This is a genomic window from Psychrobacter sp. JCM 18901, assembly GCF_000586435.1.
Lineage (GTDB): Bacteria > Pseudomonadota > Gammaproteobacteria > Pseudomonadales > Moraxellaceae > Psychrobacter.
The window spans coordinates 115,344-156,328 of record NZ_BAWH01000004.1 but is presented as its reverse complement, the minus strand read 5'-3'; the positions used below and the strand labels follow the sequence as shown (position 1 = coordinate 156,328).

Here is a 40,985-nt window from a genome sequence, read left to right as displayed (position 1 = left end):
GTCTAAAAAGTGGTCGATGCCAATCCGTAACTGGACGTCTGCTCTGAATCGTTTTATGATTATGTTTGATGACCGTATCAGTAAGCATTTAATCTAAATGGCAGTTACACAGAATCTGGGATGGTCTCCAACGCTATCTTAGCGTTGCTTTTTTTTAATGCCTATCACTTACTAAGTATTGCAGACCAACTATGAGGCTTCATTACACTCAAATGTATTAACATTTGACTCATCGGTACCAGCAGTACGCATAACGCCAGTTTTACGAGCTTCGTGCCCTACGCGCCATTGCGTGAAGCCTTGACCACCATCAATTGCGGTCGCCACTTCAAACACTTCAGGATTACTACCTTCATTGGTCTGGTTCAACGTTACTGTACCCATGTCGGTTGCGACAACAACTTGATTGGCATCTTCTTTATAAGTCGCCTCAACTTTTAGTTCAGGTGTACATAGATACGACATCTGCATCACGCCGCTGTTTACTGAAGCGGTGGTATCACCTTCTACTTCGTTAAGTGAAGCATCTTCAGTATCGACAATGACATCACTAGGTTCAGCAGGCTCCGCTGACATTGGAACGGACTCTTCTGTATTAGCACTATCTTCCATGCCCGACTCTGGCTCTGCCTGTTGCTGACAAGCACTAACTGTCAAGGCACCAGCCAACAAACTTGTTAAAACTACTGAGCTGCGTACTTTTTTTAAGAACTCTACACTCATGACACTCTCCCAAATAAATATGTTAAACACTATAGCGTGTCCATAAATTCACGCCTATGCTGAATTTGTAAGTAATCAATACAAAGTGTTTGTTGGACTTAGTCTAGCAAGTTTTAAGTTTGCATAAGTTATCTAACAGATATAAAAAAGCCCCTATCTATTTAAGATAAGGCTTTTTCAGATAAAGCTGTCTTTAATAGCATTTCAGTACATAGCTATTAACTTGCCATGACTAACGACTAGATTTTACCATGACACTGCTTGTACTTAAGACCTGATCCACAAGGACAAGCTGCATTACGACTGATATTCATACCTGCATATGGGTTTGGTTCATTAGCATTACTACCGTTACCTGCTATAGCAGCACCAACGCCAGCTGCGGCAGCTCCACTGTTTAGAGTACGGCTTTGTGGTTGCGGCTGAGCAGCTGAACCACTCGCATTGCTATCCAAGTTATCTACATCGTCATGCTCAAACTGCATTTGCATATGGGCAGCGTTCTCACGTTGCTGAATTTCTAATGCTTCCAATTCTTCCTTGGTTGGGATATGAACACGTGACAAGTCTTGTACGGTCTCAGACTTAATCGCACCAAGCATCATTTGGAACAATTCAAACGACTCACGCTTGTATTCTTGCTCAGGGTTTTTCTGTGCATAACCACGCAAATGAATCCCTTTACGTAGCTGATCCATCTGCGTTAAGTGCTCTTTCCAATGCTTATCTAGACTCTGTAGCATGAAATGACGCTCAAGCTGAGCGGCGTCTTTTTCACCCATCTGCTCACGGCGACTGTGATAACGATCTATCGCCGTTTGAACGATTTTCTCACGCAGCCCTTCTTCATCCAGACGACGATCCTCATCCAACCAATCGTTAATCGGCATTGAGATTTTGAACTCGTCTTCTAATTCATCTTCTAAGCCGTCAATATTCCACTGATCATCAATAGAGCCAGGTGGAATAAACTGATTGATCATCGCGTTATACACTTCATGATGCATCACTTCGATGGCTTCTAATAAGTCCATCTCTGCTAATAAATCATCACGCTGACCATAGATAACTTTACGCTGCTCATTGGCAACATCATCATACTTCAATAGGTTTTTACGGGCATCAAAATCGCGACTCTCAACTTTTCCTTGCGCGTTTTCGATCGATTTAGAGACCATTTTATGTTCGATGGCTTCATCTTCTTTGAGGCCCATCGCACGCATCATATTGACCACGCGATCGCCTGCGAAGATACGCATGAGATCATCTTCAAGCGATAAGAAAAAGCGTGACATACCAGGATCACCCTGACGACCAGCACGACCACGTAGCTGGTTATCGATACGACGTGACTCATGGCGCTCAGAGCCAATGATATGTAAACCACCAGCTGCTACAACCTGGTCATGTTTAACTTGCCATTGAGATTTTAGACGCTGCATCTCTTCTGGGCTAACCGCATCAATATCTTCGATAAACGACTGCCAGTTACCACCAAGGATAATATCCGTACCACGGCCTGCCATGTTGGTGGCGATCGTGACTGACTTTGGGCTACCTGCCTGTGCAATAATTTCTGCTTCACGCTCATGCTGCTTGGCGTTTAGGACGTTATGCTTCACGCCTTCTTGGTCAAGCAAGTAAGACAACTCTTCACTGGCCTCAATCGTCGCTGTACCAACCAGTACTGGCGCGCCTTTGGCTTGAATTTCTTTAATTTCGCGAATGATGCCTTTATATTTGCCTAACTTGGTTAAGAAAATCTGGTCATCCATATCGATACGAGCAATCGGCTCATGCGTTGGAATCACGATGACATCTAGATCGTAAGTAGATTTGAACTCGGCAGCTTCAGTATCAGCGGTACCCGTCATACCAGATAACTTGTCATATAGACGGAAGTAATTCTGAAAGGTCGTTGTGGCAAGCGTTTGGTTCTCTGCTTGGATCTCAACGTTTTCTTTGGCCTCGACTGCTTGATGCAAGCCTTCTGACCAGCGACGACCAGGCATGGTACGGCCTGTATTTTCATCAACGATGACCACTTCGCCTTCATCCACGATATAGTGAACGTTTTTGACAAATACGTGATGCGCACGGATGGCAGCTTGAACGTGAGCCAAAAGTGGCAAACGACTTGGGCTATATAAGCTTTCGTTTTCACCCAGCTCGCCCACTTCGATTAAGAAGCGCTCGATTTTTTTCATAGCCTTTTTCGCTGATTTCAATCTGGCGATTTTTTTCATCAATCCAGAAGTCTTCTTCTTCGTTATTCTTGTTTGCTTCTTCGTCTTTTGAACGAATCAGCACAGGAATAATCGTATTAATCAACGCGTACATGCGTGATGAATCTTCAGCTTGACCCGAAATGATAAGCGGCGTACGAGCCTCATCAATTAAGATTGAGTCAATTTCATCGATAATACAAAAGTTTAGCGGGCGCTGTTTTTTCTCAGCAAGACTAAAGACCATGTTATCGCGCAGATAATCGAAACCGTATTCGTTATTGGTACCATAGGTAATGTCGGCTTGATAAGCTTCGATTTTTTTCTTGTGGTGGCTGCTGTGAGTAAATCACACCAACAGTCATACCCAAAAACCCAAACAACGGACGGTTTAGCTCAGCATCACGTGCGGCCAAATAATCGTTGACCGTGACCAGATGAACCCCTTTACCACTGATCGCGTTCAGATACATAGCCAAGGTTCCCATTAGGGTTTTACCTTCACCAGTTTTCATCTCAGCGATTTTACCTTCGTGCAAGGTGATACCACCAATCAGCTGCACGTCGTAGTGACGCATGCCGTTGACACGTAATGATGCTTCACGGCAGACGGCAAATGCTTCTGGCAATAATGCATCTAAGCTTTCGCCTTTTTGATGTCTGGCTTTAAATTCTTCAGTTTTTTGTTGTAGTTGCTCATCAGACAGGGCTTGTATTTCAGCCTCTCGTGCGTTGATCTTGCTGACCACTTTACGCATGCGTTTTAATTCGCGGTCATTTTTGGTGCCAACCACACTGCCTATAATCTTTGATAACATAATTTTTTGACCTATGGAATATTCGATAATTAGTGCGCATTAGCCAAAGCTTAGCTCTTTGCCTTGTCATCACCCGACTAAGTACTACCTAATTTAGTATCGCCCAATTAAGTGTGCCGTCATTATATATGGTTATGACGCTGATGGATACAAGGGCAGCGAGTAGATATTTGCCACAGTAAAAACCTAGTAGGACGTGTTAAAATAGCGAATACCTTGTCAAATTTCTTAGCTTTTTCAGCGACTTTATTTGTTTGTCACAGTTCGACTTTCATACGCTTGCTATCGCTACGTCTTGTCTCAAAATTTTTCGTTAAGCCATTTATCTACAAGTGACCGGCTTATGGATCAAGCCAAAGCTCAAAGCTATATATCAAACTCATACATAAGACAAATAACCCTTAGCACCCCTATCATAAAATACTCATTACCACTCATTAAAGCACTATAAGAGACTCTGCATGACCGTAAAGCCATCTGGACAAAATCAGTCGTCAAATCCTAATCCATCAGAAAAACCCTTATCAAAACAAGAGAACTCTGACTGCTTAAATATAGGCGATGCCGTCTATAACCTAGCAGACCATACGCCAATGATGGTGCAATATCTAACCATGAAAGCCAACTATCCACAAGCATTGCTCTTGTACCGGATGGGTGACTTCTATGAGCTGTTCTTTGACGATGCTAAGCGTGCGGCGCAAATACTAGATATCACACTGACGCGCGTGGTACGGATAAGGCAGGCAACACGATAGCCATGGCGGGTGTGCCCTTCCATGCAGCCGATAGCTATATGGCACGCTTGATCGCTGCTGGTCAGACAGTAGTCGTATGCGAACAAATTGACGAATCGACAACTGGCAACGCTGATAATAAGTCTAATGTCCCTGCAATGGGCGACAAGCAAAAGAAAGACAAAAGCAAATCTGCTACTGGTAGCATCATGCGCCGCGAAGTGGTTAAAACGCTTACAGCTGGGACCATCACCGATGACGCATTGATTGCACCTAATCATACGCCGACTGTGGTCGCCATCGATATTGCGACTATGAAAACGCAAGACAATAGCCAGACGTTACAAGCAGCCGTTAGCCAGATGGATTTGGCCGCAGGTACACTGACTACCCAGACACTGATAGCAGATAAAAATGATATAGATGGTCTGCAAACTCAAATGCTGACTGTATTGGCACGTTTTGCACCCAGTGAATGCATCATTAGTGAAACGCTTATTGATTGCGTTGGCAACAGCATTGGAAGCAATGATACAGAGTGGCTACTGTGGTTACGACAAAATCTGGACTGCCCTATTATAGAAGTCGCTGCTAATGACTTTCATCGTGAGCATGCCAGTGACACGCTTGGTCAACAGTTCGAAGTCCAGCGTCTCGACGGGTTGGGCATTCATGAGGCTCCACTTGCACAAACCAGTTGTGCTGCGCTTATCCATTATGCGCGTCAAACTCAGCAACGCCACGTGCCTCAAGTGAACCAACTCATTGTTGAGTACAGCGATGATTATTTGATTATCGATGCCAATAGCCAGCAAAATCTCGAGCTATTTACCCCTGTTAGTAGCAATGGCACTTCTTTGATATCTGTACTAAATCACTGTCAGACTCCGATGGGTAAACGCCTACTTGTGCAGCAAATGAAGCGTCCATTGCGTCAGCATTCACGTATCAATATGCGTCTAGATGCGATAACTTGTTTGCTAAGCCCAGAGAGTGACTTAATTGAGTCAAACCAAGACTTGAAAGATAGCTCACTGGTTACACGTTTACGAGAAACGCTGAATACTATTGGCGATATTGAACGAATCAGTAGTCGAATCGGGCTAGTGAGTGCCAAGCCTCGTGACTTACGTAAGCTTGCCGATGGTGTCGCTAGTAGCGCTCAGCTGACTACTCTATTGACAGCATCGGGTATCAGTCATGAAGACGCTGGCCTGCTACCAATGCTGATGCAGCAATTGCCAGATCAACTACCTGCTGTTCAATCCGTCGCCGAATTAATCGAGCGCGCTATTATCATAGAGCCGCCTGCTCATATCCGAGACGGTGGCATGCTAGCGGCGGGCTATGATGAAGAGTTTGATCGCCTTACTCACTTGCATGACAATATTCAATCGACGCTAGACGAGATGGTCAAGCGTGCCCGTCAAGACAATCAATTACCGAGTCTAAAAGTCGGCTTTAATAAAGTTAGCGGCTTCTATTTTGAATTGCCTAAGATGCAAGCAAAGAATGCCCCTCCCCACTTTATCCGTCGGCAAACGCTTAAAAGCAGCGAGCGCTTTATCACTGATGAGCTAAAGGAAGTCGAGACAGAGTACCTAAGTGCAGTCCTTGGCGTTGGCTCGTGAAAAGCAGCTGTATCAAGAGCTGCTCACTCAATTAAACCAACATTTGGCTGATCTACAACAGCTTAGCGCGGCTATCGCACAACTAGATGTGCTAAGCAATTGGGCCCAGCTTGCCATGACGTATAACTGGCAGCGCCCAATTATGGGTCTACATACAAAAGACCACAGCGAATCAGTAGCCAAAAGTCAAACCAATATCGATATTCGTCAAGGTCGTCACGTCGTGGTTGAAGCGGCATTAAATCAAACCAACGCCAACAGCAGGAACGGTAATTCATCAAGTACAAACCACTTTGTCGCCAATGACTGCGCATTAGGTAGCGCCAATGCTGATGAAGGACACCCTGAAAGATTGCTTCTGATTACCGGTCCTAATATGGGTGGCAAATCTACCTATATGCGCCAGACCGCGCTGATTGTACTGCTCGCGCATTGCGGCAGCTTTGTGCCAGCAGCTAGTGCTCATATTGGTGATATCGACCGCATCTTTACGCGTATTGGTTCAGCTGATGACTTGGCAGGTGGCAAATCGACCTTTATGGTAGAGATGATCGAGACGGCCAATATCTTAAATCAAGCAACGAATAAATCACTGGTATTAATGGACGAAGTCGGTCGAGGTACTGCCACCACTGACGGTTTGGCCATTGCCCATGCCTGTGTCAATCGCCTAGTCGAGATTGGCTGCCTGACGTTATTTGCCACTCACTATTTTGAGCTAACCCAATTAACGAATGATATTGGCAATCACCAGGTTAATATCCGTAATGTCCATGTAGCAGCTAGTGAAGTCGACGGTCAATTATTGCTATTGCATCAAATTAAAGATGGTGCAGCGAGTTCTAGCTTTGGGTTGCATGTCGCAAAAATGGCTGGTATTCCCACCCAAGTACTAGAAGATGCTAAGCGCTATTTAGCAGACAACTTACAGTTAGACCATTTAGCCGTAGATAAAGCAAAAACTGTTGATGATAAAAATGAATTAGCTAAGTCAGTAAAGGATAAACAGCGGGAGTCTAACAGCGATGTTGTTCTAGAACCACAAAGTAGTTACGCGATACAATCGCCAAATATAGAGGATAATCTAAAGCAAAATCAGTTATTTAGCATAGGAGACGAGCTCAGCGCCATTGATCCTGATAGCCTGACACCCAAACAAGCGCACGATTTACTTTATCATCTGAAGAAAATCATTAGTCATTAAAGGGAATTGTCAAAGCGTAGTAAAGGCGCTAAAATACGCTTTATTTTCCAACTATTATATGTAGCCCTTATAGTTGATTTAATTTAAAAGAATTACAATGTAGCTGAGCGCAGAGGTATAAATCATACTTCAGGCAAGGCTGACACAATAACTCTTTTAAAAGAGATTGACTATATCAGCCAATCCAATAACAGGTAGACCTCACTATGACCTTTGTCGTTACAGATAACTGCATTCTTTGCAAATACACCGACTGTGTAGAAGTCTGTCCTGTGGACTGCTTTTATGAAGGCCCAAATTTCCTAGTCATCGATCCTGATGAGTGCATCGACTGCGCGTTATGCGAGCCTGAATGTCCTGCCAACGCGATTTTCTCAGAAGACGAGGTGCCGAAGGGGCAAGAGATGTTCACTCAGCTAAATGAAGAGCTGGCGCAAAAATGGCCAAACATCACAGAGATGAAAGAGCAGATGCCAGAAGCTGAAAAGTGGGATGGCGTGGAAGGTAAGATTCAGTATTTAGAGAAGTAGATAATAAACCTTCAAGTTATGAGTGTTAAATAAAACCCCTATTGATGAATATTATTAGGGGTTTTATTTAATCTCAACATTAACGCTAATTTAGGAAACCTACTTTTAATAAGACCTCTTAGTGAATAGTGACAGAAATAATATACACTTTTCATGCTACCTAATTCTTCAACATCTTTATAAAGCTTGAATGTATTGAAAGCCGCTTTCTTTTTATTTGAAGATATTGAGTCACTTCTTACAGAATATGTTGCCAAAACTTCATTTAAACCATAAGCAACTACTGTATGATTTTTTAAAATATCTAGCCATAATCCGTAGTCCTGTCGGGTACGTATTTCTGGCATATATACTTTCCCTATGTACTTAGTATCATATATAGCTGTCAGACAGCCTATTATATTAGACTTCAACAACGCTGGGTAATCAACTGTTTCGGGTACACCAACATCTCCGATATACTCATTATACTCATTTACTTTCTCATAAGCCGTAAAGCTAAAGCTTAATCCATTACTCTGCATAAAGTGAATTTGTTTCGATAGTTTGCTTACTTTCCAACAATCATCACTATCTAAAAATGCAATATAGCGACCTTTTGCAAGTTTTATAGCTGTATTACGAGCGAACGCTGCTCCAGCATTGCTGTCTAACTGAACCAAAGAAATACGTGACTCTTTATGTTGTAACTGCTTTACGATATCAATTGTGTTATCTGCTGAAGCGTCATCTACAATAATCATTTCCCAGTCTAAATACGACTGAGCTATTGCAGACTGTATTGTATTAGCAATTGTCGCAGCACTATTATAGGTAGGTGTGATTATTGATACTAAAGGCTTCATGTCTTCCTAATCAAATGTAATCCTGCTGCAGTAATACGTGAACATATAAATAATAAATTAATATCAAATGGATGCTTTATCCAGATTTTTATATAATTAATAATCAAAATCAGTCTTTGTTTACAAAGATATCGAGTATCTTTTTTTCCTCTCGATAGAGAGTTATTCGTTACTCTCCTATTATAAACGCACTTTTCATCTGTAAATCCAATGCTTTTAATCTTATAACTAATTGAAGCCATAAACAAACTATCTTCACTCATATGGATAGATTCGTTGAATCTAGTATCTCCGATAACGAGAGTAGGAATTAATTTCGCACAACAAATCGATAGAAAGCTTCTGTGAGTTAAAATGCTATAACTTTTATGCTTCAGACGAATAAAACTTCTTCCTAGATAATCAGAATAGTAGTCACGTATATCACTATCAAAACAAAGTACATTCGCCACTGCAATCTGAGTTGCGTTTACGTTCTCATATAACCCTTCTAAATAATTTTCAGAAAGCAAATCATCATCATCTACAAAAGCAATATAATCCCCTAAAGCATGATTTAAGCCAATATTACGCGCTCTAGATACGCCTGATTGTTTTTCATAGATAGCTCTAAGGTTTTTATAACTTCTATTATTAAGCCTTTCCTCACAAATTCTTACATAGTCATCGAGTGAACATCCATTAACAACGACTAATATCTCTAGTAAGTTGTTATCTATAGTTTGATTAATTATCGAATCAAGGCATTCGAATAAATATTTCTGAGGTTTATTAGTAGGAATAATAATAGTTATAGCAACGGACATTTACATGGGCTCTTTATTATAAATTCTAATCTACTTAGATAAAATAAAAGACTTTGAAAATAAGATATAAAAAAATTACAGGATGTTTAACTCTAGTTACTTACTAGATTAAACCCTCCATCTAATCAACTGTAAAAACCTTGGGTTTGCCTCTCATAACCTTTATTAGGTCCATAAGTTGTCCGTATCTTACCTGATTTGTAGTTTTTAATATGATTTTACTAAAGAAATACCATAATATAGATTTATATTTAATCCTTAAAGGAGGGTCAATCTTTAAGACCTTTAATGAAATTAAAAGCTCTTTGTAAGATTCTAATTTCCCTTTAGGAGAGCTAGATATACCTCCTAGTACCATTCTATCTACTATAAGTGGAATATAAAGAAAACTATTATGTAAATTTTGCATCAAAAAAAATGACTGTCTGCGACTATTGAAAATTCTGTATTGAATTTCTTTTCTTTAAATAAGCTACTGTTATGAAAAAGAGCAGGATGAGGTGGTAATTTTGGCCTTATACCCTCCCACTTCCCTTGATAATTTTCCCAAGGCTCGCCTGAAACATACAGCTCTTTTCTACCTTTTTCACTAACATGTACTACTTGGCCATACACCAGCTCGTAGCTTGGATAAGCGTTTTTTTAGATGTAAAGCCACTTTTTCTAAAGTATTGGTCTCATACAATTCATCACCAGCACCGATGAACTGTACCCAATCACCTTTGACATGCTCAAGCGCTTTATTCCAAGCATCATAGATACCCGTATCAGGCTCACTAAACCAATAATCAATCAGCTCATTATTTGCCCCTAACATCGCAACGGTACCGTCAGTGGAGGCACCATCGGCTATTATCCATTGTATATTAGGATAAGTTTGCTTTTTGATAGAGTCTATCGTCCAATGCAGGTCTTGCACGACATTATAAGTAGAGGTAATAATAGTAATAATAGGCAAATCGCTATGCTGGCGTACCTCCTCCCAATCTCTTTGGTTTCCGCCTTGCTGTCTTTGAATATTCATTTTATTCTCTAATCTCATCAGCTTGACAGAACCACTCATAAGTACTTTTAATCCCTTGTTCAAGGGTTATCTGCGCTTGCCAACCAAGATTAGCTAACAGTTGACTGTCTAATAATTTACGCGGCGTACCGTCAGGCTTGGAGTCGTCAAAGCTGATTTGGCCTTGATAGTCAACAGTTTCAGCGATTAATAAAGCCAAATCTTTAATACTGATATCAGAGCCATAACCCACATTGATATGCGAGCACATAGGCGTCACGGCCTGCTGCCAAGTGGTTTTTTTCTATCGTCATAACATGCACACAAGCAGCTGCCATGTCATCAACATGCAAGAACTCACGCTTCGGTGTACCACTACCCCAAACCACTACTTCAGGAGTATCATTCTGTTTAGCTTCATGAAATCGGCGTAGTAACGCAGGAAGTACATGACTGTTCTCAGGATGGAAGTTATCGTTTTGACCGTAGAGGTTGGTCGGCATAACGCTACGAAAGTCAGTACCATATTGCCGATTGTAGCTTTCACACATTTTTATTCCGGCTATTTTTGCGATAGCATAAGGCTCATTAGTTGGCTCTAAATATCCTGATAGTAACGAGTCTTCGGTCATCGGTTGGCTAGCGTTCTTGGGATAGATACAGCTAGAACCCAAAAATAGCAGTCTTTTAACATTAGCATTATGAGCGGCATGAACGATATGGTTCTGAATAGTCAAATTGTTATAAATAAAATCCGCAGGATAGCTACTGTTGGCTTGAATACCGCCCACTTTTGCCGCTGCCAAAAACACATAGTCTGGCTGATGCGTAGTAAAAAAATCAGCTACTTGCTGTTGTGACATTAGGTCTAGCTTATTACGATCTGCAGTGAGCAAATTATCATAGCCACGCTCATTCAAGAGGCGAAAGATAGCACTGCCCACCATTCCTTGATGACCAGCTATATAAATCTTGTCTTTATATTGCATAGACATTACATACTCACCTTTATATTTATTCTTGGTATATCTTAGTCTTCGTGTGTAAGTGGCAAGGAGTAACCGTTGGCTAGCAATAATGCATGACGTTTAGCTATCGATAAATCATAAGCTACCATCTCACGACACATCTCTTGCGCGGTTATCTCCGGCTCCCAGCCTAGCTGATTCTTAGCCTTGCTCGGGTCACCCAATAAAGTTTCGACTTCTGTAGGTCTGAAATACCTAGGATCTACTTGGATAATAATATCGCCTACTTTCACTGCCAGTGCAGAATCAGAGGTTATTTGAGTAACTATACCCTTTTCTGCTACACCTCTACCCTCAAATTTAATATCAATTCCCAAAGCGGTGGCTGACCACTGTACGAACTCGCGCACGCTGTACTGCTTACCAGTGGCAATCACATAATCATCTGGCTTATCCTGCTGTAGCATCAGCCATTGCATTTTGACATAGTCTTTGGCGTGACCCCAGTCACGTAGTGCATCCATGTTACCTAGATATAGGCATTGCTCCAAACCTTGGGAAATATTGGCTAGCCCACGAGTGATCTTGCGAGTGACGAAGGTCTCACCACGGCGCGGTGACTCATGATTGAATAAGATACCATTACAGGCATACATGCCATAAGCTTCACGGTAGTTGACAGTCATCCAGTAGGCATAAAGCTTAGCGACCGCATAGGGCGACCGCGGATAAAACGGCGTGGTCTCTGACTGCGGCGACTCTTGTACCAGTCCGTATAACTCTGAGGTGGAAGCTTGATAAAATCGAGTCTTCTTTTCTAGACCTAATAGTCTAATGGCTTCCAATAATCGTAGTGTACCCATCGCATCGACATCAGCTGTGTACTCTGGTGATTCAAAACTCACAGCAACATGAGACTGTGCGCCTAAGTTATAGACTTCATCGGGCTGTATTTCTTGGATAATACGGGTCAAGTTAGAGGAGTCAGTCAAATCACCATAATGCAAGATTAGGTTTTGGTGCTCAACATGTGGGTCTTGATAGATATGGTCTATACGTTGGGTATTAAAGAGAGAGGCACGGCGCTTGATACCATGAACTTGATAGCCTTTCTCTAATAATAGTTCAGCAAGATAAGAGCCGTCTTGTCCGGTAATACCAGTGATAAGTGCTTTTTTTCATATTAGTTATTCCTGTGTTCATTAATCACAAACTCACCAATACTGACTTTCAATCATCTTCTGGATGATTTGGGGAAGCATAGTGTTAGTATGCCAACCTAACTTATCATTAATTTTTTTAGGATTAGCCTGACTAAAAACAATATCTGAGGGACGATAAAATTCATCAGATTGAACCACATGATTTTGCCATTTTAATCCAAAACTTTGAAAAGCTATATCGATAAACTCTGCTAAAGAATAACTCTGTCCTGTCGCTACTATAAAATCTTCTGGCTCATCTTGTTGAAGCATTAACCACATAGCTTCTACATACTCTGGAGCCCACCCCCAATCTCTATTAATATCTATACGTCCTAAAGTAACTTTATCAATTTTACCTTCAGAAATCGCTTTAGCACTTTCGATTATCTTTTGAGTAACAAATCTCTTGGGTCTTAGAGGAGACTCATGATTAAATAAGATGCCCGTACAAGCGTAAAGATCGTATGATTTGCGATAGTTATCTACTAACCAATATGCCGATGCTTTTGCGACTGCATAAGGAGAACTGGGTTTGAAAGCAAAGCTTTCATCAGCGATTTCCTTGCCTACATCTCCATAGCATTCACTTGATCCTGCTTGATATAGACGTACTGGCTTTGGACTCATACGACATGCTTCTAAGATATTTAAAGTACCTAATACTATGCTTTGTATAGTTTCGGAAGGTAGCTCAAAGGATAAACCAACGGAGGACTGACCTGCTAGATAATAAATTTCGTCAGGTTCGACCTGATTTATACTGGTCAACACACTTCTAAAGTCTAAAGGCTCCATCGTAATCAACTTTACTTTATCGACTATATTTAATCTAATTAGATTGATATTGTTGGAGTTTGTGGCATCTCTTGACGTACCCCAAACGCTATAACCTTTATTAAGCAAAAAAATGCGCTAAATAACTTCCGTCTTGTCCTGTCATTCCGCAAATAAGTGCTATTTTTTTGACTCATAATATAGACCTATATACTTCTAAAGTATCAGCAGCACATTTTTTCCCAAGAAAAACTTTTAGTTCGTTCCAATCCTGCTAACATTAAGTCATCTCTAATTGAAGAATTATAAAGTACTTTTTCCATAGTATGACTTATGTCCTCAACATCGAATGGTGAAAACTTCAATGCTGCCTTGCCTACTACTTCTGGAATAGAGCTGGTATTACTACATACTACTGGACAGCTATGATCCATCGCTTCAAGCGGTGGTAAACCAAAACCTTCATACAGTGACGGATAGACGAAGAGGGTGGCTTTACTATACAAAACTGATAGCATATTGTCTCCGCCTTGAATGTTTTTGACTTGGTTTTCTTCTAATCCTAATTCAGAAATATATCTTTTTTCATCCACAGAAAATTTGCCACCACCAAAAGCAACAATATCGAAGTCTTTCACTAATTTTTCTGATATAGAGACAGCTTTTAAGAATCTTAAAAAAATTCTTATACCCTCCTCTATGCCCTACAAAAAGCAAAAAAGGTCTTTCAGAGTTATTAAAATTTTGATTTTCAATATGGGTTGATTTCACATCTGGTAGAGAATGATAGCCTAGATAAGTGACTGAAATATTTGATTCTGGAATATCATAAATTCTTAGCAAATCATTTTTAGTAGATTCAGATATGCAGATGACATGATCTGCCTGCTTGATAATAATACTCTTTAAGTCAGCAGTATTATCTTTAACTGAAAAATCATCAGGAAATAATTCATGAATCATGTCATAGACAGTGATTACATTGATAGATTTTTTTAATCTTGTTCTTATTGTTGTAGTAAGTACGATGTACGATATCTGGTCTTTTGATATTGAAGTAACTATCTGCTAAAACATTATTGGTTTTCAAAAATATGTTTGCTGTTTTGGGTAAATAAGTTGTCTGCTTGCCTATTATGAAGCTAGCTTCATACTTTTGGATGTACTCGTTTTTATGGAGTCCAGCAAATACCTTCGTGTCTATGCTCTCGTCATACAATTGGAACGCTAGCTCAGTATAATATCTCGATATTCCACCATATTTCTGCATGTTAAAAATTTGATTGTCATAAGTTATTTTCATCTAAGTAGTCCGTTAATTATCTGACGATCTGCTGATGATCTGCAAATGTTCTAGAAGTCATCAAAAATCTACTAATTACCTTAGATACACCATAATTTGAAAGTCTAGATAATTTTATTTTGGTAGAAGATATATGATTACGAGTCAGAATATGAATAAATCCATCTGAATAGAATCTCAAGTCATACTTTTTAGCTATATAATATAAGGTTTCTTGAGAATAGAAAGAGATATGTTGACCATGATCTAAACCAAAATACCACCACTCTTCAGGTGAAGCATTATGTTTAGGATAAAGCTCTGTCGTAAATATAATAGTATCTGATATACCTAATAGATTTTCAATTTCTTTAATAGGATTGACGAAGTGTTCAAATACTTCGAAAGCAGTCACTGCTTGTAAAAAGGTATCCTTATTCCATTCAAAACCTTTAGAAAATAGATTATCTGTATATTTATCTTCCCAATAGAAATTAAAACCAATATCTCTCATCATTCTTACTAGAACACCATAACCTGCAGCATAATCAAGATATTTTCCATTCTTATCGAACACAAAGTAAAGTAGAAATGTTAACTTTTTGGAAATTAACAAATTCCTAGATATATAGCCTGTATCACTTGTATTAATAGGTTGTTTGTAAGCTTCATCTAACCAATATGGTTCTTCTGTTTGGATGAACTTACATTTAGAGCAAAGATAATATTGAATTACGTATTTTTTTAAGAATTAATGCTTTGAATTTTTTTGTTGAAGCTGAATTGCAAACTTTGCATTTAGTCATTCAGAATGGACTCCAATGATTCTTTTAAATTCACAAAATAATTGTCATGCGTATTCTCAACACAAAAGTGTTCTAGATTTTTTTTCTGCAAATTTATTATCTCTTCATCATTTAGATCCAAAGATTTCCTAATAGCTTTATCGATTTCTCTATAGCTAAAATCTTTGATGACTATTCCATATTCCAAATTAACACTTGTTTCTTTTGTTGCAATAGGAATTAACGCACCATTCATTATGGTCGTCACTAAACTTGCACAACCTCCTTCCGAACATGAAGGGAGTATAGAAAAACTACATTTTTTTCAAAATATCTTCAAATTCAATCGTTGTTATATCAACAAAGCCGTACACATAGATATTGGCTGATTCAAAAATTTCTTCGCTGTATACACGTATGAACTCTTTTTCATAAAAAATATCACCGCATATATGCAAATTTATGTGACTATTTATAGAAAAATAGTCTAATAGCAAGTCCAAGCCTTTATGAACTAATCCAGAGCTTCCAAACCATAGGAAATGCCTATTAGAGTCTGACTCTCTTTTCTCAATAATTTCTTTAGCATCTTTAGTTACATAGCATGGTACAGGAATAGAATGAACAGCCCCAGAATAATGCTTCTTGTAAGTTGAAGCGCATTCTTCGTTACCTAAAGCTATGATCCCATCAACTAACGTAGTCTGATATGACCAAGTTTTGTCTACATACCTAACAGACCCTGTTATCCAAATTCCTTTTTTTATGATAAACATCTTTCAATCGTTGAAGAGTAGCTGTGTTCTGATGACAAACATGCATACCTGTACCATAGTATATGGTTTTCATCTCTTTAGTAGAGTTCTCAAAATAAAATTTGAATATATCGCCAAAACCTAAGATTACATCATAGTTATTCATATTGCTAATACTAGTCGTTGTGTATTCGATAATGTCTACTAAGTAGCCCAAATCATCCATTGCTTTAGCTAAGGCTTTAGCTTCGAAATAATTAGTATGAGAGAAACTCTGTTTCCTAAAAGGTTGTGTTATATAAGATATTAAAACCTTTTTATCATAATTTTTATTATAGTAATTTTTTATTGGTCTTTTCCGCCATAGATTCACTAAATATACTAATTTTTCTCTAAAAAAAATTTTATCATTCTTAATAATTCCCAAGGTAAATACTGTTTTTATAATTTTCCTCATATCCAAATCGAAGATGGAAAATAACAGCATAGTTATCAATAGAGCCATTATTATTGAAACTGAAGCTCCATAAGCTCCATATTTAGGAATCAGAAGTACATTAGAAATTATATTTAATATCGCTGCTAAACTATGAAAATATAAAATTGAATATTCTTTGCCTTGTATAATTTTAGAGTAGTTCCAAGATGAATTTAAATAGATGAATACATTGACCCATATTAGAATGACTACTATGTTTGCAGCTTCTTTGTACTGATTACCATATGTTACTAATACAATATATTTAGAAAAAAATTGTAGTGAATAGTGCGATAGTGAAGGCTATCCAGAATAGAAAAGATGTCAATAAGCCCAACCTGCTATCATAATTTACAGGATCGTTTTTAGCGTTAATAAGAGCTGGCGCTAGAGAGCTAAGCAATAAACCAGGTAGGAAATACCAAAGATTAGTTAGTTTATAAGCGGCAGAATACAATCCAACCTGTCTTTCACTGGTGAATTGCTTCAACATTACTATATCTATATTTGAAAAAGTTACAAAACATAGTCCACCTATTAGCAAAGGCCAAGAATCCTTCAGCAACCTTTTCGCCACTACCTTATCAAACTGCCATTCTTTTAATGAATAATGCGTCTTTTGCCAGTAGAAGTAAATTAACCCTAACGATAAAATAACAGTATCAAATACACCTACTATAGCGAAAGCTAGTAATGGCGCTTGATTTAATATCAGTATGATTTTGACGATACTCGATATCGCTAACGTTAATGTATTAGCAAAGGCAACATACTTCGATAATACAGATGATTGATAATAAAAATCTATCACATTGAAGCTCTGGAATATCGTGCCACTGGCAATGATAAAGATAAGCAGATTGGTATAGCTATCATTACTAGTGAACTGCACACCGAACCATAGGATCGGCAAGATACACAGTGAGCCAATAAGCTTTAAGGTAAAGGCCGTACCTAATAAGACGTTTTTCTGGGAGCTATCTTTTACCAACTCTCTTACAACAATACTGTCTAGACCCAGCGTCGCAATAGCGGTAAATAAGAAAACAAAGCTCTGTGCGTAACTCAGGAGTCCAAACTGCTCAGGCCCTAGATAGCGCGCTACCCAAATGCCTACGAACAGACCCATAAACATACGCAGGACTTTTTCACCCATTAGCCATGCGGTATTAGCACCGTAGCGCCTGATACCTTCGTGACCTAATAGCTGCGTCTTGAGTGGTAGTAGCCTATCCCACATTAGGCGAATTTATCCTCGACCATAATTATCTTCTAGCCTGATGATATCGTCTTCCTCTAAATAACTACCCGACTGTACCTCTATCATCTCTAATGGAATGCTGCCTGGATTTGATAAGCGATGAACAGCACCTAGTGGAATATAAGTCGATTGGTTTTCGCTGAGTAGCATAGTCTGATCATCACATAGCACTTCTGCCGTACCCTTCACCACTACCCAATGCTCCGCACGGTGATGATGCTTTTGTAGGCTTAAGCTGGCTTTTGGCTGCACGCAGATCCGCTTAACCTTGAAGCGTTCGCTTTCATCTATACTCTGATACCAACCCCACGGTCTATAAACCTTTTGATGAGTAGTGGCCTCTACTCGCTTGTCTTTCTTGAGCTGGCTAACTATTTTTTTGACATCTTGCTACGTGACTTGTTTGCGATTAATATTGCATCATCGGTATCCACGATGATTAAATCATCTACACCTAATAGACTGATCAAACGCTGTTCGGCATGGACATAACAGTTAGCGGTATCGATACCTATGACGTCACCTAGCCAGACATTGCCATCAGTATCAGCGTTATCCGTCTTCTGATAATCACTAACAGCTTCCCAAGTTCCTAAATCACTCCACCCAGATGCTAACTCAAACATGCCTAACTGGTAGTTACTATCTGTACTAGTGCAGGGCTCTATTACCGTATAGTCAATAGAATTACTGGGTATAGCTTGGAATAAATCAGCATTAGGTCTGATAAAAGGTGTGTCTAATTTTTTTGTTATACCAAGCGCTAGCGGTTCCCTCAAAAATATCGCTGTCAAACTTCTCAATTGCCGTTAACCAAAATTGGCTCTTGATAATAAATACACCACTATTCCAATAAAAGTTGGACTGCTCAATATATTGTTGCGCAAGCTTTAAATTAGGCTTTTCAACGAACCTTGCGATTTTATGATAACTAGACTCAGTGCTCTCAATTTGACATTCGATATAACCATATCCTGTTTCAGCATAAGTAGGTTTTATCCCTAAAGTACCTATCTTAATCTTATTGGCAGTTACTGCACTAACCGCATTATTCAGAGTTGAGCAAAAGTCATCATTATCATTAATAGCATGATCGGCAGGGAGCACTATTAATACTCCATTCTCGTATAGATCAGTAGCCTTTAAAGCCGCAAGTGTCAAAGATGGTGCAGTGTTTTTACCTATTGGTTCTAAGATAATCTCTGCTGATTGATCAATCTGATGCAACTGATCCAATACTAAAAACCGATGCGCTTCATTGGTGACGATAATAGGCTCTTGTATGGTCAAATCAGCCTGAGTCAAAGACTTTATTCGTAGTAGGGTTTGTTGAAATAATGAATGAGCGCCTGCTAGCTTTAAAAACTGCTTAGGATAGCTCTCGCGTGATAACGGCCATAAACGGGTACCCGAGCCTCCGCAAAGAATTACTGGAACAACGAGCGTTTTCCCTTCTTCATTCATTATCATCTTGCCCCAAAGCCCGTAACCATAGTCTGTATTGTCTTAATTACTATCAGTAAGTCTAACGTCAATGAAAAGTTTTTAATATAAAATAAATCATGCTCAAGCTTAACTTTAGTTTCATCCTCATCACTCGCATAACCATGCATTACTTGTGCCCATCCTGATATTCCTGGCTTAACAATATGTCGATAACGATAAAAAGGTATGGTTTCGTTGAAGCGTTTGACGAAGTCTAGCTGCTCAGGTCTGGGACCTATCAAGCTCATCTCACCTCTTAAAACATTAATGAACTGCGGTAATTCATCAAGCGTGTCTGCCTAATAAAGCTACCAAATTTTGTCACCCTCATATCATTGCTCGTCGCCATTTGAGCGCCATTAGATTCAGCATCAGCTATCATACTGCGAAACTTATACATGGTAAATAGTTTACCTCCTTGTCCTATACGATGCTGAGTAAATAATACTGATTCATGATTATGACGGTTTTGCCATCTGATACCTATGGCAACTAGTAATACTACAGGTATTACTACAGGCGCAGTCATTATAATAACTAGCGTATCCATTAGGCGTTTTATTAATAAATAACTCTGCGATGCAGTAGTGAGCCAAGGTTATTTTCATATAAGTGTTTGATAGGCAGTCGCCCTGTCAGCGACTCGCGCACTTGCAGCACATTATAGACGGGCGTACCTTGCAGCGCAGTCTCTGCTAATAGCTGCTCCCACTCTGCGGACAGCGATTGATCTGCTAAATCAGCGACGACCGCATGAAAAGACAAGCTAAGATGAGTAGGCTTGAAGCATGGCGTCAACTCTACCCAACGCACATGGGTGATATCTAATAAGCTCTGAGATCGACCGATAGGCACATAGCCTATAACCACTTGCGTGACGGCCCGTAAATATACTTGGGAAGTAAAGCAAAAGAGCATCCCTAAAACCGCACTAGCGATTAGATAATAGACAGAATAAGGTAGACGAAAGATAAAAAGCACCAGCCCTACTATTATTCCGATGCCTAGCAGCGTAGGCAATACCGTGACCATCGACTTCTGACCAGGGAATTGGGTCAGACGTTCTAAAGTTATCAAGCTAAATACTATAACACTACTACTAGCAATCACACTATTGATCTGAGTGATTTGAATATTATCACTAAGGATATAGTTCCAGAATAGAATAATAGCTGGCAGTATCGCAACTATCAGCCATCCTGTAATAAGGCGTAAACTTAAGTATTGCCATAAATATCGCTGCATTACACCACCGTCACTTCTATTATCGCTTACCCTCGAACACATTAAGAGAAATTATTTTCTATTTCCCATTTAATATAAGCATCATTTATATTTCTGAATTTTACATTGGCATCAGCCAATTTCTGTAAAATCTTACTGACTTCGTTACATTTTTGATTATGATTTAGCGTACAGGCACCTTTAAACAGGTACAAAGCTTCCTCTGGTTGATCGTTTAATGCTAAGTATATGCCTTGTTTGATTAAAATATTGACATCCAAATACTTTGTCAATACACGATTACCGACTGCAATCTTATCATTTAGCTGCTCAGAATTTGTCGGTAGCAGATAATAAATAAATAACTCTTTATAATCAGAAAATCCAAAGATAGAAGGTAAATTATTAACTATATCTATCTGATACTTAGAGAACTCATCCCTTTCATCATCGGACATTTCATCAAGAATGCTATAGTCATACGATAATGTATATTTATGGACTTGGCTATATTGCTTATATTGAACATAATAGTAAGCACTACCTACAGTGATAATGCAGCACAATATAACGAATAGTACATTTAATTTAAGATTTACATTAAATACTTTGGTATTAATCAATGCTAATAGAAATACAGCTAGAATCAAATATCTAGTATACCAAAGAGGGTATTCACTAAAAGAATATAGACCAATAATTAGCAAACTCGTGAACAATAACCCATTATGCGGTGTACTATTTCCTTTGAGACTTCGTATTAATATAAATAGTGGAAAAAAATAAAAGTAACAGACCAATAACCCCTAACTCAGCAGCGACTTGCGAAACTATGTTATGACTATGCATAGAAAAAAACGAACCACTTCATCTCATTAATATGCTCTAGACTGTCCGCTAGTAAATTACCTAAACCCACCCCTGTAAACTGATGATACTTAAACTGCATCCATGCTTGCTGAAACTGCTCTACTCGTAAATATAGGCTACCTTCAGACATTCTAGTTACTGCATCAGCTGTTGTTGGCTGTACATAAATATCTAATAGATATAAGCCAAAAATATAACCTAAAAACATTGCAGTACAAACTACCATTATATTTTTAGTAATAGTAGCCCAACCCTTAGTACTTAGTATATAAAAGAACAAAGAAGCAATGATAAGAATCAGACCGCCACGACTACTAGACAAGGCAACCCCTGTACTCAATATAAACAGTATTGGTAATATACATAGACGGTATCTAGCGATATATTCACTGTATACAAAATGACAACCACTGATAGCCAGTGCATAGATAAAAGCAAGCTGATTAGGCTGAGCAACGTTACCATAAAAACGTATATCATCTGGATTGATAAATACAATCGGTAGGATATAACGAGTACCTAGATATTGTTGTAATTGAACTAAAAAAATTCAACACACCAATTACTACAAGTCCATATGCTAGATAAACGACAACAACTGACTTGTCTTTAATGTTATTAGTAACGAAAGACAAGGTAAGACACGACAATAAAATGGCTAATGGAAATATTATATTATCCAAATAGTCGTAATGAATAAAAAAAGGCTGGATAGCTACCCACACAAATAATAGCAGCCAAAAAAATGGTATCTAGGCCAATTTTTGATAAACGTGCTCTTATTAATATTAGCCCTAAACCTGCACTAAGAATAAAAATGACAATAGTATTAGGGATAAAATCCAACTGACTGGGTAAAAACCTTAATACGGTCAGAGTCCCTACTGCATAAGCTAATAATACAATGGACACTAATACCAAATCAGTATTCAATGAGGATTTAATGCGTGTCAACATAGACAATACTTATATAACAAAATAATAATATAAAAAAAAGGAGAGCATATAGCCCTCCCCCCTTTTTGACAAAATAATATATCAATATTTAAGTACGGCATTCTGATGGAAGGAATTTAACATTGATAGTAGTACCAGCGGCAGCCTTACAGTTCCAAGTTACACTACCTGTTGCGGCACTAGGTGATAATATCAATACCTTGCCATTTTCAATGTTATCTTTAACTGCTACAGAAATTTTACCATTATTTACTGTAACACTAGTTACTGAATTACCGTTAATATCTGCTGGAGTTGCAGGGAGACCTGCTGACGTATTGTTGGCAGGCCATGCGTTGTTAGAAGAATAAAACTCAGTTACTGCTGTTTTAGCACCACCAGCTAGACTTAAAGCTTCACCAACACGGGCACGCTTCGTATAGTCTTGATAAGCAGGTAGTGCTATCGCAGCTAGAATACCGATAATGGCGATAACGATCATTAATTCGATTAGGGTAAAACCTTTTTGAGCGTTCATATGATTTCCTTTTTAGAGAATAAGAAAATAGCTTAATGGACAGCTTATCTTCAGTTATATAATTTATTTACTTCTTATATTAGATAAAGCACTTATCATGCCAATTTATAAATACAGTGATCATTACTTCTAAATCAATACATAAAATGTACGACACATTCAATATTGTCAATTACGTACTATTTTTACCTATATATTTTGATTAGTGTTACTCTTAACTTGCTAAAAATTGTCAGTTTATATAATTTATAGGAGCCAGTGTAATTAAAGATGACGTTTTTTTGTCAGATAAACATGAAGTATGTCACTAACAGGTCATCTCCATTCATCACCTGTTCCGCATTTATTGTTCGGATTATCTCCACGACATTTTATGCCTTGAAAATTCAAACTCAATGTACCATCATTCGTTATTTGACTACCATTCTTGGGCGTAGCTATAATACTCCATTCCGAAGTGAGCGGATTAGGAGTGAAGCTTACCGTATATAGAGCATCACCTTGCTTAGGGTAGTCACCGCTTAACCCTGCAATTAGAGCGTTACTATACGCACCTTGCGCCAATTTACGACTCTGGATTTCAGACGCAATATTATGCATCTCGCTCATCATATCGGTACGCTTAGTCTTGATAACATACTGCTGATAGCTTGGATAAGCTATAGCCACTAAGATTCCAATAATAGCAATGACGATCATTAGTTCGATCAATGTAAAACCAGACTGCTTCTTAAAAACGGTGACTGTCGTGTTTGAGTCAATCCGCATCACCACTCTCCTTGACCCGTACCACAATCACTATCTCCTATTTTCACTTTACTGTTATTTTGACAGCTTAAACCTGTGCTAGATATCATAAAATAGCTAGCATATTCTGTAACCCCCGAACCTCTTGGTTCAGCTAGCATCTTCCAGCTTCTACCAGTTGTATTATCAATACCTGTCGTAGTAGCTGGTACTAATGAGCTAGCAGTATTGACACCATCCACTAATGTGATCTGATAACGATAATTGGTTGAATCACTACCTTGAGGGACATAGATAGTTGTGTTGTTAGCATCATAGGCGTACGTCGCTGTGCTACTACTGCTAACTATTTTTGGTCTAAAACCTTTATAAGTTAACGCTGTTGCTCGCCATCGCTCTAACTGTATCTCTAACTGCAACATTTTAGCTTGTACATCACGTTCAGCATTCATAATCGCATACTGACGATAGCTTGGGATTGCGATAGCTGCTAGTACCGCGATAATCACTACTACGATCATCAACTCTATTAGAGTAAAACCTGACGAGTGAGAGCTGGAGTTATTGCCAATAGTGTCAGCTGAAGCATACACTCTATTTGTCCTCTTCATAAAGCTCGTACCATCTTTTCGGTATGAATTTGTACTTTTCATATCCAAGGTTACTATCACTTGTTGCCTTACCGTTCGTAGCGACTACATTATCAGACTTACCACCACTACCAGTTGTACCATCATTCACAACAGTGTTGTTTGTTACTTGCAAACCCGCCTCATCGGTTTGGTTTAATCCCCCTGAACCAACATTATTGTTATTTCGATTAGCAATTTTAACTTGGTCAGCCAGTGACTGTGGACCGATCAGCATTTTGACATTACGCTGGTCTTTACTATAAGCACCTAATGTCAGTTCTTGTATTCCTTTACCAGCCCGAGTATATCCAGCTGTTCCGTCAAGTGACTCAGTATCCTCACATATTCCATAAGGCATACAGTATGTTTGTCTTTCTGAGCCACCTACTACTCTAGCAGAACAGTTATTTGTCTGATCATAAACCATTTCTGGACTATAGACAGTTGTATATAATCTATTGCCATATGCTAAAGGCTCTCCTACTGACTTTACCCCTTCAACACCGCTATACCCATCAAAATAGGTTAGTGGATAGCGCCATCCTGCATAGTCGTAGACATAACGCTTTTTGGTATCGTTGTACGCTCCTTTTGCTATCGTCTGTAAGACGCTTTGCGATTCGTTAAGTTCTTCAGGGTATTATTTTGCTTAAATGGAAGACTAACAAGATCGTTAACTGTTTTATCTTTCGATATTAGTTTGTCATTTGTATAGCTAAATATACTGGATTGAGCGATATCATAATCAAAAAGATTAAATAAATAGTTAGGGTTATCAGTATCTCTCAGCATAGAAAGCGGCGTACTGCGATCTCCTGATGCAACAGTTACCGACGCAAATATTTCCTGGTAAGGGCTAGTATAGAAACTGACTATAGGTCTTTCATAGAATCGATACGGTACTGTCTGGTCATCCGAGCTGGCCTTAAGCACTCTAACAACTCGTTTAACTAGATTAGCATTTGCCGCACCTGCATTCAGATCCACGCGATAAACACTACCACCCAAATCAGCATAATAGAGGTGGTCAATATTGCCATCATCATCCCGATCCAAAGCAGTAATTCCACCTACCACACTATGATTCATGCTCGTCACTTTAGTGTGGTTTGTACCACTATCGCTACCAGATATAGACGAGATAATACTACCATCACTAGCATCTAATATATAAACCGCATTACCTTCTGCCTGCGTTTTTTTATCGCAACTTGTATTGTCACCACTAGTTTGTAATTTGAAACTTGGATTCTCATAGCAAGTATCATAACCACCAGCAACGATAATCACATCTTTAGACTCGTATTTTGTTCCTTTCTTCATTCTAATTTTTGCGACTGTAGGTTCACTCCAAACTTGTCCTAAACGAGAAAATCCAGCATCAGTCGTATTTTTAGAGAATAAGAAGGTTGGTTTATCTTTTGTAGTTAGATCCAAGCCGTATACGCCTTTACCGCCCATTCTTAGGCCACCATATGCTTTTACTGACGTCGCCTTTACTTTTTTTGGGCGTTCCTGAAAAGTCATATTCTAGTACTGAACTACTCGTCCATGGTGCGTCAACGCCGAATACAGTTCTACCTACAGCGCCTTCACTGTCTGCTTTTAGCGCTTTTAATTGCTGTTTGATAATAGTTTTAGGAATAAAGGCAAATGTTTCTTCGCCTTTTTCTGATGATACTAAATGTAGTGCTCCGTCCATAGAGCCAAACATAATATAGTCATCACGATCTTTTTCATCGTTAGATATCTCACCATCAGTTGTAAAGTCTGCACCGTAGGATACTTGCTTTGGTTTAGAGTGTACTACGCCTCCTAATACCTTCACCTCTTGAGTTGGTGGATTTTTTTACTATGTCATTAAATGCTGTTGTTTGTTCAGCTACTGTGTCTAAAGCCATAATATTTGCTGTGGCATCTACTGGTACGCTATAGCCTAAAAAAAGATAACAGATATAATTTTTCTTTAACGCCATAAGTACCATCTAGCTTATCAAAACCTGATACGACTCCACTCTCAACCTTTACATTGACAAGCTTGTCATCACTCTCGACATAGACATTACGTGTCGAGTCAGGCGTGGCAGTAATAGGCGCTTTCAGCCGTGCGTAAGCGCCACCCGCATAAATTGAGTTATTTGAGCTCTCACCTTTATCATTTTTGTAATCTGTAGTACTCCACAGATCTTGAGTACTTGCGCTTAAATCATCTGGAAAATCATCATCATCATCATCTACATATAATCTACTAGACTCACTAAATGGGAAAGTAGATTTACCATATAGCGTACCTTGATAGACATTGTATTTCTTTAAATTTCCAGGCCATACATACTGAGAACCAGCTACTTTTGGCTCGAGCATAGGTAAATAAGCAAACGGCTGTAAATTAGTAGAGCTTAGTGGATCATTGGGAATCGTAATGGTGCCTGAAGGGGCAGTTTCAATAACCTGAGTTAGTTTAGCAGTGAAGCTTGTCACGCTGGCTGCAAGGCTATCTGCATCTGTCGTGTAGTAAAAACCACCGCCACCATAGGCCTCACTACCTAACTCACACAGGTTTTTAGCATCTTGAGAAGGTTTATATGATGATGATGCTGACTCATCACAATGATATACCGTCTTACCAGCGCCATCTACCGAAGTCTTAATACCAGCAAATTCTTTACCAAACCCAACAGTGGCGGTTAGTATTGAGCGTTTGGAAGGGTTAGTCACATCTCGTAATTTCTTAGAATAATCACCCATGCATGACCATGCCCCATCTGCGCCATATCTACCATCTTCCAAGCCATCAGGACATTTTTTATTTATATTTAATGAGCTTGTATTACCTTTAAGGCTTAAATTCATTAACTTAGAGGCAGTATTACTTGAACTATTATTAGGCTCGCCATCTGTCAAGAAATATATTCCATAACCACTACACTGTGAATCAGAGACTGGTGCTTTATAGTTTAGATATCCGTTAGCAGGATCTTTAGTGTCTTCAGAAGATACGGCATAACCACTTGCATCAGTATCTTTAACTATCATCCCTTTTTGGTTTTTTTTAAGATAATAGCGAATATTTTCATCCTTTTGAGTCCATTTGTCATCAGAGTTACCGGGGACAATACTATTGGCTAATGTATCAAAATCGCCTAAGTCCTTCGCAGACCAACCAGTACTACTTGTCTCTACCCTAATATCACTATAATTACCCTGTATACAATCAACAACAGGAATAGAGGTTGGATTTCTTCCTCCAGAAGATAAATCAGTGACTATAGAAGAATTAGCGTTACAAGCTTGTATAGTAAATATGCGTTTACCTCCACTCTCAATATAAGATATTCTTCCTAGTATTTTGTAAGCAGTTTTTTTTCTTCTGTTTCAGCAGTCCTGGTACCCATCATATAAGCACCTGCTTCAGCATAAGCATTAGCAGCGGGTGTACCACCACTCGCCCTAAAACTTCTTATCGCATTAATCAGTAATGTTCGCTGATTTTCATCCAACTCACGTGCAGGGACAATGATTCTACCAGCTTTATTATTTACACTACCACTACCTGTTTTATCAACAGAATAGTTTCCTAAGCCGATCATGTTTTTACTTGATAATATGTAATTACCATTGACGTCTTTTTTTCTCAAAAAGCTCAATTAAAGCATTTTTTTTAAGATAGTAAGACGAGATTCTCTACCAAAATCGACAGTGTCCATAGATCCTGATGTATCAAGCATTAAAGTTAAGACAGCACCACCTGATTCTGCTGCTTTATATATTTCCAAATCACCCAGATCGTTCCTACCCGCATTAACGGGTAAGGCCACCATAGAGAGTGCAACGGCATAGCATAAAGGCTTAACAGTCTGGCTAAGCTTAGAATATCGTAACTGATTAAGTATGAGCTTTTTTTAAAATCATGATGAGTACTCTTATTTAACTACAACTGTTAAAAGGACTAATGGAGGCCTTGTTTGTTTGTTTATCTATCAATTAATTGTTAGCGGCTGTCTTACGGTTACCATTGACATCAATGCCAACCAGTTTCTGACAATCTTCATCTATTTTACCGTCTCCTACACCAAACCCATAACAAACAGTATTGTCTATGACGTTCTTAACATAAGCTTGCTGAACTAGTGTTTTAGTCGCAACCCCCTCGTCTTTCATACATTCATCCAGTGATTCAGTGCTACCATCATTAGGGTCAATAGGTTTTTTAAGACAGTCGTTTATATCTTCTTTACTAGCATTCGATAGACTAGGTAATATAGAAGTAGAACGAATATTAAAGACGGCAGACTCGTTGCTTGGCTCATTAGCTTGTATACCAGATCCTTGTGTTACTGATTTAAAGCCCCCTTGTCCTACAACTACACGCGATGGGCGAGTAATATTAATTTGCGTTACTGAGTTACTACGAGCACTAGAGTAGCTTTCCGTCTTTGATATATCACAGTATCCACTACCCGTTGTCATCACCGTACCCCCATTAGGTTTTACGATGCTGGCTTGATTCAATTTAGCAAAGCTATTTAGTCGCGCGTTATAACAAAAGATATATTGATCATCGCGATTTGTACTACCTGCTTGAGAAAGATAATAGCCAAACATTCCCGTCCCTTCTATCACTGCATCTACATAATCTTGATCTGTATCGTTATCAAATATTTTCTCAATACGCTTATTTGCGCTATCTGAAGAGTTTAATAAAAACGTGTCTATTTGATCAGCAGTGGCTACTTTTAAATCTGTTGTACTTCTCTTAACCGCAATAATACCCACTAAAGTAATGAGCATTAAAAACATCAATACTACGATAAGAGTAACGCCTTCCTGTGATTGTCTAGTCATCTCATTTATCCTCTTTCAGTCAGATTATCCGCTTCATCAACTAGATACTGGGTATAGAACTTTCTTTAATGGCTCTTGAGTTTCTCAACATTATATTCGACTCATAAACCCTACGAATAAATGCACTAGAAGTATCTGAAGATAGCTCCTCTTCTTCTCCAAAAACTATGAATTTGGTTGCCCCAGCTTCTCCTGTAAGCGGACGATCAGCTCGCACTAAAACTGAGAGTTTTACAGATATAACGTCTGTCGTGGTTGTCGTAGAAGCGCTGCCTGAAGATTCTGCCTGTTGAACAGTTTTCAAAAAAACTCATATATTGTTCAGGAGTAAAATACCTTAAACTAACCGAAGTATTAGTTGGACTGGTAGCGACAACCTCTACTCCTAGCAAGACACCAAAATAATCAACTCTTGGAATAACGACTTCTCCAGCATCCCCAAAATCTCTTATATTCCGAGTAGCCACTAATTTAGTACTGTCCTTACCACTGATTTCTTGTGCTGCAAGTTCTGCTGTACTCAAGTCTTCTTTGATATAACGTCCAGCGTCACAACGTAGCTCATAACTTTTTATATTTGATTCATAATTAGACTTATTACTCTGAGTAACTTCGTTAAGAAAATACCTTTCAATAACAACCTGTCCTGGTATCATCGTCAAACGTCCATCCCGATCTATTTCTACAGGTCCCCGAACTAAGGAGCCTTCACAGTCGTACATATTCTGCGGTGCTTCGTACTGTATAGTGAGTTGGGAGCTTTTTAAGTCTGTAATGTTACTGTTCCCTGCTTTCCAAGCGTTGTTAACGCTACTTGTACTTTGGTTTCCACTTCTGGTTAGATAGCCAGCTGTAATCTCTTCAGCACCAGCGCTCGACTTGGTTCCTCCCATTTTAATACCATTCATATTATTCTTAGATTTGTCTGTCTGGGTAGTACTAACCAAACTACTGTCACTGGTCATAACCAGACCTGCCGTAGGAGTGAAAGGATTGTTAGTATCCGCCATACCTAAATTACTGAGCCTTATACTCTTTTCTATATTTTGAATACCAAAAATACTCGCTTCTAATATATCTGTACCGCCAGCCTGTACGCTACTGGTCTTAACGCTAGTCAAATAAATTTGCATGACCGCTGCTGAGATTAAAAGACCTAAGGTAAGAGAGATCATTAGTTCTATTAAAGAAAAGCCGTCCTGAGTATATTTAATATTCATTAGTAAGACTCCATAATCAAGCAATCAGAGCCTGCATGATATATTCCAAGCTCATCGGCACAAGCTTACTACTCGCTGAACTGACTCCAAACACTGGCTCTGTTCCGTTCCATGAAGTGATAATACATTGACGTAACTGTTTGTCCGCAGTACCGGGACAAGTAATCATATTGAGTAAAACGCCGTTTTCACATGCTTGTTTCATCGTACTCCAGCTATTATATTTTACTAATTCTTCTGCAGTACATGAATCGCTATCACAGTTCTTCGTCACACTACTAGTTTTATAGTCTGTGACCGCAGCACAATAATCTTTTGTGTCAGAGACATTCCCTAAAACACTCTGTATCTCCTTCTGATAACCTGGTATATTCTTAGGATTTAGTCGCAAGTCTTCAGATAGTCCACGCATCACCGTATTAGCATTTGCTATTAGCACGCTATCATCTGTTGCTTTTATAGATACCATATTGAGTGCACTAAATCCCAATACTGCAACTGCTAGTAGTAACAGAGCAACTAGCACCTCAACCAAACCCACGCCTTGTTGGTTAATAATTTTAGTCATGGGCACGTTCCTTCGGATCTATTACTAATAACGGCAGTAGCACTGACTAAGATTTTTATAGGACTAGCTGCACTATTGCTATCACATATAGTATATGTGGTAACTTCTGCGACTTTATTTGGCTTAAATTCATTACTGCTACGATCTGACTTAATTGTACTTTTAGCATCATACCTATAACTTTCTACCGTGCTATCTACCTTACCTGACACTATATGCTGAATATTTATTACCTTATTAGTATTATCAAAGCTTATCGTTAGTGGTTGACGACGAATAACACTTTCTACCTTAGCCTCTTTTAGTGCATTAGCAAGCGTCGCAGCTGTCGATTTCACGCGCTGGTTTGCAAGTTGAGTGCTAATATTAGGTGCCGCAATACCTGCAATAATGGCAAGAACAGCAATCGTTACCATTAATTCAATTAAGGTAAAACCTGAGCTTACGTTCTTTAGCTTAGGTAGTGGAGTGTTCAAAGATGCATTCACATCGTGTTCCTATTTAAAACTGCGATTATCTGTCTTTTACTTATGGCATATTGATTATGAGTATCTTATATTGTTGCCTTACTACCGTGGTTTTCTACATATATTTATTTAATTACGTGCAATTTTCATTCCACGATATTTAATGAACATCATATAAGAATGCCTATAGGTGCTTTCTGGTGTCCTTGACTTGTATATTAGTTCACTAGAAGACCGCTTAGACACTTATCTTAAAACAACAAATTAGTATACATAGTTATAATAATATAGCGTTAAGGAAATATATTAGCAATAATTAGATATTACTGATAAAGATATATTGGGTTTAGGATCTGCTGCCATGGGCTAATACGTAAGCAGAAATTTGATAGCTACTATGGCTGCTAGCCGTTGCTGATTTTACTGCTGCAGGTGGAATGAACGCTCGGGCTAAAGCTTGTAAGCTTGCACCTGTGGTAGATACGTCATCAAATAGTAGTAAGCGTTTTACCGGAGGCTTTTCGGTTAGTGCAAAAGCGTTATCTAAATTGCTTAGACGTTCGGCACGAGTCAGTCCTTGCTGACTGACCGTATCATCAATGCGCTCCACACCGTGCCATAAAGGAATTTGCCAATGCTTTGACAGTTGTGATGATAAAATACTGACAGGATCAAACCCTCGTTTCACTAGCCGCTGATTGGTCGTTGGCATGGCAACAATCACGCTATTATTACGATGACAGCCATGTGGCCGTGGTAGCTGGCGTAATGCATGTAACAACAATGGCAATTTTGTCATGTCTTCATTATACTTAAACGCCCGAATCGCTTGACGGATTGGATATTCATAATAGGTAGATACTTGGATAGATAATGATCTACCAGCAGCAATGTCAACATCAAAAGGCTGTGGCAGCCATGCGATACTATTATGACAATAAGTGCAGAGTAGACCTCTATTTAAGCGGTGATTGATTTGATGAAAAATATGAGCAAACGAGGATTGATTGCTTGAAAGGGAAAACTCATAATTTTCGCTCAATGCGTCATTACTATTAGCCTGTGATTGCTGCATCAATAGCTGAGACTGTGGTGTACTGCGATAAATACGGCATAGCTGGCAGCGTACATTTAAATACTCTGCCAGCCACAGTCCGGTTTGATAAGGTACTAAGCGGTGCATAGACTATTATTTGTCATAATTTATAATAAATTTCACCTATATTAGAGCCTTTCTCAAATTGATGTCCTTTCTAAATTAAAGCCCCTTCCAATCATTCAGTACGATACCAAACCCGATAGAGGTATTTTCATGATTATAGTCAATGATCGACTCGCCATAGCCTTGGAATAGCTGAACCATACCATTAACGTTCTCTGAGATAGGATAGATATAGTCGATTTGCGCAGCACCTTTATTGGTACCTGGATTGTAGCGCAAGGTACCGCTAATGCTCTGATCAGCCGGCAAATCATACAAGAATTTGATATCACCGTAGCCCATGTAGTCTTCGATATCTGGATTATCGTCATCACTACTACTTTCGTTATTTACTCGAGCCCATAAACGCGGTATGACTGAGAGTCTGCCCCACTCTGCGCCCGCCATGAGGTAGGCACGATTCCATGAACGTGATAAGGGATCATCTTGTCCATTCGAGTGATGGACAGCACCTGCGCCCAACATACGCAGACGTCCACCAAAAGGTAGATCTGCTGTCACAGGTTGGGTTAAGAATATTTCAGGTTGATAATCGGTAGCACGGAATGGACGTGAGTTGTCTTCGTTATAAACTTGCCAATGTGATTCTTGGGTATAGCCAAACCATAGATCAGCACTGGTACCAAACAAATCTTCTGCGACTTTTGTTTTTAGGGATAATTGGAACTTTAATTCAGTCTCGCGTATATCATTAGAATCAAAAGGATCTGTTTCTTGCGATGGTGTATTTGGATTCAAATTGGGATCGAAAGTATAAAATAATGGCAACAGATATGTCGGTCGATATGGTCTAACCGTCCAAGTACCACGCTCACTATTTTTGTCTAGGTCATAAGATAGACTGAGTGGCGAGAATTTTTCGATGTCTGTTTGAGTGACACCTATATTTTCTAAAATTTGTGCCTCGCTATTCGTTTCAGCATCTACTTCTACGTTGCCATTTGCCTTCAATTTGCTGGCTGCTGTTTGCTGACTGGTCATCAAAATGATATCTGCATCTTCAACTGTTGTCCCACTCATCGCCGTTTGAGACTCAGCCAATACCACTTTTGGATTACCTGAGACCGTACTTTGAAAGGTTTTTGCCAAATCGATTGGTTGTTTGGTTGAGGTATAGCTTGGTGTCTTACCTTGTTCAGCCACCTTATCAAAACAAGCGAGGCGAGCAGCACTAGACTGGACTTGAGTACATTCAGAAAACAGCTTGGCTTGCTGAGCAATAAATTCTTTGCTGATTATTTTGCCACTTTGTGTACTCGTATCAGAAGATATCGCACTGTTATCAAGACTCTGTGATAGGTCAAGATCCTCGTATTCAAACGCAGCTTCAGGTGCTGGCAGTTCGTTATAAGTCTGAGAATCATCAGCAGCTTGTACTTGTATCGCGGTACAACTCAACGCAAGCGCAACTGCAATACGAAGAGGCATATGCGCATTCTGGTAAGACGGCTGTTGGTGACGCTGAGTAATGGTATGGGCAAACATAAGTGTCCTTTATCTAACTAGCATTAGCGCTAGCAGAGTATATGAGGTAATTAATATGGCCATTAGCGTTATCGCTAAAATAGAATTGACTGAGACTATCAGCTAATCGCAGATATTAGGAGCGAAAAAAATGACAATTAGTGCCCCTGCTGCATTGTTTCTTTATTGTAATGAAAATATAAGCACGATACTAGCTTTATCGGTAGTTAAAATAAGCACCTATCAATATAATCTCTTATATAACAAATACTTAATATATATTCTATAGTATGAATTTAATGACATTAAAAAAGCCAGCATACTTTTCTTAGTATACTGGCCTTCTTAATATTCTTAAGAATTTTCGAAGTATCACACTGGTTTCTTAAGTGTTAATTGTTAAATATTAATTATTCAACGCCGATAATGTTTGCTCAAACTCTGAGCGACCAATCTCACCCACTTGCTGATTTACTAGCTGACCATCAATATAATACAGTAACGCTGGTGGACCAAAGAGTTGGTAACGAGACAACACAGCTTTTGAGTCTGCTGTCGTCTCAGTGATATCAAGCTTCACTAATTGCCAACCTTGCATTTGTGCTGGGCGATTATGAAACAGGTTCTTGTCCATAATCCGGCACTCAATACACCACTCTGCTGTCAGATCGACAATGACATTCGGATTGGCTGCGACAATGGCATCTAGCTCTGCAAGCGTCGTGATCGTCTTATCAGTGGTGCTATCACTATTCACTGGTTGACCAGACGTTGACTGTACCATCATCGGTGCTGCACCCAATGACGCTAGTGGATGTAAGCTATCATCATTGCCCAATGCAGCGCCAACTATTAGGCAAGCCGCCCAAATACCAGCGATAAGGCTCAATGCTTGGGTCAGCATACGACCTTTACCTAGCCAACTCCATGCCCATGTTGCCACGACCATAAACCACAATGCCCATACCATAAGCATGACTGGCGATATAAACACGCGCTCAATCAATAACAGTGCCACGGCAAATAGTAGTAAAGCAAAGCCTTGCTTGACCCAATTCATCCACTCGCCAGCCTTTGGCATAATCTTGCCTTGAGTCGCACCGATTAGAATAAGCGGCGCTGATAAACCAAAACCCAGCATGAATAAAGCGGCAAAGCCGAGCAACGGACTACCAATGGTAGAAACCGCTAATAATGCCCCAAATAATGGTGCAGAAACACAAGGTGACACGACTAGCGCTGATAAAAACCCAGCGAGCAAACTGCCGCCTGTACTACCAAGCTTACTGTCACCTGCTTGGCTTAAGCCTTGCATCTTTCGACTGATTGTATGCGGCAAACGTATACTAAAAAGCCCCAACATATATAGCGCGAGCAATATAAAAACGATAGCAAAGCTGATGAGAATGATCGGGTTCTGCAGCCAACCAATAATACCTAAAGACTCACCGAATACTGCAATGACAGCGCCCAAAATACCATAAGCAGTCGCTACCCCAATCGCGTAACTGGTGGTCAAGATGACACCGCGTTTGACCGTTGGGTTTTGTTCGCGGGCTACAATGTTGGCCACGATAGGTAACATCGGTAACACACATGGCGTCAAGGCCAAGCCTAAGCCTGCTAAAAATAATAGTACTAATGCCAGCCAAGGGTGAGAAGCCAAACCAAAAGGATCGGTATCAACAAAACTATTGTTTGATGCGTTTTCGCTATTGGCCGTCTCGCCTGTTACGCTGCTATTTGCTGCAGAAATCGTATTCGTCGCTGCATTACTATCTAAAGAATCATACTCTACAGCGCTGTCATCAATGAGATCATAATCAATAGCCCCATCGTCTGTCAGTGCTTGCGCCTCATCAGGCAAAGTATTATCAAGAGCTGTTGAGCTTGCTTCCTCTGGTGTCGCCGTAGCACTATTCTCTGAATCGGTCGAGCTCGCACTATCTGCTGATACCTGCGTCGATGCAGCTGCAATATCGACAGTCGTATTAATCTTTTCAGGTGGATAGCACAGTCCTGCTTTTGCACAGCCCTGCCAGCCGACGACGATAGCGGCACCATCTATACTCTTGCCACTATTGTTCGTCAGTGTGGTGGTAGCGACCATGTTGGCTTGATCAAATACCAGTACTTTGCCAAAAGTCGGGTCATCTATTGAGTACGGTGTTTGGCTAAAGGTAAAAGGTGCAGCCGTCACGCCAGCGGGTAGCGTAAGCTTAATTTGTTTTTTATATACGTAATGTTCAGGGGTGATATCGAAATTAATAGATAACCGCGTACCCGATTTGACAGGGGTACTATCTGTACTTACCTGAAACGCTTGATCCACTGGCAAAAACTTTGACTTCGACGAGCTTTCACTACTACCGAAAAGGTCGCCTAACCCTGCAGCTTGTACCGTTGATATTGCTGATAAACCTGTCAACAATGAGCCACTAGCGATAGCAAGCGCTAAAATATGTGATTTTTTTCGAATGGGTAGATACGCTAAATGATGAAGACTTTGGTGATGTCTTGATGGACATAAATGGCTACCTATTATTACCGATATTTTAATCAATCTGCTCGCTATTTATCTGCGTGTCGCAGCAATATCTATCTTGGTTTTGATTTTTTTCTGGTGGATAGCATAGTCCAGCGGTTGCACACCCTTGCCAACCAATAATAATAGGCGCGTTTTTGGCTCCCTTACCATTACTGGTCGTCAGTGTCGTGGTTGCAATGACGCTTCTTTGTGTAAATACAGGAACCTGACCAAAGGTCGGATCATTGATTGATACTGGTGATTGATTAAAAGTGAACGGCGTAGCGTTTATTCCTTTAGGGAAGATCAGCGTAAGCTTATCTTTATAGACATAATGCCCTGGCGTAATTTCAAAACTGATCGACAACCGCGTGCCTTTGGAAGTCGCTTTGGTATTGCTGACCACCTGAAAGGCTTCATCCACTGGTAAGAACTTTGATTTTGCCGAGGAGCTATTTTTAAATAAGTCATTTAACCCTGCTGCCTGTACACTGATCGATGTCATTGACAGAACCGTTACTAATGAAGTGCTTGCAACGGTTAGAACCAATTTATAAAGGTTTTTAGAAAAGTATTTATTAGACTTTTGGATCGACATAGATGAGTACCTTTAATTGCAGTTTTCGATGACTGTTTTGGCGAGCGCTTAGATATATTTATAACACTGACTATCAAGCTTGTATTGAACAGTAGGTGATTTATCTACTGATAAAAAAATATCAACCAATAAGGGAATATTGGTTGATATTTATAAATTGTTGAAAGTGCATCGATGAACGAATGTTTCATTCTACAAAGCTATATCAGTATCAAAATTTGTTCTCTATACGTCTGTTATTAAGCCTTATAGCTGAGCATAAAGATCCGCATCTTGACCTTCACCACCTTGTTGACCATCAGCACCTAACGAAAATAAATCGTAAGGTCGCCCTTCACTACCTGGTGCAACATACTGCATCTCATTTTCCCAGCCATCGGTTGGATAGCCACCTTTAATATACCCACCTTCAGGATAGTTTTTTGCATCAGCAGGCGGTGTCGTAAGCGCTTCTAAACCTTGAGCGGTTGTTGGATAGCGTGAATTATCAACCTTGTACATATCTAGCGCATTTGAGACAGTAGCAAGCGCCGTTTCAGTTGTTTTCACACGGGCTTTATCACTTTGACCAACTACTTTTGGTACCACTAATCCAGCAAGAATGGCTAGGATCACAATAACGACCATAATCTCGATCAGAGTGAATCCCACTTGACCAGACTTTTTTTGTCGCACTGCGCTGCATAGCTGAAGAAACAGTCTTTTGGTCATTTACAACATTCGGATGGGATTGCGTATTTTGAATAGCACTTTTTGGCGTCATACTTACTTGGAGTTTGTCAGTCATAGTCATTGCTTTGGTCATCACAGTTATGTAAATAGTAAAAGTGGCGTTCTATCATAGCTCTCATCAATGATATATCAATGAGCTCTGAAACTATTGTCACTATAACATGGTTTTATTTTTATCCAGCGCTGTACCTAGTTTGAATTTGGGTTTGCTATTTTAGCCGAAGCCAAATGTTAGCTGACTCTAAATGTATGACTATTAAACCATGCTTAATATAGCGCGGCGCTGGTGTTTGCCATAGCAAAAATAGCGTTCGTTCAACAATATACAACAGTAAGCAAACCTTAAGAAAGCTAGTCCAAGGTTTAGCAAGCAAGTTAGGTGATATAAATAGAGTAAAAGAGAACTAAATAGAGGTTTTGGAGATTGGCAGCTAGCTATACGTAAAAAAATAATAAATCATAGGCTAGCGACTGAACCTAGCCTGCTAAATCGTTCATATTGACGATAGGTAGCATAACCGCCATCACAATAATCATAACTACTACGCCCATTAACACCAGCATTAAAGGCTCAAGTAATGATAATAAGGTGCTGATAAAATTGGTTGCTTCTGCCTCCTGCATATTGGCGGCACGGCTGAGCATATTTTCAAGCTCGCCTGAGTTTTCTCCACTTTTTATCATCTGTACCATCATCGGTGGAAAGTAAGTAGATTTCTCTAGCTGGCTAGACAAGCTAGAGCCTTCTGTGACCCTATCAGCCGCAGTGATAATGGTTTTTTTGGATATGTAAATTGGTCGTGACCGCAGCACCAATATGTAATGCCTCAATCAGTGGCACTCCTGAGCGTACTAGTATCGCCAGGGTACTGGCAAATCGCGCGGCATTCAGACCTTTGGACAATCTGGCGAGTATCGGCAATCTAAGCACCACGCTATCAATGGTTAATTTACCTGCTTGCGTTTGGGCGAAACGGTAGAATAAAAATGCGGTACCTGCCAATACCAATAATATTAACCACCACCATTGAGTAATGATATTCGATAGCGTGAGAACAATTTGAGTAATTAGAGGCAGCGCTTGCTCAGATTGCTCAAAGACTTTGACAATTTTGGGCACAACGAAGCTCATCAGTCCCATAATTACCGCAATTGCCATTACCATCAGGACAATCGGATAGACCATGGCCCCTTGGATTTTTTTTTGGAGCGCAAAGCGGTTTTCGGTGTAGTCTGCTAGCTGATTGAGGATAAGATCAAGATGACCAGATTTTTCGCCTGCGGCAATCGTAGCGATGTATAACGGCGGAAAGCTAGCGGCTTGTTGCAGAGCACGTGCTAAGCTGAGCCCTTCTAAGACATGTGAGCGCACTGCAAGCATTAAGGATTTGATATGAGTCTTTGGAGATTGCTTAGCAACCGCTGCCAAAGTTTCCTCAAGTGGGATACCCGCTGCCAATAATACAGACAACTGACGTGTCAGCAATGCCAACTCGTATGCAGACGGTTTTTTTGTAGCGGTTCTTGCTCTGACTCTGTCTGTCATTGACCGGATTGACTTCAACAGGTGTCCATTGCTTATCACGCAGCTGCTGGCGAATTTGCCGCGCAGAGTCCCCTTCTAGCAAGCCTTTTTGAACAACACCGTGGTCATCAAGCGCTTTGAAATGATAGGCAGGCATGGCAACAGATATCCTAAGAAGCTTACAAGTAGACAGTGATAATTAATGACTTAATAGAAATTTATTAATTTGACATGTGACGCTTAAAAAAGTGGCGTTGAGTCATTACTATCAGGCATCAAACCTTGTAATAATAAGACATCCAAATGCTGCTGCTGTAGCTTTTTATCAAAGTCATTAACCTCAGCGATTAGCATTCTTTCAATACGTTTATCACTCGCAAAAACACTCAAGCGCGCACAGATGACAGCCAACTGATAAATGCGTTTTTTGCAATAACCGTCAAGACCTTGTAATAATCTGACCATATGCGGGGTTTCAAGACTGGCGTAATCATAGTCAGCCACGACTTGCTGTCCAAGGGCTGTGACGCCATAAGTAATCGACAAGTGAGCACAATAATAACAGCTGAATAAATAACCAACCACATGACCAATATAATAGCCTCGATCGTAGGTAAAGCTACTCACGCCAAAGTGCCCAAGTACATAACTGTTGAGACTACCTTGGTCGCGAATTGGCTTGCCGTACTTTAATTTACCGACCGTAGCAAAGCACAATGGATTGCGACCATCTTGAGTCGTCAGTTGCCAACCGGCGGGCTGCTGCGCAGGCATATGACGTACGATATCTGCAATAATGTCATCGACACATGCAGCTGCTGCCAGAGTCTTTCGAGCGTATCCGTATCCATCAACCCACGCTTATCAAGCTGCTGCGCAAGTAAATATTGCTGATATTCTGCGAATTGCGGCTTCAGGGTTTGTACTAGATAAGTAGGACGCGTATTGGCAGATGCCATATATAACAGTCGAGTACGCTCATGCTGAGCACGATAAAGCGCAACACGCTGCGTAGCAACATTGGTTTCTTGAGCCACAGGTTTTGCAGCTACTGTAAGACTATCGGATGACTCAGATATTACTGCTTCAGTTGCTACCGCCTCGATATCTGACAAAGTAAACATCGTCAATAATGCCGCCTTATCAGGTGTCTCTACCGACTCATTTTTCGGCGCATTTTTGCTGACATGCGGTTTCTCTATAGCAGTGTTTTTATCAACATTACTTTCTGATTTAGCAGTTGCAGCAGCCTCTTGTTGGCCATTACTTCCTGCATTTAGCTTTGCGGTCGGTTCAGTCATAACATACCATCAGCAGCGAAGATAAACATCGTCTCGATCCTTTTATATGCCTAT

Annotated in this window: 44 protein-coding genes and 5 pseudogenes; 2 read left to right on the top strand and 47 right to left on the bottom strand. The window is 39.7% G+C overall.

Translation table 11 applies throughout. From position 1 onward, the window contains the following. Positions 1-189 precede the first annotated feature (189 nt). Both TT11_RS05225 and secA read right to left on the bottom strand, forming a co-directional pair. Entirely contained in the window at positions 190-723 is a 534-nt protein-coding gene (locus TT11_RS05225; RefSeq protein ID WP_261869343.1) for a hypothetical protein, read from the bottom strand. Positions 724-962: 239 nt separating this feature from the next. Next, positions 963-3,766: pseudogene (secA, locus tag TT11_RS05220) on the bottom strand (preprotein translocase subunit SecA). Between the two features lie 461 nt (positions 3,767-4,227). Between secA and mutS the strand changes: the two are divergent. Both mutS and fdxA read left to right on the top strand, forming a co-directional pair. Then, a pseudogene (gene mutS, locus TT11_RS05215) lies at positions 4,228-7,338 on the top strand (DNA mismatch repair protein MutS). 206 nt (positions 7,339-7,544) lie between these two features. Then, on the top strand, positions 7,545-7,868 hold the full coding sequence (gene fdxA, locus TT11_RS05210) for a ferredoxin FdxA (RefSeq protein ID WP_261869341.1): 324 nt from the start codon (positions 7,545-7,547) through the stop codon (positions 7,866-7,868). Between the two features lie 38 nt (positions 7,869-7,906). Here the strand turns inward: fdxA and TT11_RS05205 are convergent, their stop codons facing one another. The 45 genes and pseudogenes from TT11_RS05205 to TT11_RS05000 all read right to left on the bottom strand — a co-directional run bounded on the left by TT11_RS05205 (position 7,907) and on the right by TT11_RS05000 (position 40,931). Further along, entirely contained in the window at positions 7,907-8,713 is an 807-nt protein-coding gene (locus TT11_RS05205; protein WP_261869340.1) for a glycosyltransferase family 2 protein, read from the bottom strand. After that, complete coding sequence (locus TT11_RS05200; RefSeq protein ID WP_261869338.1) at positions 8,710-9,519, bottom strand: glycosyltransferase family A protein; 810 nt, start codon at positions 9,517-9,519, stop codon at positions 8,710-8,712. The genes TT11_RS05205 and TT11_RS05200 overlap by 4 nt, the downstream gene beginning before the upstream one ends. A gap of 589 nt (positions 9,520-10,108) precedes the next feature. Beyond that, complete coding sequence (locus tag TT11_RS05195) at positions 10,109-10,543, bottom strand: glycosyltransferase (protein WP_261869336.1); 435 nt, start codon at positions 10,541-10,543, stop codon at positions 10,109-10,111. A 1-nt stretch (position 10,544) separates the two neighbouring features. Further along, entirely contained in the window at positions 10,545-10,793 is a 249-nt protein-coding gene (locus TT11_RS16640) for a hypothetical protein (protein ID WP_305079962.1), read from the bottom strand. Further along, positions 10,759-11,517 (bottom strand): GDP-L-fucose synthase, encoded by a 759-nt coding sequence (locus tag TT11_RS05190; protein WP_305079961.1) that lies wholly within the window; start codon positions 11,515-11,517, stop codon positions 10,759-10,761. Before TT11_RS05190 ends, TT11_RS16640 begins: the two co-directional genes overlap by 35 nt. Before the next feature lie 35 nt (positions 11,518-11,552). Further along, positions 11,553-12,647 (bottom strand): GDP-mannose 4,6-dehydratase, encoded by a 1,095-nt coding sequence (gene gmd, locus TT11_RS05185; RefSeq protein ID WP_370587787.1) that lies wholly within the window; start codon positions 12,645-12,647, stop codon positions 11,553-11,555. 57 nt (positions 12,648-12,704) lie between these two features. Further along, entirely contained in the window at positions 12,705-13,598 is an 894-nt protein-coding gene (locus TT11_RS05180) for a GDP-mannose 4,6-dehydratase (RefSeq protein ID WP_261869335.1), read from the bottom strand. A 95-nt stretch (positions 13,599-13,693) separates the two neighbouring features. After that, entirely contained in the window at positions 13,694-14,107 is a 414-nt protein-coding gene (locus tag TT11_RS05175) for a glycosyltransferase (protein WP_261869333.1), read from the bottom strand. Beyond that, positions 14,055-14,432 (bottom strand): hypothetical protein, encoded by a 378-nt coding sequence (locus TT11_RS05170; RefSeq protein WP_261869332.1) that lies wholly within the window; start codon positions 14,430-14,432, stop codon positions 14,055-14,057. The genes TT11_RS05175 and TT11_RS05170 overlap by 53 nt, the downstream gene beginning before the upstream one ends. A 356-nt stretch (positions 14,433-14,788) precedes the next feature. Beyond that, positions 14,789-15,367 (bottom strand): class I SAM-dependent methyltransferase, encoded by a 579-nt coding sequence (locus TT11_RS05165; protein ID WP_261869331.1) that lies wholly within the window; start codon positions 15,365-15,367, stop codon positions 14,789-14,791. Between the two features lie 182 nt (positions 15,368-15,549). Further along, on the bottom strand, positions 15,550-15,792 hold the full coding sequence (locus tag TT11_RS05160; RefSeq protein ID WP_261869330.1) for a hypothetical protein: 243 nt from the start codon (positions 15,790-15,792) through the stop codon (positions 15,550-15,552). 58 nt (positions 15,793-15,850) lie between these two features. Then, the gene (locus TT11_RS05155) at positions 15,851-16,312 is read right to left on the bottom strand and encodes a hypothetical protein (protein ID WP_261869329.1); all 462 of its coding nucleotides are present in this window, start codon (positions 16,310-16,312) and stop codon (positions 15,851-15,853) included. Continuing rightward, positions 16,269-16,718, bottom strand: coding sequence for a hypothetical protein (locus TT11_RS05150; RefSeq protein WP_261869328.1), 450 nt, complete (start codon positions 16,716-16,718; stop codon positions 16,269-16,271). The genes TT11_RS05155 and TT11_RS05150 overlap by 44 nt, the downstream gene beginning before the upstream one ends. A gap of 54 nt (positions 16,719-16,772) precedes the next feature. Continuing rightward, a pseudogene (locus tag TT11_RS17030) lies at positions 16,773-16,970 on the bottom strand (polysaccharide biosynthesis C-terminal domain-containing protein); the annotation flags it as partial. A 64-nt stretch (positions 16,971-17,034) separates the two neighbouring features. After that, a complete protein-coding gene (locus TT11_RS05145; protein WP_261869327.1) occupies positions 17,035-18,009 on the bottom strand; it encodes a flippase in 975 nt (324 codons plus the stop codon). A gap of 9 nt (positions 18,010-18,018) precedes the next feature. Beyond that, positions 18,019-18,405: a cupin domain-containing protein gene (locus TT11_RS05140; protein ID WP_261869360.1), complete on the bottom strand. Its 387-nt coding sequence runs from the start codon at positions 18,403-18,405 to the stop codon at positions 18,019-18,021. Continuing rightward, the gene (locus tag TT11_RS05135) at positions 18,402-18,656 is read right to left on the bottom strand and encodes a hypothetical protein (RefSeq protein WP_261869326.1); all 255 of its coding nucleotides are present in this window, start codon (positions 18,654-18,656) and stop codon (positions 18,402-18,404) included. Before TT11_RS05135 ends, TT11_RS05140 begins: the two co-directional genes overlap by 4 nt. A gap of 91 nt (positions 18,657-18,747) precedes the next feature. Then, the gene (locus tag TT11_RS05130) at positions 18,748-19,494 is read right to left on the bottom strand and encodes a mannose-1-phosphate guanylyltransferase (protein WP_261869324.1); all 747 of its coding nucleotides are present in this window, start codon (positions 19,492-19,494) and stop codon (positions 18,748-18,750) included. A gap of 2 nt (positions 19,495-19,496) precedes the next feature. Further along, positions 19,497-20,044 (bottom strand): annotated as a pseudogene (locus tag TT11_RS05125) (sugar transferase). A 32-nt stretch (positions 20,045-20,076) separates the two neighbouring features. Further along, positions 20,077-20,760 (bottom strand): hypothetical protein, encoded by a 684-nt coding sequence (locus TT11_RS05120; protein WP_261869323.1) that lies wholly within the window; start codon positions 20,758-20,760, stop codon positions 20,077-20,079. 41 nt (positions 20,761-20,801) lie between these two features. Continuing rightward, positions 20,802-21,446 (bottom strand): Wzy polymerase domain-containing protein, encoded by a 645-nt coding sequence (locus TT11_RS05115; protein ID WP_261869322.1) that lies wholly within the window; start codon positions 21,444-21,446, stop codon positions 20,802-20,804. A 134-nt stretch (positions 21,447-21,580) separates the two neighbouring features. Beyond that, positions 21,581-21,949, bottom strand: a complete 369-nt coding sequence (locus TT11_RS05110) for an O-antigen ligase family protein (protein ID WP_261869321.1) — start codon at positions 21,947-21,949, stop codon at positions 21,581-21,583. A 335-nt stretch (positions 21,950-22,284) separates the two neighbouring features. Then, positions 22,285-22,542, bottom strand: a complete 258-nt coding sequence (locus tag TT11_RS05105; protein ID WP_261869319.1) for a hypothetical protein — start codon at positions 22,540-22,542, stop codon at positions 22,285-22,287. Positions 22,543-22,654: 112 nt separating this feature from the next. Then, positions 22,655-23,083, bottom strand: coding sequence for a pilin (locus TT11_RS05100; protein WP_261869318.1), 429 nt, complete (start codon positions 23,081-23,083; stop codon positions 22,655-22,657). A 315-nt stretch (positions 23,084-23,398) separates the two neighbouring features. Then, positions 23,399-23,851, bottom strand: a complete 453-nt coding sequence (locus TT11_RS05095; protein WP_261869317.1) for a type IV pilin protein — start codon at positions 23,849-23,851, stop codon at positions 23,399-23,401. Next, entirely contained in the window at positions 23,851-24,423 is a 573-nt protein-coding gene (locus TT11_RS05090) for a prepilin-type N-terminal cleavage/methylation domain-containing protein (RefSeq protein ID WP_305079960.1), read from the bottom strand. The genes TT11_RS05095 and TT11_RS05090 overlap by 1 nt, the downstream gene beginning before the upstream one ends. A gap of 1 nt (position 24,424) precedes the next feature. Continuing rightward, positions 24,425-24,889 carry a hypothetical protein gene (locus tag TT11_RS05085; RefSeq protein WP_261869315.1) on the bottom strand — a complete coding sequence of 155 codons (465 nt, stop codon included), beginning with the start codon at positions 24,887-24,889 and terminating at the stop codon, positions 24,425-24,427. A 167-nt stretch (positions 24,890-25,056) separates the two neighbouring features. Further along, positions 25,057-25,923: a PilC/PilY family type IV pilus protein gene (locus TT11_RS05080; protein WP_261869313.1), complete on the bottom strand. Its 867-nt coding sequence runs from the start codon at positions 25,921-25,923 to the stop codon at positions 25,057-25,059. Beyond that, the gene (locus TT11_RS05075) at positions 25,913-26,290 is read right to left on the bottom strand and encodes a hypothetical protein (RefSeq protein WP_261869311.1); all 378 of its coding nucleotides are present in this window, start codon (positions 26,288-26,290) and stop codon (positions 25,913-25,915) included. The genes TT11_RS05080 and TT11_RS05075 overlap by 11 nt, the downstream gene beginning before the upstream one ends. A gap of 101 nt (positions 26,291-26,391) precedes the next feature. Further along, complete coding sequence (locus TT11_RS05070) at positions 26,392-27,498, bottom strand: hypothetical protein (protein WP_261869310.1); 1,107 nt, start codon at positions 27,496-27,498, stop codon at positions 26,392-26,394. Between the two features lie 305 nt (positions 27,499-27,803). Next, complete coding sequence (locus tag TT11_RS05065) at positions 27,804-28,100, bottom strand: hypothetical protein (RefSeq protein WP_261869309.1); 297 nt, start codon at positions 28,098-28,100, stop codon at positions 27,804-27,806. Positions 28,101-28,109: 9 nt separating this feature from the next. Further along, entirely contained in the window at positions 28,110-28,283 is a 174-nt protein-coding gene (locus TT11_RS05060; protein ID WP_261869308.1) for a hypothetical protein, read from the bottom strand. Between the two features lie 163 nt (positions 28,284-28,446). Continuing rightward, positions 28,447-29,307: a PilX N-terminal domain-containing pilus assembly protein gene (locus TT11_RS05055; protein WP_201568335.1), complete on the bottom strand. Its 861-nt coding sequence runs from the start codon at positions 29,305-29,307 to the stop codon at positions 28,447-28,449. A 40-nt stretch (positions 29,308-29,347) separates the two neighbouring features. Beyond that, complete coding sequence (locus TT11_RS17025) at positions 29,348-29,524, bottom strand: hypothetical protein (protein WP_370587784.1); 177 nt, start codon at positions 29,522-29,524, stop codon at positions 29,348-29,350. After that, on the bottom strand, positions 29,514-30,527 hold the full coding sequence (locus tag TT11_RS05050) for a PilW family protein (protein WP_261869306.1): 1,014 nt from the start codon (positions 30,525-30,527) through the stop codon (positions 29,514-29,516). The genes TT11_RS17025 and TT11_RS05050 overlap by 11 nt, the downstream gene beginning before the upstream one ends. Before the next feature lie 16 nt (positions 30,528-30,543). Beyond that, the gene (locus TT11_RS05045) at positions 30,544-31,095 is read right to left on the bottom strand and encodes a prepilin-type N-terminal cleavage/methylation domain-containing protein (RefSeq protein ID WP_261869305.1); all 552 of its coding nucleotides are present in this window, start codon (positions 31,093-31,095) and stop codon (positions 30,544-30,546) included. After that, positions 31,092-31,583 (bottom strand): Tfp pilus assembly protein FimT/FimU, encoded by a 492-nt coding sequence (locus tag TT11_RS05040; RefSeq protein WP_261869303.1) that lies wholly within the window; start codon positions 31,581-31,583, stop codon positions 31,092-31,094. The genes TT11_RS05045 and TT11_RS05040 overlap by 4 nt, the downstream gene beginning before the upstream one ends. Positions 31,584-31,908: 325 nt before the next feature. Then, on the bottom strand, positions 31,909-32,745 hold the full coding sequence (locus TT11_RS05035) for a ComF family protein (protein WP_261869301.1): 837 nt from the start codon (positions 32,743-32,745) through the stop codon (positions 31,909-31,911). Between the two features lie 75 nt (positions 32,746-32,820). Continuing rightward, on the bottom strand, positions 32,821-34,269 hold the full coding sequence (locus TT11_RS05030) for a phospholipase A (RefSeq protein WP_261869300.1): 1,449 nt from the start codon (positions 34,267-34,269) through the stop codon (positions 32,821-32,823). 385 nt (positions 34,270-34,654) lie between these two features. After that, a complete protein-coding gene (dsbD, locus tag TT11_RS05025; RefSeq protein WP_261869299.1) occupies positions 34,655-36,676 on the bottom strand; it encodes a protein-disulfide reductase DsbD in 2,022 nt (673 codons plus the stop codon). 127 nt (positions 36,677-36,803) lie between these two features. After that, a complete protein-coding gene (locus tag TT11_RS05020; RefSeq protein ID WP_261869297.1) occupies positions 36,804-37,373 on the bottom strand; it encodes a protein-disulfide reductase DsbD domain-containing protein in 570 nt (189 codons plus the stop codon). Between the two features lie 246 nt (positions 37,374-37,619). Beyond that, entirely contained in the window at positions 37,620-38,084 is a 465-nt protein-coding gene (gspG, locus tag TT11_RS05015; RefSeq protein WP_370587783.1) for a type II secretion system major pseudopilin GspG, read from the bottom strand. Positions 38,085-38,582: 498 nt separating this feature from the next. Beyond that, positions 38,583-39,787: pseudogene (gene gspF, locus TT11_RS05010) on the bottom strand (type II secretion system inner membrane protein GspF). An 83-nt stretch (positions 39,788-39,870) separates the two neighbouring features. Beyond that, positions 39,871-40,404, bottom strand: a complete 534-nt coding sequence (locus TT11_RS05005) for a hypothetical protein (RefSeq protein ID WP_261869296.1) — start codon at positions 40,402-40,404, stop codon at positions 39,871-39,873. Continuing rightward, complete coding sequence (locus TT11_RS05000; protein WP_261869295.1) at positions 40,371-40,931, bottom strand: hypothetical protein; 561 nt, start codon at positions 40,929-40,931, stop codon at positions 40,371-40,373. Before TT11_RS05000 ends, TT11_RS05005 begins: the two co-directional genes overlap by 34 nt. Positions 40,932-40,985: the final 54 nt, after the last annotated feature.

Excerpts from the sequence above, each read along its gene's own strand:
- TT11_RS05225 (WP_261869343.1), bottom strand. The coding sequence starts at position 723 with ATGAGTGTAGAGTTCTTAAAAAAAGTACGCAGCTCAGTAGTTTTAACA.
- fdxA (WP_261869341.1), top strand. The coding sequence starts at position 7,545 with ATGACCTTTGTCGTTACAGATAACTGCATTCTTTGCAAATACACCGAC.
- TT11_RS05205 (WP_261869340.1), bottom strand. The coding sequence starts at position 8,713 with ATGAAGCCTTTAGTATCAATAATCACACCTACCTATAATAGTGCTGCG.
- TT11_RS05200 (WP_261869338.1), bottom strand. The coding sequence starts at position 9,519 with ATGTCCGTTGCTATAACTATTATTATTCCTACTAATAAACCTCAGAAA.
- TT11_RS05195 (WP_261869336.1), bottom strand. The coding sequence starts at position 10,543 with ATGAATATTCAAAGACAGCAAGGCGGAAACCAAAGAGATTGGGAGGAG.
- TT11_RS16640 (WP_305079962.1), bottom strand. The coding sequence starts at position 10,793 with ATGTGCTCGCATATCAATGTGGGTTATGGCTCTGATATCAGTATTAAA.
- TT11_RS05190 (WP_305079961.1), bottom strand. The coding sequence starts at position 11,517 with ATGTCTATGCAATATAAAGACAAGATTTATATAGCTGGTCATCAAGGA.
- TT11_RS05170 (WP_261869332.1), bottom strand. The coding sequence starts at position 14,432 with ATGATTCATGAATTATTTCCTGATGATTTTTCAGTTAAAGATAATACT.
- TT11_RS05160 (WP_261869330.1), bottom strand. The coding sequence starts at position 15,792 with ATGAATGGTGCGTTAATTCCTATTGCAACAAAAGAAACAAGTGTTAAT.
- TT11_RS05155 (WP_261869329.1), bottom strand. The coding sequence starts at position 16,312 with ATGTTTATCATAAAAAAAGGAATTTGGATAACAGGGTCTGTTAGGTAT.
- TT11_RS05145 (WP_261869327.1), bottom strand. The coding sequence starts at position 18,009 with ATGTGGGATAGGCTACTACCACTCAAGACGCAGCTATTAGGTCACGAA.
- TT11_RS05135 (WP_261869326.1), bottom strand. The coding sequence starts at position 18,656 with ATGTTTGAGTTAGCATCTGGGTGGAGTGATTTAGGAACTTGGGAAGCT.
- TT11_RS05130 (WP_261869324.1), bottom strand. The coding sequence starts at position 19,494 with ATGAATGAAGAAGGGAAAACGCTCGTTGTTCCAGTAATTCTTTGCGGA.
- TT11_RS05120 (WP_261869323.1), bottom strand. The coding sequence starts at position 20,760 with ATGCAGCGATATTTATGGCAATACTTAAGTTTACGCCTTATTACAGGA.
- TT11_RS05100 (WP_261869318.1), bottom strand. The coding sequence starts at position 23,083 with ATGAACGCTCAAAAAGGTTTTACCCTAATCGAATTAATGATCGTTATC.
- TT11_RS05095 (WP_261869317.1), bottom strand. The coding sequence starts at position 23,851 with ATGCGGATTGACTCAAACACGACAGTCACCGTTTTTAAGAAGCAGTCT.
- TT11_RS05085 (WP_261869315.1), bottom strand. The coding sequence starts at position 24,889 with ATGGTTTATGATCAGACAAATAACTGTTCTGCTAGAGTAGTAGGTGGC.
- TT11_RS05080 (WP_261869313.1), bottom strand. The coding sequence starts at position 25,923 with ATGGGCGGTAAAGGCGTATACGGCTTGGATCTAACTACAAAAGATAAA.
- TT11_RS05070 (WP_261869310.1), bottom strand. The coding sequence starts at position 27,498 with ATGATAGTTAAAGATACTGATGCAAGTGGTTATGCCGTATCTTCTGAA.
- TT11_RS05060 (WP_261869308.1), bottom strand. The coding sequence starts at position 28,283 with ATGGTGGCCTTACCCGTTAATGCGGGTAGGAACGATCTGGGTGATTTG.
- TT11_RS05055 (WP_201568335.1), bottom strand. The coding sequence starts at position 29,307 with ATGACTAGACAATCACAGGAAGGCGTTACTCTTATCGTAGTATTGATG.
- TT11_RS05050 (WP_261869306.1), bottom strand. The coding sequence starts at position 30,527 with ATGAATATTAAATATACTCAGGACGGCTTTTCTTTAATAGAACTAATG.
- TT11_RS05045 (WP_261869305.1), bottom strand. The coding sequence starts at position 31,095 with ATGACTAAAATTATTAACCAACAAGGCGTGGGTTTGGTTGAGGTGCTA.
- TT11_RS05035 (WP_261869301.1), bottom strand. The coding sequence starts at position 32,745 with ATGCACCGCTTAGTACCTTATCAAACCGGACTGTGGCTGGCAGAGTAT.
- TT11_RS05030 (WP_261869300.1), bottom strand. The coding sequence starts at position 34,269 with ATGTTTGCCCATACCATTACTCAGCGTCACCAACAGCCGTCTTACCAG.
- TT11_RS05020 (WP_261869297.1), bottom strand. The coding sequence starts at position 37,373 with ATGTCGATCCAAAAGTCTAATAAATACTTTTCTAAAAACCTTTATAAA.
- gspG (WP_370587783.1), bottom strand. The coding sequence starts at position 38,084 with ATGACCAAAAGACTGTTTCTTCAGCTATGCAGCGCAGTGCGACAAAAA.
- TT11_RS05005 (WP_261869296.1), bottom strand. The coding sequence starts at position 40,404 with ATGCCTGCGCAGCAGCCCGCCGGTTGGCAACTGACGACTCAAGATGGT.
- TT11_RS05000 (WP_261869295.1), bottom strand. The coding sequence starts at position 40,931 with ATGACTGAACCGACCGCAAAGCTAAATGCAGGAAGTAATGGCCAACAA.